50 protein-coding genes, 1 other RNA gene and 1 riboswitch (1 of these 52 running past the window's edge) are annotated in these 57,671 nt (G+C 64.2%); of the genes, 31 read left to right on the top strand and 20 right to left on the bottom strand.

Annotated elements, in window-relative coordinates; all coding sequences use genetic code 11:
* Positions 1-594: 594 nt before the first annotated feature.
* The 4 genes from KF886_11705 to KF886_11720 all read right to left on the bottom strand — a co-directional run bounded on the left by KF886_11705 (position 595) and on the right by KF886_11720 (position 4,805).
* The gene (locus tag KF886_11705; GenBank protein MBX3178021.1) at positions 595-1,305 is read right to left on the bottom strand and encodes a TVP38/TMEM64 family protein; all 711 of its coding nucleotides are present in this window, start codon (positions 1,303-1,305) and stop codon (positions 595-597) included.
* 204 nt (positions 1,306-1,509) lie between these two features.
* On the bottom strand, positions 1,510-2,745 hold the full coding sequence (locus KF886_11710) for an ATP-binding protein (GenBank protein MBX3178022.1): 1,236 nt from the start codon (positions 2,743-2,745) through the stop codon (positions 1,510-1,512).
* A 158-nt stretch (positions 2,746-2,903) separates the two neighbouring features.
* Complete coding sequence (locus KF886_11715) at positions 2,904-3,227, bottom strand: hypothetical protein (protein ID MBX3178023.1); 324 nt, start codon at positions 3,225-3,227, stop codon at positions 2,904-2,906.
* 102 nt (positions 3,228-3,329) lie between these two features.
* Positions 3,330-4,805: a sulfatase gene (locus tag KF886_11720; protein MBX3178024.1), complete on the bottom strand. Its 1,476-nt coding sequence runs from the start codon at positions 4,803-4,805 to the stop codon at positions 3,330-3,332.
* Positions 4,806-5,009: 204 nt separating this feature from the next.
* On the opposite strand from KF886_11720, the gene KF886_11725 reads away from it, so the two are divergent.
* From KF886_11725 to KF886_11760, 8 genes are all read left to right on the top strand, one after another.
* Positions 5,010-6,857, top strand: a complete 1,848-nt coding sequence (locus tag KF886_11725) for a redoxin domain-containing protein (GenBank protein ID MBX3178025.1) — start codon at positions 5,010-5,012, stop codon at positions 6,855-6,857.
* Between the two features lie 46 nt (positions 6,858-6,903).
* Positions 6,904-7,022, top strand: a riboswitch (FMN riboswitch).
* Between the two features lie 138 nt (positions 7,023-7,160).
* Positions 7,161-8,243, top strand: coding sequence for a bifunctional diaminohydroxyphosphoribosylaminopyrimidine deaminase/5-amino-6-(5-phosphoribosylamino)uracil reductase RibD (gene ribD, locus KF886_11730; GenBank protein ID MBX3178026.1), 1,083 nt, complete (start codon positions 7,161-7,163; stop codon positions 8,241-8,243).
* Between the two features lie 60 nt (positions 8,244-8,303).
* Entirely contained in the window at positions 8,304-8,939 is a 636-nt protein-coding gene (locus KF886_11735) for a riboflavin synthase (protein MBX3178027.1), read from the top strand.
* Positions 8,940-10,136, top strand: a complete 1,197-nt coding sequence (locus KF886_11740; GenBank protein MBX3178028.1) for a bifunctional 3,4-dihydroxy-2-butanone-4-phosphate synthase/GTP cyclohydrolase II — start codon at positions 8,940-8,942, stop codon at positions 10,134-10,136.
* 59 nt (positions 10,137-10,195) lie between these two features.
* Positions 10,196-10,444, top strand: a complete 249-nt coding sequence (locus KF886_11745; GenBank protein MBX3178029.1) for a DUF2007 domain-containing protein — start codon at positions 10,196-10,198, stop codon at positions 10,442-10,444.
* A gap of 24 nt (positions 10,445-10,468) precedes the next feature.
* The gene (ribE, locus tag KF886_11750; GenBank protein ID MBX3178030.1) at positions 10,469-10,942 is read left to right on the top strand and encodes a 6,7-dimethyl-8-ribityllumazine synthase; all 474 of its coding nucleotides are present in this window, start codon (positions 10,469-10,471) and stop codon (positions 10,940-10,942) included.
* Positions 10,935-11,360, top strand: a complete 426-nt coding sequence (gene nusB, locus KF886_11755; protein MBX3178031.1) for a transcription antitermination factor NusB — start codon at positions 10,935-10,937, stop codon at positions 11,358-11,360. The genes ribE and nusB overlap by 8 nt, the downstream gene beginning before the upstream one ends.
* A gap of 57 nt (positions 11,361-11,417) precedes the next feature.
* Complete coding sequence (locus KF886_11760; protein MBX3178032.1) at positions 11,418-12,254, top strand: PHP domain-containing protein; 837 nt, start codon at positions 11,418-11,420, stop codon at positions 12,252-12,254.
* Between the two features lie 78 nt (positions 12,255-12,332).
* On the opposite strand, the gene KF886_11765 is transcribed toward KF886_11760, so the two are convergent.
* From KF886_11765 to KF886_11775, 3 genes are read right to left on the bottom strand one after another with little or no spacing between them, the layout of a single operon-like run.
* Positions 12,333-13,592: an SGNH/GDSL hydrolase family protein gene (locus tag KF886_11765; GenBank protein MBX3178033.1), complete on the bottom strand. Its 1,260-nt coding sequence runs from the start codon at positions 13,590-13,592 to the stop codon at positions 12,333-12,335.
* Between the two features lie 26 nt (positions 13,593-13,618).
* The gene (locus tag KF886_11770; GenBank protein MBX3178034.1) at positions 13,619-14,566 is read right to left on the bottom strand and encodes a carbon-nitrogen hydrolase family protein; all 948 of its coding nucleotides are present in this window, start codon (positions 14,564-14,566) and stop codon (positions 13,619-13,621) included.
* A gap of 50 nt (positions 14,567-14,616) precedes the next feature.
* On the bottom strand, positions 14,617-18,879 hold the full coding sequence (locus tag KF886_11775; protein ID MBX3178035.1) for a hypothetical protein: 4,263 nt from the start codon (positions 18,877-18,879) through the stop codon (positions 14,617-14,619).
* A 128-nt stretch (positions 18,880-19,007) separates the two neighbouring features.
* On the opposite strand from KF886_11775, the gene KF886_11780 reads away from it, so the two are divergent.
* Complete coding sequence (locus KF886_11780) at positions 19,008-20,501, top strand: HDOD domain-containing protein (protein MBX3178036.1); 1,494 nt, start codon at positions 19,008-19,010, stop codon at positions 20,499-20,501.
* Between the two features lie 28 nt (positions 20,502-20,529).
* A complete protein-coding gene (locus KF886_11785; protein ID MBX3178037.1) occupies positions 20,530-20,766 on the top strand; it encodes a Nif11-like leader peptide family natural product precursor in 237 nt (78 codons plus the stop codon).
* Positions 20,767-20,772: 6 nt separating this feature from the next.
* Here the strand turns inward: KF886_11785 and KF886_11790 are convergent, their stop codons facing one another.
* Positions 20,773-21,501, bottom strand: a complete 729-nt coding sequence (locus tag KF886_11790; GenBank protein ID MBX3178038.1) for a hypothetical protein — start codon at positions 21,499-21,501, stop codon at positions 20,773-20,775.
* Between the two features lie 228 nt (positions 21,502-21,729).
* Here KF886_11790 and ssrS point away from each other — a divergent pair.
* The 7 genes from ssrS to KF886_11825 all read left to right on the top strand — a co-directional run bounded on the left by ssrS (position 21,730) and on the right by KF886_11825 (position 28,658).
* Positions 21,730-21,918: non-coding RNA, 6S RNA (ssrS, locus tag KF886_11795), on the top strand.
* 321 nt (positions 21,919-22,239) lie between these two features.
* Positions 22,240-23,559 carry a type IV pilus assembly protein PilM gene (pilM, locus tag KF886_11800; protein MBX3178039.1) on the top strand — a complete coding sequence of 440 codons (1,320 nt, stop codon included), beginning with the start codon at positions 22,240-22,242 and terminating at the stop codon, positions 23,557-23,559.
* Positions 23,556-24,227, top strand: a complete 672-nt coding sequence (locus tag KF886_11805) for a hypothetical protein (protein ID MBX3178040.1) — start codon at positions 23,556-23,558, stop codon at positions 24,225-24,227. The genes pilM and KF886_11805 overlap by 4 nt, the downstream gene beginning before the upstream one ends.
* Positions 24,227-24,820: a type 4a pilus biogenesis protein PilO gene (pilO, locus tag KF886_11810; protein MBX3178041.1), complete on the top strand. Its 594-nt coding sequence runs from the start codon at positions 24,227-24,229 to the stop codon at positions 24,818-24,820. The genes KF886_11805 and pilO overlap by 1 nt, the downstream gene beginning before the upstream one ends.
* Positions 24,804-25,352 (top strand): hypothetical protein, encoded by a 549-nt coding sequence (locus tag KF886_11815; GenBank protein MBX3178042.1) that lies wholly within the window; start codon positions 24,804-24,806, stop codon positions 25,350-25,352. Before pilO ends, KF886_11815 begins: the two co-directional genes overlap by 17 nt.
* A gap of 3 nt (positions 25,353-25,355) precedes the next feature.
* Entirely contained in the window at positions 25,356-27,875 is a 2,520-nt protein-coding gene (locus KF886_11820; protein ID MBX3178043.1) for a hypothetical protein, read from the top strand.
* A gap of 69 nt (positions 27,876-27,944) precedes the next feature.
* The gene (locus KF886_11825) at positions 27,945-28,658 is read left to right on the top strand and encodes an alpha/beta fold hydrolase (GenBank protein MBX3178044.1); all 714 of its coding nucleotides are present in this window, start codon (positions 27,945-27,947) and stop codon (positions 28,656-28,658) included.
* Here the strand turns inward: KF886_11825 and KF886_11830 are convergent.
* Positions 28,653-28,889: a CDGSH iron-sulfur domain-containing protein gene (locus KF886_11830; GenBank protein MBX3178045.1), complete on the bottom strand. Its 237-nt coding sequence runs from the start codon at positions 28,887-28,889 to the stop codon at positions 28,653-28,655. The genes KF886_11825 and KF886_11830 overlap by 6 nt on opposite strands.
* Before the next feature lie 149 nt (positions 28,890-29,038).
* Between KF886_11830 and KF886_11835 the strand changes: the two genes are divergently transcribed.
* Positions 29,039-30,970: an ABC-F family ATP-binding cassette domain-containing protein gene (locus KF886_11835; GenBank protein ID MBX3178046.1), complete on the top strand. Its 1,932-nt coding sequence runs from the start codon at positions 29,039-29,041 to the stop codon at positions 30,968-30,970.
* Between the two features lie 6 nt (positions 30,971-30,976).
* Here the strand turns inward: KF886_11835 and KF886_11840 are convergent, their stop codons facing one another.
* The 3 genes from KF886_11840 to cysK all read right to left on the bottom strand — a co-directional run bounded on the left by KF886_11840 (position 30,977) and on the right by cysK (position 35,232).
* Positions 30,977-32,779 carry a homoserine O-acetyltransferase gene (locus tag KF886_11840; protein MBX3178047.1) on the bottom strand — a complete coding sequence of 601 codons (1,803 nt, stop codon included), beginning with the start codon at positions 32,777-32,779 and terminating at the stop codon, positions 30,977-30,979.
* Between the two features lie 63 nt (positions 32,780-32,842).
* Entirely contained in the window at positions 32,843-34,135 is a 1,293-nt protein-coding gene (locus tag KF886_11845) for an O-acetylhomoserine aminocarboxypropyltransferase/cysteine synthase (protein ID MBX3178048.1), read from the bottom strand.
* 164 nt (positions 34,136-34,299) lie between these two features.
* Positions 34,300-35,232: a cysteine synthase A gene (cysK, locus tag KF886_11850; protein MBX3178049.1), complete on the bottom strand. Its 933-nt coding sequence runs from the start codon at positions 35,230-35,232 to the stop codon at positions 34,300-34,302.
* Between the two features lie 263 nt (positions 35,233-35,495).
* Between cysK and KF886_11855 the strand changes: the two genes are divergently transcribed.
* The 8 genes from KF886_11855 (at position 35,496) to KF886_11890 (ending at position 44,693) form a co-directional block, all read left to right on the top strand.
* Positions 35,496-36,350, top strand: coding sequence for a hypothetical protein (locus KF886_11855; GenBank protein MBX3178050.1), 855 nt, complete (start codon positions 35,496-35,498; stop codon positions 36,348-36,350).
* 21 nt (positions 36,351-36,371) lie between these two features.
* Positions 36,372-37,379 (top strand): ABC transporter permease, encoded by a 1,008-nt coding sequence (locus KF886_11860; protein ID MBX3178051.1) that lies wholly within the window; start codon positions 36,372-36,374, stop codon positions 37,377-37,379.
* Positions 37,380-37,518: 139 nt separating this feature from the next.
* Positions 37,519-38,403 carry a substrate-binding domain-containing protein gene (locus KF886_11865; protein MBX3178052.1) on the top strand — a complete coding sequence of 295 codons (885 nt, stop codon included), beginning with the start codon at positions 37,519-37,521 and terminating at the stop codon, positions 38,401-38,403.
* 7 nt (positions 38,404-38,410) lie between these two features.
* Positions 38,411-38,965 (top strand): ankyrin repeat domain-containing protein, encoded by a 555-nt coding sequence (locus KF886_11870; GenBank protein MBX3178053.1) that lies wholly within the window; start codon positions 38,411-38,413, stop codon positions 38,963-38,965.
* 196 nt (positions 38,966-39,161) lie between these two features.
* Entirely contained in the window at positions 39,162-40,109 is a 948-nt protein-coding gene (locus KF886_11875; protein ID MBX3178054.1) for a DMT family transporter, read from the top strand.
* Between the two features lie 14 nt (positions 40,110-40,123).
* Positions 40,124-40,579, top strand: coding sequence for a ribonuclease HI (rnhA, locus tag KF886_11880; protein MBX3178055.1), 456 nt, complete (start codon positions 40,124-40,126; stop codon positions 40,577-40,579).
* A 66-nt stretch (positions 40,580-40,645) separates the two neighbouring features.
* A complete protein-coding gene (locus tag KF886_11885; GenBank protein ID MBX3178056.1) occupies positions 40,646-43,423 on the top strand; it encodes a PAS domain S-box protein in 2,778 nt (925 codons plus the stop codon).
* 64 nt (positions 43,424-43,487) lie between these two features.
* Positions 43,488-44,693 (top strand): D-alanyl-D-alanine carboxypeptidase, encoded by a 1,206-nt coding sequence (locus KF886_11890; GenBank protein ID MBX3178057.1) that lies wholly within the window; start codon positions 43,488-43,490, stop codon positions 44,691-44,693.
* 37 nt (positions 44,694-44,730) lie between these two features.
* On the opposite strand, the gene KF886_11895 is transcribed toward KF886_11890, so the two are convergent.
* The 6 genes from KF886_11895 to KF886_11920 all read right to left on the bottom strand — a co-directional run bounded on the left by KF886_11895 (position 44,731) and on the right by KF886_11920 (position 49,599).
* Positions 44,731-45,375 carry a ribulose-phosphate 3-epimerase gene (locus tag KF886_11895; GenBank protein MBX3178058.1) on the bottom strand — a complete coding sequence of 215 codons (645 nt, stop codon included), beginning with the start codon at positions 45,373-45,375 and terminating at the stop codon, positions 44,731-44,733.
* Positions 45,376-45,396: 21 nt separating this feature from the next.
* Positions 45,397-46,476 carry a PASTA domain-containing protein gene (locus KF886_11900; GenBank protein MBX3178059.1) on the bottom strand — a complete coding sequence of 360 codons (1,080 nt, stop codon included), beginning with the start codon at positions 46,474-46,476 and terminating at the stop codon, positions 45,397-45,399.
* Complete coding sequence (gene rsmB, locus KF886_11905; GenBank protein ID MBX3178060.1) at positions 46,434-47,765, bottom strand: 16S rRNA (cytosine(967)-C(5))-methyltransferase RsmB; 1,332 nt, start codon at positions 47,763-47,765, stop codon at positions 46,434-46,436. The genes KF886_11900 and rsmB overlap by 43 nt, the downstream gene beginning before the upstream one ends.
* Positions 47,765-48,700: a methionyl-tRNA formyltransferase gene (gene fmt / locus KF886_11910; protein MBX3178061.1), complete on the bottom strand. Its 936-nt coding sequence runs from the start codon at positions 48,698-48,700 to the stop codon at positions 47,765-47,767. Before fmt ends, rsmB begins: the two co-directional genes overlap by 1 nt.
* Positions 48,700-49,014, bottom strand: a complete 315-nt coding sequence (locus KF886_11915; protein MBX3178062.1) for a YbaB/EbfC family nucleoid-associated protein — start codon at positions 49,012-49,014, stop codon at positions 48,700-48,702. The genes fmt and KF886_11915 overlap by 1 nt, the downstream gene beginning before the upstream one ends.
* Positions 49,015-49,197: 183 nt before the next feature.
* Positions 49,198-49,599 carry a heme-binding protein gene (locus KF886_11920; GenBank protein ID MBX3178063.1) on the bottom strand — a complete coding sequence of 134 codons (402 nt, stop codon included), beginning with the start codon at positions 49,597-49,599 and terminating at the stop codon, positions 49,198-49,200.
* A 233-nt stretch (positions 49,600-49,832) separates the two neighbouring features.
* Between KF886_11920 and hemN the strand changes: the two genes are divergently transcribed.
* From hemN to KF886_11945, 5 genes are all read left to right on the top strand, one after another.
* Positions 49,833-51,215, top strand: coding sequence for an oxygen-independent coproporphyrinogen III oxidase (gene hemN, locus KF886_11925; GenBank protein ID MBX3178064.1), 1,383 nt, complete (start codon positions 49,833-49,835; stop codon positions 51,213-51,215).
* A gap of 58 nt (positions 51,216-51,273) precedes the next feature.
* Complete coding sequence (gene hemG, locus KF886_11930) at positions 51,274-52,641, top strand: protoporphyrinogen oxidase (GenBank protein ID MBX3178065.1); 1,368 nt, start codon at positions 51,274-51,276, stop codon at positions 52,639-52,641.
* A 38-nt stretch (positions 52,642-52,679) separates the two neighbouring features.
* The gene (locus tag KF886_11935) at positions 52,680-53,225 is read left to right on the top strand and encodes a transposase (GenBank protein ID MBX3178066.1); all 546 of its coding nucleotides are present in this window, start codon (positions 52,680-52,682) and stop codon (positions 53,223-53,225) included.
* Between the two features lie 107 nt (positions 53,226-53,332).
* A complete protein-coding gene (locus KF886_11940; protein MBX3178067.1) occupies positions 53,333-54,025 on the top strand; it encodes an arginine N-succinyltransferase in 693 nt (230 codons plus the stop codon).
* Positions 54,026-54,054: 29 nt separating this feature from the next.
* Positions 54,055-55,917, top strand: a complete 1,863-nt coding sequence (locus tag KF886_11945; GenBank protein ID MBX3178068.1) for an SLC13 family permease — start codon at positions 54,055-54,057, stop codon at positions 55,915-55,917.
* Between the two features lie 25 nt (positions 55,918-55,942).
* Here the strand turns inward: KF886_11945 and KF886_11950 are convergent, their stop codons facing one another.
* Positions 55,943-56,479, bottom strand: coding sequence for a YcxB family protein (locus KF886_11950; GenBank protein MBX3178069.1), 537 nt, complete (start codon positions 56,477-56,479; stop codon positions 55,943-55,945).
* A gap of 126 nt (positions 56,480-56,605) precedes the next feature.
* Positions 56,606-57,671, bottom strand: the 3' portion of a protein-coding gene (gene gnd / locus KF886_11955) for a decarboxylating NADP(+)-dependent phosphogluconate dehydrogenase (protein ID MBX3178070.1). Its footprint extends 392 nt past the window's final position; only the last 1,066 of its 1,458 coding nucleotides appear in the window; the start codon falls outside the window, past its right edge — the gene reads right to left on this strand; it ends in the stop codon at positions 56,606-56,608.

Genomic DNA, 57,671 nt, shown 5'->3' on the forward strand with positions numbered 1-57,671 from the left:
GTTGGGGCCTCCGTTGGAGTAATCGTATCGACTGCTCTTTCGGCCCGAAGGGCCAGTGCAGCTCCCAGCCCCGGGCAACGCCCGGGGAATACGGGGGCACCACCTTCCCCGCCCTGAAAGGGCAGCGCAGTGAGCCAGTCCAGCGTTTCCGAAGTTCAACTGCGCTGCCCTTTCAGGGCGTATGAGAAACCCACCGCTCAATCCCTGGGCGTTGCCCAGGGCTGAAAACTGCGTTGGCCCTTCGGGCCGAAGGCGTGCGTTGGCATCCGGTTCTGCTGCCGAATACACGGTCTGCACTACAGAGAAGGCCCAAGGAATCCCGTATCCGGTCTTGGCGTCGCCGCCCGGAAATGAGAACCGCGCAATCGACTCCTATTTGCCGTCATCGTTGCTGATGTAGCTTCAAACCGGATGAGCCAGAATAATGACGGAAAGTGGTGCGAGTTCGCGCGAGAGAACCTCTGAATTGAGCGACAGCAATCCGGATCGCCAGACCCGTATGGCAGATATCTTCGGCCCGATGGGCCAGCGCAGCATAGCGCCGGGCATTGCCATGGGAGGGCTGGCGCAATCTGCCCGGACGGGGGGCGAGGTCTATGCAGCGCCGGGCCGGAGGATTAGTTTGCGTAGAATCCATACGACGGCGAGGCCGTACAGGATACAGAGGGCCACGAGCGGATAGACCAGGGCGGGGAATGCGCGGAGCACGCCCTCGGCGAGGTAGGACTGAAGCCAGCACAGGGGGGCCATGCCGAAGCCGGTGCCGACGAGCACTTTCCAGGTGGGGATGGCGGCGAGGCCGGCGGCGTAGGAAACGAGATCCGAAGAGGTGAAGGGGTTTATCCGGAGAAAGAAGACGATCCAGAGCCCCCGTTTTTCGAGGGCGGGCTGGATGCCGGCGGCGGCGGCGCGCATTTTGTCGCCGAGGCGGCTTGCTCCGAGCATCCGGGCGAGCTGGCAGGCGATCGCGGCGCCGATGAGATTGCCGAGGAGCGAGTAGAGGCCCCCGAGGAAACCGCCGAAGATGACGCCGCCTGGCGCGTAAAGTATCAGGCCGGGCAGGGGCGCGATGAGCACTTCGGCGGTGACGAAGAGGACGTAGGCGAGGGGCGCCCAGGGGCCCCAGCCGTGGAAGAACTCGCGGAGCGCGGCGAGCTTCATTGTGGCCGGGACGCTCGTATCGAGGATTGAGGCCACCAATCCGCCTGTGGCGAAGGAATAGCCGGCCCCGCCCGCGATCGCGAGCGCAGCGAGGACTGCCAGGACGTTGCCGCCCACCGTTAGATCAATTCGTTGGGTACTCATTGGAATCGAAAGTTTCCGGTCCAAATCAATCAATAATCCGGGAGGCGTTCCTCGGACGGCGGGTAGCATAGTGGATCGGGCGCGTCCACTCCAACATTTTTTTACACTTTCGGACGCGCAATTGAGACTGTGGAGCGGCTGATCGCGTTCGCGACGAGGTGCGCTCCCATTCGTCCACACTTCCGTTGCGTGGCGGGCGGGGGATTATCGGGCAATCAGCTCGAGGATGGCTTCTTCCTTTTCCTCCGGGAACTCCAGCACCTGGTCGAGGACGCGCGCCACGCGGGTCGGTTCGGAGGCGACCAGTTCCTTCAGGAGTGACAGTGTCAGGCGCTTGCTGCGGAGGGATGCGCCGGAGAAGTCGGGGAATATCTGGTGGAGGTGGGTGGCGTAGATGTCGAAGATACGGCGTTCGTTGGCTTCCTGCTCATCGCGGGCCTCGCCTGCAAACGGATAGATTTGGTCTTCTCGCCAGCGTGCGAGCGTATCCTGGGCGCGGCGGGCCTCCTGGAGCGCGAAATGCTCTCGGAGTTGTGTGCGGGCGGCGTCCAGCAGCTGCCGCACGTCGGGCGCCAGATCGCCGGCCTGGAGCAGGCCTTCCCGGTCGAGCACGGTTACGTGGCTGGACTTGATGTAGGCGCTGTAGCTGAAGCCGCGAAAATGGAGGCGGGGCAGGGCGTTGTGCCGCATGAAGCCGTGTTCGTCGCAGAGGTAGACGCCGCGCTTGCCGGGGAGATTCCACTCGACGACCTCGAGTTCCGCGGTGACCCGTTCGCCGTTCTGCATCACCATTTCGTCGAGGGTGTAGCGCGCGAAGCCGTGTTCGGCGTTTGCGGGATCGATGACGGTGTTATCGTAGGTGATCCGCACGCCGGGGTACTGGCGGAGGTAGAGGGCGAAGATATCGGTGATTTCCTGGAGGGCCTTGACGCCGAGGAGTACGCCGCATTCCAGCGGCGGATCGAGCATTTCCACCGTCATCCCGGTGTGGGATTCCGGAGCTCCCTTCGGGTTGGAGACCTGAAATTCGCCCAGGCGGCCGGCCGCGCCGGAAATGGAGAACTTGTAACGGTCGCCGGCTTCGGCATAGATCGAATGCCAAGTGACGCGCTGGCCCAGGGTAAACGCGCGGAAGCGGCCTTTGCCGTATTTGCCATGGAGCTCGCGCCGGAGCTCGTGGGTTCGCCCGTTGGGGCGTTTCCAGGAGCCGCCCAGGCTCTGGAACACGAGAATGCCGTCGTCGTAGTGGAGCCCGGTCCCGTTGTCGATGATGTGGATGGCTTCGAGGCCGTCCAGCTCGTTCATCTGGAAGGAGACGTTCACCTCGGTCGCTTCGGCGTCGAGCGCGTTCCAGATCAGTTCGGCTATGGCCGTCATGGGTTTGGTTCGGGCGACGGTCTCCAGATGGTCTTCACGAACTTGAACGGTAATCGTCTTCAAGCGAAGGGATCCTCTTCAGCGCGGGCGCATTGCGCCGGTGTAGCCGCCGCGGGTCACGCCCCACCCGGACGCCCGCGGCCAGAACGCAGGATCATAGCATTCAGGCGCGGGCGGGGACAATTTCACGCGCTGGGCGGGGCCCGGCTCCAGGCGGGCGGCTAGTACTGGGGTACGCCGGGATCGATCTGGGTGGACCAGGCGTGAATACCGCCCGTCAGGTTGCGGACGTTCGTGAAGCCGGCGTGTTGCAGGATGGCCTGGGCGCGGGCGGAGCGCATGCCGTGGTGGCACATGCAGATGACTTCCTTGTCCTTCCAGGCGGCGATTTCCTCCGCGCGCATGGCGATTTCGTCCAGGGGGATGTGGCAAACGCCGCCGAGGTCGGCGATGGCGAGTTCGCTCGCGGTCCGGACGTCCACGATCAGGACATCCTCGCCGCGCTGGCGTTTTCCATTCAGTTCGTCTACGGTGCAGTTTTGCATGGGTACTACCTTCACACTACAGTTTTGTCAGGGTGGCGGCATGGCCAGCGCGCGGGAACCCGCAGGGCGGACAATCCCGCCCGCAGACGCTGTTGCGCCGCGCTACCGGGGCGTCGCGTTCGGATTCGGGCTCGGGAAGCGTGCGCCGGTTTCGGCCTGCCAGGCGTCCAGTTTGGCGCGCAATTCCACCGCCTTTTCGGGGTGATCGCCGGCGAGATCGCGTTGTTCGCCGGGGTCCGTGGCGAGATTATACAACTCGGGGGGACGATCTTCGAAGAATTCGATGAGTTTCCAGTCGCCCTGGCGTATGGCTGCTCCGGGCGTGCCGCCCTGGTTGCCGTAGTGTGGGTAGTGCCAGTAGAGCGTGTCGCGCTCCGGCGCGCCCTGGCCTTTGAGGAGTGGCGTCAGGTCGGCACCGTCCAGATGCTGCTCCGGGCGCGGCGGAAGGCCCGACATGGCGAGCAGGGTGGGGTAGAAGTCGGTGGTCGTGACGGGCGTGTTGATGACCGGGCCGCCGTCCGTGGTTCCGGGCCAGCGGACGAGGAGGGGGGTGCGGATCCCGCCTTCGTAGAGCCAGCCCTTGCCGGCGCGCAGGGGGAGGTTGGAGGTGGGATGTCCCTCGGACGTCGACAGCCCGCCATTGTCCGACAGGAAAACCACGACGGTGTTGCGTTCGAGATCGAGGCGTTTCAGACTTTCGAGCACACGGCCGACGGCCTGGTCCATGGCCTCGACCATGCCGGCGTACACAGCGTGGTTCTGGACGAGGCGCACCTCGCGATCGCCCTCGACGCCCCAGATGGGTCCGGGATCCGGGAGGGCGGCCGCTTTCGCCTCGTACTTCGCCTTCAGGTCCGGCCGGGATTGCAGGGGCGTGTGGACTGAGTAGAGCGAGAGGTAGGCGAGGAATCGCTGGTCGCGGTGGGCCTTGATGAAATCAATGGTCTCTGTCGCCAGGCGATCGGGGAGGTGCTCGCCTTCGGGGCCGTCTTCGAGCTTCGGGTTCTTGTAGGGCGAGAAATAGCCGCCGGGCGGACCGCCCCGGTGGTGGCCCCCTTTGTTGATGTCGAAACCCTGGTCCTCCGGGAGATAGCCTTCGCCGCCCAGATGCCACTTTCCGGCGAAGAAAGTGGCGTAGCCGGCTTCCTTAAGGGCTTCGGCCAGGGTGAATTCTTCCAGGGGGAGATGCTCCACGTAGGGCGCAGGCAGCAGCGGTTTGGTGCGGGTGAGCTTGTGGCTGTCCACGGTTTCCGGCTGGGGCGCGCCGAACCAGTCCGTGGTGGCCATGCGCGCCGGGTATTTGCCGGTCAGGATGCTTGCGCGGGTGGGGCTGCACACGGGGCAGGCGGTGTAGGCCTGGGTGAAGCGGGCGGACGACTTCGCGAGGGTGTCCAGGGCGGGCGTTTCGTAGAAGGAGGAGCCGTAGACGCCGAGATCGGTCCAGCCGAGGTCATCGGCCAGGATGAAGAGATAGTTGAGCTTGTCCGTGGGGGCATCGGCCCGCACGCTGGCGGACCAGCACAGGGCCGTGGCGAGTGCTGCGCCGAGGGGGAGCCGGGCAAATCGGCGAAATATCATGGGATGCCCTTTCCGTGGGTGGCATGCTGCGCGCCCCATGAGACAACAGGCCGAGCGGCGAAGTCAACCGCATTGCACGTGCTGCCGGTGGCGAGTTTGCGCTTGGCGGGACCGGTTTGCTGTGTCATACTACGGAAACGCGGCGCGGCGTCGCGGTGACGAACGGGCTATGAGGCCCGGGCGCAACATCGGAAGGATAATGACATGGCTGACGAGGGCTATAGCGCGGGGCCACCTCCGCTCAATCCATCGGGGAACATGGGGTTCGCCATTACGAGCCTGGTGCTGGGCATCCTGGCGATTTGTCTGAGCGTGCTGGCGGTTGGAGCGCTCCTGGGCATGCTGGGCGTTGTGTTCGGGGCGGTGCACCTGGCGAAGGGGCGCCCCGCCGCGCGCGCCATGGCCGGGTGGGGGCTGGGACTCTCGGCGCTGGGTACGGTGGCGGGACTCTCCTTTATCGGCCTGTACACGTATGCGTTTTTTCAGATTCTGCCGATGTTCGACCTGGATGGCTACGAGGAGGACTTCTCCCGCTGGGAGGGGGTGCGCGCCCCTGATTTCACGGTCACGGATCTCGATGGCGCGGAGGTCACGCTGAGCGCATTGCGGGGGAAGCGGGTAATCGTGGATATCTGGGCGACGTGGTGTCCGCCCTGCGTTCAGGAGATCCCGCATTTTATCCAGCTTGCGAGTGAACTGACGGATGATCTGGTGATCGTCGGCATCAGCGACGAGGACGAGGAGACCTTGCGTGCTTTCGCGGAGACAAAGGGGATCAATTACGTGCTGGCCTCTTCGGATGACCTGCCCTCTCCGTATGGCGACGTGGTGAGCATCCCGACGACTTTTTTTATTGACCGGAACGGGGTAATCCAGCAGGTGCTGACCGGGTATCACGACCTGGAGGACCTGCGGGAGGCCGCCACGGCGCCGGATTTCGATGGGGAGGCGCTCGACGCGCCGCCGGTGGCGCCGGATGACCTGGTGGCCGCGGAACGCCCCCTGGAGCCGCGCCAGGATTGGGCGCGGGAGGTGGCCGATGCGACCGCGATGTGCGTTGGGGACTGGAATGGGGACGGCGCGCCGGAAATCCTGGTGGCGGATTACACGCCCGCGGTTCACATCTTTGATCTGGACGGCCAGGCGCTGGGCACAGTGCCGCTGCCCGAAACGGTATCCGTTCTGTCGATGGGGCGGCATTCCAGCGGCCCCCGCCTGCTGGGCCACGAGGACTGGGGTGACGCGGTCTATGTGGTGGATGGGTCGGGTGAAACGATGTGGACCTACGAGAGCTGGATCGGGATCAATGGCGCGCATTGGGGCGATGTGGATGGCGATAGCGATGACGAGATGATCGTGGGCATGAACGGGGGCGGCGGATTGCATCTGGTCTCCGCGGACGGCGAGAGGCGCTGGAAGAAATCGCTGGGGAACGTCTGGAACCAATCCTATGTGCGATCGCCCGATGGCGCCGTGCGAATACTGGCGACGGAGGCCGGCGGATCGGTCCGGGTGTTTGATGGCGAGGGCAAACAACTTGACTCCCTGCAACCCGAAGGGGAGTACTGTTCGGAAGTCCTCGGGGGGCTCGGGCCCGGCGGGGCGATCCAGTTCATGACCTCCGGTTCGGGGCGCGCGATGCTGTGCGACGTGGATGGGACGGTTCTCTGGGGTACGCCGGTTCCCGACGATCACGGGGCCTGGCGAAGCGTGACCTTCGCGCATGGGGATATCGATGGCGACGGGGTGGGGGAATGGGCCTTTGTCGGCCTGGATGACGAACTCGTGGTTGCGACTGTCGCGGGCGAGCGCCTGGCGACCTTGCCGGGCCAGGAGGACCTCATGAGCTTTGCGATCGCCGCCGGACGCCTGATCACGCTTTCGGGGGAGATCCTGGCCGCGTACTCGTTCGAGCCCGGCGCGGTGTTGGAAGTCTCGCCCGACGGGGCGTTGACCGGCGAAGGAGAGGAGGCCGAAATGGCGGCGCCGGACGCGCCCGAGGAAGTACCCGCGGAGGCGGGGGCCCCGCAGGCCGAGACGCCCGATAATTGACCCTTCCTGCGGGGGCTTGGTACAATACGCACAGATACATAGAAGTCCAGACCTTCGGGGATTGGTGCAATTCCATACCGGCGGTGAGAGCCCGCGAGCGCTTTGGCGCAGACACCGGTGAAATTCCGGGGCCGACGGTTACAGTCCGGATGGGAGAAGGTCGGAACAGGCCGGTCTCGCGTCGTGCGGGCTGGTCCATGGCTGGCAACGCGTCATTTGTCCGCGCGGTCGGCGTGCGCCTGTACACCCGGCGTACTGTTCCGCTCTTCCCTTCCCCGCCGGTCCAGGCCTGCGGGAATTTTAATGCCTTCTGACCGAACGTATATGGATCGGGCCCTCTTGCTTGCCGCGCGGGGCCGGGGCCGCACTTCACCGAACCCGATGGTGGGTTGTGTTGTCGTTTCCGACAATGAGATTGTTGGCGAAGGCTACCACGAGTATGCCGGCGGCCCCCATGCGGAGGTCAACGCGTTTCGCGACATTCCGCGCGAGCGCCGTAAGCGCCTGACGGTCTATGTGACGCTGGAGCCTTGCGCTCACGAGGGCAAGACCCCGCCGTGCGTTGATTTTCTGCTCCAGGAGGACATTGTCCGCGTTGTCATTGCGATGGAGGACCCGAATCCGCTGACCCGCGGGAAGAGTATGGCGAAATTGCGCGAGGCGGGCGTCCAGGTGGACGTGGGTTGCTGCGAGGCGGAGGCGCGGGCGCTGAACGAGGTGTTCGTCAAATACATCACGACGGGGCGGCCCTTTGTTATCGCGAAATGCGGCATGACGCTGGACGGCAAGATCGCCTCTCACACCGGGCACTCCAAGTGGATTACGTGCGAGGCCTCCCGGGAACGTGTGCATGAGATCCGGTCACAGGTAGACGGGATACTGGTCGGCAGCCGCACGGTGATGGTGGACGATCCGAGTTTGACGTGCCGGCTGAGCAACGGCGTTCGAAAGGACCCGACCCGTATTATCCTGGACGCGGGCGCGTACCTCGACAGTAAACGGCGCATATTCCAGTTGACGAGCGAGGCGAAGACCTGGGTGGCGGTGTCGGAGGATCGGGATTACCCGGCGGCCGACGCGGTAATTCGTGTGCCCCGCGGTGACGGCGGGGTCGACATGGCGGCGCTGATGACGGAGCTGGGCCAGCGTGAGATCGCGTCGCTGTTGATCGAAGGCGGGGGCACCACGCTGGCTTCCGCGTTCAGTGCCGGGGTGGTGGACAAGGTGATGTTTTTCGTGGCCCCGAAGATACTGGGGGGCCGCGACGCGATTACGCCGGTGGAGGGTCCCGGATTCAGCACGGTCGATGAAGCGATCCAGCTTGGGCGCATGACGGCGGCGGCCATCGGCGAGGATATTTTGATCGAGGCGTATGTCCGCCCGTAAGGGCGTAGGTGACGGCGGCGCGGGAAGTATCGTTCCCGGGCCGCGGAACAAGAGGCACCCATGTTTACCGGGATTATCGAAGAGATCGGCCACGTGGCCTCGCTGCGCGGCGCCGAACTGGCGATTCGCGCGTCCACGATTGTGGAGGATCTTGCCGAGGGCGACAGCATTGCGGTGAACGGCGCCTGCCTGACCGCGGTGGCCTTCGACAAGACGGAGTTTCGCGTGCAGGTGTCGCCCGAGACCTTTGAAAAGACGACGCTCGGCCGCCTCAAGCCGGGCGAGGGCGTGAACCTGGAACGCGCGATGCTCCCGAGCCGTCGCTTCGGGGGCCACTTTGTCCAGGGGCATGTGGACGGTGTCGGGGAGGTGGTTGGGGTGGAGGATCAGGGCGAATTTCAGCTCTGGCGGTTCCGGGCGCCCCGGGATGTCGCGCGGTACCTGATCCCGAAGGGATCGGTTGCGATTGACGGAATCAGCCTTACGGTCGTTGATCCCGTAGCGGACCGGTTCAGCGTGGCAATCATTCCGGCGACCCTGCGGAAGACGGTGCTGGCGTCGCGGAAGCCGGGCGACCCGGTTAACCTGGAAGCGGACATGATCGGCAAACACATCTACCATTTCATGCACCATGGGAAGAAGGAGCGGATTTCGCTCGACTTCCTGCGCGAGCACGGATTCGCCAAGGAGGCCTGAGTGCCCACATCGATACCTGAAATACTCGCGGAATTGCGGGCGGGCCGCCAGATCATCCTGGTGGACGACGAGGACCGGGAAAACGAGGGGGATCTTGTTTGCGCGGCGGAGAAGGTGACCCCCGAGCACGTCAATTTCATGGCGCGTTTCGGGCGCGGGCTGATCTGCATGCCGATGACGGGCGAGGCGCTGGAGCGGCTTGATTTGCCGCCGATGACCCGCCGGAATACGGCGCCGCTGAATACGGCGTTTCATGTGTCCTTCGAGGCGGCCCGGGGGGTGACGACGGGCATCAGCGCGGCGGATCGTGCCCACAGTATCCAGGTCGCCTGCGATCCGCAGAGCGGCGCGGAGGATCTGGTGCGCCCGGGTCACGTGTTTCCCTTGCGCGCGCGGGAGGGGGGCGTGCTGGTGCGCGCGGGCCAGACCGAGGGATCGATTGATCTGATGCGCTTGGCCGGGATGCGCCCCGCAGCGGTCATCTGCGAGATTATGAGCGAGGATGGCACGATGGCGCGCATGCCGGAGCTGGAGGTGTTCGCGCGCGAGCATGGCCTGAAGATCTGCACGATTCAGGACATCATCAAGTACCGGCGGGCCCACGAGACGCTGGTTACCCGCGCGGCGGAGACGATGCTTCCGACCGAGTTCGGGACTTTCAAGCTGGTGGTTTATGAGACGGACGTGGACGACCGCGAACATTTGGCGCTGGTGATGGGCGATGTGTCGGCCAGCGAGGGCGAGGCGCCGCTGGTCCGCGTGCACTCGGAATGTCTCACCGGAGACGTGCTCCACTCGCTCCGCTGCGATTGTGGCGAGCAATTGCACCGCGCCATGAGCATCATCGCCGAGGAAGGCTGCGGCGCGATTGTTTACATGCGCCAGGAAGGGCGGGGCATCGGGCTGGTGAACAAGATCAAGGCCTACCAGCTGCAGGATCAGGGGATGGACACGGTGGAGGCCAATATCCACCTGGGTTTTGATCCGGATCCCCGGGAGTATGGCTTGGGCGCGCAGATCCTGACCGACCTGGGCATTACGCGCATGCGGCTGTTGACGAACAACCCGGTCAAGCGGGCGGGCCTGGAGGGGTACGGCCTGGAGGTTGTGGGGCGGGTTCCGCTCCAGATACCGGCGAACAAAATCAATGAGCGATATTTGAACACGAAACGTGAGAAAATGGGGCACCTGCTGTAGCTGGCCGCAACCGGGCGGCGCACGGGGGCTTTCGAGCACCCTGGAAAGGAAGGAAGACAATGAGTGAACAGGAAGAGCATCACGGGCTGGTGTCGATTCACGCGTGCGGCAACGACGAGGAGGCGAATATTGTAATCTCGTTTCTGGCGCAGAACGGGATCACGGCCCAGCTTCAAACCGATCTGCCCCACAACGTGCTTCCCGTCAGCGGGGATTGCGAGGTGTATGTCCACGAGGACGACGCGGAAGAGGCGCTCCGGCTTATCCGAGAGCAACTGAAGCGTACGGAAGGGGAGACCGCCGAATAACGGCGGACGGAGAAGGAGCACAGTATGCCCAGGATTATTGAGGGTCACTTCCATGTGACCGGAAAGAAGGTGGCGCTGGTGGTGGGCCGGTTTAACGCGTTCATCACGCAACACTTGCTGGACGGGGCCGTGGACACGCTGGTGCGCCATGGCGTCGACAGCGACAGCATAACGGCGGTGTGGGCTCCGGGGGCCTTCGAGATTCCGCTTGTGGTGAAGAAGGTGGCGGCCACGGGCAAGTTTGACGCCGTGATCGCGCTTGGCTGCGTGATCCGGGGCGGCACGCCCCATTTCGACTACGTGGCCGGCGAGGCCGCGAAGGGCATTGGCCAGCTTTCGCTCCAGTGCGATATTCCGATTCTTTTCGGCGTGCTGACCACGGACAGCATCGAGCAGGCGATCGAGCGCGCCGGTACAAAGGCGGGCAACAAGGGTGCGGACGCCGCCATGGCCGCGTTGGAGATGATGAGCCTGATGGAGCAACTGGAACGTGCTTAATCGCCAGGCACGGCGCCGCGGCCGCGAGCGCGCGCTTCAGTTTCTGTTCAGCCTGGATTTCACGGGGGGCGACTACCGGGAACAACTGGAAGGCTTCTGGGCGATCAACCCGGTCAAGCCCGGTGCGCGGCAGTACGCCGAGAAGCTGATCCACGGGGTCTGCGGCTGCCGTCAGGAACTGGACGACGAAATATCGGGCGCGCTGGATCGCTGGACTCCGGATCGCATCGGCTACATCGAGCGGAGCGCGCTCCGGATCGCGCTCTACGAGATGCGGCACTGCCCCGACGTGCCGGAGGCGGTGGCGATTAACGAGGCGATCGAGGTGGTGAAGATCTTCGGCGCCGACGAGGCCACCAAGTTTATCAACGGGGTGCTTGATCGGTTGAAGGGGGGGGCGCGCCCGGACTTGCGGTAGTTGCGCGCCACGGCCCGGCGCTTGCATCGCCGCGCGCCGCGCGGCTACGCTGTACCCATGCCCTTCGTTGATCTTCACCTGCACAGCACTTGCTCCGACGGGTCGGATCCGCCCGAGACGGTGGCGGCGCGGGCGAAGGCGGCCGGGGCTGTTGCCATTGCGCTTACGGACCATGACACGATGGCGGGTGTGCCCGCCGCGCGCGCGGCCGCCGAGGCACTGGGGCTCGGGTATATCAGCGGAGTCGAAATCAGCGCGGGATTTGAGGGGCGGGAGATTCACGTGATCGGCCTCGGGCTGGATCACGAGGATACGGGTCTGGTGTCCGCGCTGGAAGCGCTGCGCGCCGCGCGCGACAGCCGGGGGCGCCTTATCCTGGCGCGGCTGGCGGAATTGGGGGTTGGCTTGCCGGCGTTTGAGATCGGGCCGGTGGATTCGGGATCCGCGCTGGGGCGCATGCATATTGCCCAGGCCATGGCGGAGCGCGGTTACGTGAAGCAGGTGCAGGAGGCCTTTGACCGCTACCTGAATCCGGGCCGACCCGCATTTGTGCCCAAGGAAACGATTCCGCTCGCGGCGTCCATTGACCTCATTCATGGTGCGGGCGGGCTTGCGTTTCTGGCGCATCCCGGGCTGGGGAATTGGGTGCGCAAGGCGCTCCCCGCCTTGCTGGCCTTTCCCTTTGATGGGATTGAAGCGTACCACGTGAGCCATTCCCCGGGGCGCACGGAAGGTTTCCTCGCGCTTGCGCGCGAGCGCGGCCTGCTGGTCACCGGCGGCAGCGATTGCCACGGCACGATCAAGGGGAAGGCGCTGCTGGGCTCGGTCCAGACGCCGGAACGGGTGTTTGCCGCGATCATGGCGCGGTTACGATCCGGCTTGTTGGCGGAGTAGATGCGGCGCGCGTTCGCGGGAACCGCGGGTATTGCCGGGTCAGCCAGGGATGGCAAACCTCCCGCCATGCGGGAGCGCTCAGCCAGGCAGGCGGATCAATCCCTGATCTTTAAGCCAGGCGGCCACCCGCTCCGCGGCGAGCGCGTGGCCCGCTTCGTTCCAGTGCGAGTCCTCGAATTGGTGATACAGCACGGTCCCGGATTCCGACTGGGCGAGAAAGTCCGGCAGCAAGTCGAGGAACGGGATTCCGGCCTCCTCGCAGATTGCGGCCAGCCGCTTGTGGGGCCGTTCAAAGTCGAGCGCCATATCGGGATAGCGCTCCCGGACGGCGGAACGGTGGGCCGGTATCGCCTGTAATTTTGAGGGTACGGTGAAGACGGCGAGGGTGGCGCCCGCGCTCTCGACGTCTTGTTTGAGCTGCCGTAAGACGGCGCCCGTTACGCGGAAGGCGTCTTCCCATAGTTCGTCGAAGGGTTCCGCCGTTTCGTCCTCCGGATCGGGGTGGTTTTCCGCGTACACGCCGAGATGGATGGCTATTTCCTCGCCGGGCTCATGGATTTTCTGCCGGAATCGCGAGCGGGCGCGCTTGTAATAATTCTCGACCACGCTTTTCGTCAGGGCGTCGAGGCGCATCAGCCAGGGGCTGTACCGCCGCCACGCGGCCTCGAACTCCTCGGCGGCCCGTTCGTACTGGGGCGGCTGCAAGACCAGTTCGCCGTCTCCGCCGATCGCGGCGAATGGCGCGCTGAAGTAGCGCCCGTCATCCTCGCCCCACATCATTCGGGAGAGGCCCGCGACGTTGCCGTAGACGTCGTTCTCGGCGTAGAAGGCCAGCAGGACGACGCGCGGGTGGAAATGCCTGCCGCGCGCCTCGAACTGGCGCCAGGCCTGCACCGTGCTGAAGCCGCCTACGCCCAGGTTAATGACGCGGCGGGCGCCGGGGCTTGCGGCGGATTCCAGCGCGTGGCAGAATCCCGCTTCCTCGGGCACCTGGGATGCTTCCATAAACGAGTCGCCGAGCACGGCGATGGTGGTCACATCGGGTTCGGGTTCCGGGGTGTGATCGGGCCCGCGCAGGCCCTCGGCGTTCGTCTTGATGACGAGCTGGTAATCCAGGGTGCTCCGCGCGGCGACCTGATTGGGGGCGAGCCGCCAGCCGGTCTCCGGGTCGGGTTCATGCACCACGGGGGGCAGGTGGGCATGTTCCCAAACGAGGCCGCCATAGTGGTAGAGGCGCAGCCCGACTTCCGCGGCGAGAAAGGCTGCCAGGAGGCTCGCCACAACAAACCCGGCGTTGACCAATCCAGATTTCAGCTTGAGGCGGAATTCCCTCTTCACTACATACTCCCGTGTTGTGCGGGGGCCTACCGTTGCGCCGGGTCGTAGCGGGTTCCATCGTCCCGCTGCCGATCCCAGACGGGATCCCGCGCGGGATCGTCCAGCGCGCCGTAGCGGTGCGGTCTCCGGTAGGCGTTCCCCCAGATTGTGTTGCGGCGCCGCTCCCGCAGGGCGTCGAGATCGAAGGTTGCGATGTACACGCCCTCGCGCGCTCCGGCCATGACGAGCCGGTTTCCCGCGCCGTCGTAGGCGACGGAACGCCCGTTCTTGTGGGGCCGGGGGTAATTGGCCATGGCCACGCCGATGGCGTTTTCCCAGGCCCGAACCTTGAACTGGTCGAGGCGCAATTCATCGAGCTTACTGGCATTGGGCGTCAGCACGAGTTCGGCGCCTTTCAGCATCAGAATCCGGGCGCTCTCGGGATGCTCGCGATCGAAGCAAATCATGGCGCCGACCGACACCGTGCCGGCGGGCGTGTCCAGATCGCCGACAACGAATTCGTCGCCCGGCGTCGTGGCCGCCTCCAGCGGCGTGAAGTCGGATGTGTGGATTTTCGCGTAGGTAAAGACTTCTCTTCCGTGGCGGTCGAAGAGGGTAATGACGTTGCGTGGGGCGGGGTCGTGGGTTTCCAGGTAGGTGATGGCGATCGCCATCCCCAGTTCCTTTGCGAGCGCGGCGAAGCGCTGGATGGGTTCCGAATCAAGCGTGAGGGTCAGTTTCCGGTAGGCATCGAGCGCGCCCTCGCGGTTTTCCGGTGGGGTGAAACCGACGCTCCACAGCTCGGGCATCAGGGCGATATCGGCGCGTTTTGCGGCGGCTTTCCGGCAAAATTCCTCCGCTTTTTCGAGGTTGGCGGCGACGTCGGCCCCTTTCGGAGCCATTTGCAGGAGCGCCACCCGGATTTCCGCGGCGGCCGCCGCCGGACCGGGTCCGATCAGGGCGATCAGGGCACAGGCTACGAGGGTTCGTTTCATGAATGAGTTGCGTCGGGTCATGGGCGAATTCTTATGGGTTTCGGCGTGGATTACGGCGACACCTCGCAGTTTCTGAGGCTCGACTTCAAGGCCAAGATCCCCTCTTCGGTCACGCCCGAGCTCGGCGTGATGTGGAGGCGTTTGAGCGAGGGCAGGCCCTGGAAGAAGTCGATGCTCTGGTTGGAAATGGAGGCGCCCATAACGGTCACGTCGGCGAGGTAGGGCTGTTGCGAGAAATTGTTCAGACCGGCGTCGGTCATCCGGTAGAGGTTGATCAATTCAAGCGTCCGCAGATGCTTGAAGCGGCTCAGGGCGCCGAGGCCCGCGTCGGTGACGTCGATTTCCTTCAGGGAGAGGTGGAGCAATCCGGTGTGGCGGCCGACATGCGCGAGCCCGCTGTCTTTCGTGTTGGGGCCGGAGAGGCCAACGCCCTGAAGGGCGCCCGGGTCTATAGCGTCCAGGAATGAGAGGTCGCTGGTGTCGTACCCAACTTCCAGGCGGGCCTCAACGCCTTCGGCCAGGGAGACGGATCCCTGCGCCTGGCCGCGTTCGGTCCAGCTTCCGGGGTTTTCGGGGTTCCACGGCCGGGTGAATATGCGTCCGACGGACGCCGCGGGGAAGGCGAGCGTGCGCGCGGGCGGCCTTGCGACAACCTGCCCGAAAGGCACGAGTTCCGCCGGGCGGTCTTGTATCACGGCGCGGGGCAGGACGGTGGCAAGCAAATCCCGGCCATCGCGGCTGATGGGCGCGTCGACCTCGAGTCTGCGCAATTCCGGCAATGCGGCCAGATGGCCCAGGTTATCGTCGTTCAGGATCAGGCGGGGCAGCGAGAGGGACCAGATGTACGGGGCGTCCAGCGTACGCAGGACCGAGAGGTCGGCGGCGGCCTCGTCGTTCATTTGCAGGCGGAACACCTGATCAGACATGGCGTTCACGGCGCCCAGCGCGCCTTGTTCGACGGGCTCCCAGGCGCCGGTGTCAAAGGCGCTGCGCGCCACGGCGTAGAGATCGCCGAGGGAACGGTCGGCGGGGAAATGCAGTACGATTTCCTGGACGGTCTCGACGGGGAGCGGCGTGGGCCTCAAGTAATTATTGTAGACGAAAATGAAGGCAATCCCCGCGGCGACGATGCCGCCCATGACGAGGTACGGGATGCGGCTTCCCGTGGAATAGCGCTCCTTGGCGCGTTTGAGCAGGAATTCCGTGCGCGCGAGGGTGTCGTCCTGCTCGTCGAGGGTCTTCCGCAGGGTTTCGACTTCGGCGCGGGCCTTTTCGAGGCTTTCCAGCTGCCTTCGTTCCTCGTCTTTGAGGAGTTCCAATTCCTTGTGGAGGGCTTCCTGCGAGGTGTCGGCGTCGGTGCGCTGCTTCTCCAGGAGCGCGAGCTCGCGCTTGAGCTCGTCGACGGCGGCCTGATTTCGGGCCTTTTCCTCGTTGGCGCGCTGTGCGGCGGCCTGCTGATCGGCGAGGGCCTGCTGGAGGGCTTCGAGCTCCTTGCGGGACTGCTCCAGCGCGGCGTTCTTTTCTTCCTCGTTCTTGCGAAGGGATTCGAGTTCGCCGGCGAGTTCGGATTCGGAGGATGCGGCTTCCCGGGCCTTGGCCTGGATTGCGGCGAGCTCTTCTTGAAGCCGCCGCATCTGCTCCTGGCTGGCCTCGTCGGTGTCGGCGGCTTTCTGGACTTCCTGTTCGCGGGCGGCGAGGGCCTGGCGGAGCTCTTCGACTTCCTTGCGGGCATCCTCGAGGGCCTGGGATTTGCGGGACTCGTTTTCACGCAGTTGTTCGACTTCGCTCGAGAGGGTCTTTTCGGAGGAGTGGGCCTCGGTCGCCTGGCTGCGCAGGCCTTCGAGTTCCTTCTGCATGGCGGCGACCAGCGCTTCCTGCTCCGCATTGCTCGCACGGGCGTCATCCGCGGCGCGTTCGCGCGCCTCCAGGGCCTCGCGCAGCGCCACGAGTTCCTGGCGCGCGTCGTCGAGATCCTTTGTCTTTTGTGATTCGCTGGAGCGGAGCGAGTCGAGTTCCGCGGTGAGGTTCGCCTCGGAGGAGGATGCCTGGCTCGCCTTTTCGTGCAGCGAAGCGAGTTCCTTCTGCATTTCCGCGAGGCGGGCTTCCTGTTCGCTGCTGGTTTGCGCGGCCTGCTCCATGGCGGCCTCGCGCTCGCCCAACTGGCCGCGCAGGGCTTCCAGTTCCGCCCGGGCGTCGTCGAGGGTCTTGCTTTTCTCGGCTTCGCTTGCGCGCAGGGTTTCGAGTTCGGAGGCCAGCTGGGTTTCGGACTGGGAGGCCGACCGGGCCTCGTCCTGGAGCTTCGCAAGCTCCTGTTGCATCGCGGCGACCTGGGCGGCCTGCTCCTCGCTGGCCTTCCGCGCGGCCTCGACGGCGGATTCGCGATCATTGAGCTGGCTCTTGAGGGTTTCGAGTTCGCCCCGCGCGCTTTCGAGCGTTTCGGACTTGGAGGAGCCATCCTGGCGCAGCTGTTCGACTTCGCGGGCGAGGGTTTTCTCGGATTCGGCGCGTTCGTGCACCTGCTGACTCAGGGCGGCCAACTCGGCTTCGAGTTGCTCGCGCGCCTCCTGGCTCATGCTGGCCACGTCCTGCGCTTCTTTTTCTCGCTGCGCCAGCGCGGACTTCAATTGCTCGAGATCGCCGCGGGTCTTTTCGAGGTACTCGGCCTTTTCCGCTTCCTTGGCCCGGAGGGACTCCAGTTCCGCCGCCAGGGCTTTTTCGGAGGAGGACGCGGCCTCGGCCTGCCGCTGAATGGCGGAGAGTTCGCCGTGGAGGGCGGCGATGGCCTCTTCCTTCTCCTTGCTTCGCGCTTCCGCCTCGGCAACTTCCCGTTCGCGCTCGTCGAGGGCGCCGCGCAACTTCGTCAATTCATTGCGCGCGTTTTCGAGGGCTTTGGTCTTGCTGCGTTCGTTGTTGCGGAGTTGTTCGAGTTCCGCGAGCAGCGCCTGCTCCGACGTGGAGGCCTGGGCGGCCTGTTCCTGGATGAGCGCGAGTTCCTGGTTGAGCTTCGCCAGGGCGGCTTCGCTCTCGCGGCTGCGGGCCTCGGCCTCCCGGACTTCGTTCTCCCGCTCGTCGAGGGCGCCGCGCAACTGGGTCAATTCGCCCCGTGCATTTTCCAGCGCCTGCGCCGCGCTTTTCTCGTTGGCGCGCAACTGCTCCAATTCCGCCTGCAACGCCTCCTCGGAGGAGGACGCGGCGGCGGCCTGGCTCTGGATGGCGCTCAGTTCGCTCTGGAGCGCGGCCATGGCGGCCTCGCTTTCGCGGCTGCGGGCTTCGGCGTCGGCGATGGCGGCCTCGCGGTCCTTGAGGCTGGCCTGAAGCTGCCCGAGTTCGGCGCGCGCTTGCTCCAGTGCCTCGGATTTGCTTCGTTCGTTGGCGCGCAGCTGTTCGAGCTCGGCGTGCAGGGCTTTTTCCGAGTCCGCCGCGCTGGCGGCGTTCTGCTGGATCTTTTGCATTTCGCCCTGAAGCTGCTGGATGGCGGCTTCCTGCTCGGCGCTGACGCGCTCGGCCTCCGCCACCGCCTTCTCCCGTTCCGAGAGCTTGTCCTGGAGGGAGGTGAGGGCGCCGCGCGCTTCCGTGAGGGCCTGTTCCTTGGTGGATTGCTCGGAGCGCAGCCGCTGTAATTCATCGTGCAGCTGGCGTTCCGATTCTGCGGCGGAGGTGGCCTCGGCGTTCAGCTCGGTGAGCTGTGCTTCCAACTCGGCCATCCGCGCTTCCTTGGCCTCGGAATCCTCGACGACCTGGCGGATGGATGCCTCGCGTTCTTCGAGGAGGAGCTTGAGGTTTTCCAGCTCATCCTGCGAGCGCTTGAGGTTGGCGGCCTTCTCCTGTTCCGCGGCGCGCAGGGCGTCCAGTTCCGCCTGAAGGGTCGATTCCGATTCGGAGATGGAGCCGGCGTGGGATTTGAGGCGGGTGAGCTCCTCTTGCAACTGGGCCACGGTCTGCTGGAGTTCGGCCTTGTCGAGCGCGTCGGCCAGCCGGTTGTCGAGCGTCTGCCGGAGCGTGTGGATGTGCTTATCCTGATCGGCGGCGGCTTGTTCGAGGCGCTGAAGCTGGGGGGCGTCGAGGAATCCGGCGAGGGCCTCGTACTGCTCTCGGGTGAGGGCGATCTGGCGCTGGGCGGCGTCACATTGCTCGAGCGCCTCGTCGACCCGGTTCAGGGCGGCGAGGTTTCGGGCATGCATGTAGGCGAGCACGGGGTTGCCGGGCAAGGTTGCGTTGAGCGCTTCAAGAAGGTTCAGCGCTTCGCTGTGCCTGCGTTCCCGGAAGTGTTCGTTGGACGCTTGAAACTTGTCTTCCAAGGTCGAAAACTGCATGGCGCGGCTCCATCAATCACAATTTTTCTTCTTATGCGGCTTAGTGTAACATAATAAACGCGTTCCAGTGTCAAGAGTTTAGTTCGCCCGGCGGCGACCTGCCGCCCGGCGAGCGGTGGAGAGATTACGTGGCCGATACGTCTGAGGTTCTGGTGCTGTCCTGCGCTTGCGGGCAGAAGATGAAGATTCCCGCGGATGGCATGGGCCGCACCTTCAAGTGCGTCCGCTGTGGCGCCCACATCAAGGTCTCCGAAGAAAACAGCGCGCCCCTTCCAAGCCAGGCGCCGCCGCCCGCGGAGAAACCGCCCGCGCCGGAGAAGCCGCCGGCGCCCGAGCGGGAGCCCGCGGAGCCACCCGCCGCGCAGAAGCCCATCGGGGACTTGCTGGTGGGGGCGGGGCTGATCACCGAGGAGCAGCTTGCCGAGGCGCTGAGCCGCCAGAAGTCGCAGGGGGGCAAGACCTTCGAGATACTGCTTGCGCTGGGCTATCTCGACAAGGACGCGCTGCACGCGTTTCTTTCGCGGCAGCCGGGCATCGCGAACATTGATCTTTCGCGCTTCAATATCAGCCCCGAGCTGGTGAATCTCATCCCGAAGAAGCTCGCGGTTGAGAATCTGGTGCTGCCGATTGACCAGCTTGGGAAACTGTTGACGGTGGCCATGGCGTGCCCGCTGGACGTGGCCACGATCCAGCTTATTGAGCGAACGACGGGCCTGAAGGTCAAGGCGATGCTCTGCAAGCTGGAGGATATCCACGCGGCCGTCCAGAAGTATTACCCGGAGCGGAAGCATTTTGAATTGAGCCCGTCGAGCTTCGACCACCTGCCCGGGGCTTCGGCTCCGCGGGACAAGGTGGATGAGAAGCTGAAGAAGTGGAACGGGATGATGGTTTCGGGTGAGCGCCTCAAGCAGATTGCGGAGGAGATCGCGCCCCCGGAGGTCACGCTGGATCTTGTTACGGCGGTTGTCCTGAATGAGCCGGCATTGGGGGCGACGCTGCTGCGGATTGCGAACAGCGAGCTTTACGGTCTTCGCGGCCAGGTCGATAGCATACCAATGGCCGTCGCTGTGATTGGAAAGCCGGGCATACAGCAGTTCCTGACGGAGTTCCTGGAGCCGGCGGACCCGAAGGCTATAGCGATCATTGCGCCGTGGGTCGAGACCAGCCTGCGGGCCGCGCAGTATGCGCGCGATCTGGCGCGCGAAAGCGGCGTGCTGGGCCCGCATGTGGCGTATTCGCTCGGCCTGGTGTCGGAGTTGGGCCGCATGGCGATGGCGCTGGTGTCTCCCCTGCAATACAAGCGCGTCAAGTCGAATTTGCACGGCGAGCCGCTTGCGCAGGCTGAGTTGAAGGTGTTTACGATGGATCACTGCGAGGTTGCGGGGATGCTCGGGGTCCAGTGGCATTTACCGGCATCGATCACGCGGCCGCTGGAGTATTACCTCGCGCCAAAGGAGGCCAAGGAGATGGCGCCGCAGTGTCACCTGCTCGCGCTGGCGGTCGGGTTGGCGAACAAGGCCGATGAAGACCGGGAGAAGGTGCTCGCGGCGTACAGCGCTTCCATTGAGGCGCTTGGGATATCGGCTGACGCCGTTCGCAAGATAGTCGGGTCCGCGCGGTAAGGCCGCGCGGTGAGCAGTCAGGGACACCATGTCGGAAGAACAGGCGCGCGCCTTCATCGAGTTTGCCGGTAGAACGCCGGCGGTTCAGGCGGAGTTGGAAAAACTGCGAGGGCCGGGCGTATTTCAGCGGCTTATCGAGATGGGCTCCCGCTACGGCTACGAGTTCACGGAGGAAGCGTATCGGGATGCGGTGATCGCGATGGCGGAGGGGGAACTGTCCGACGCGGCCCTGGATGAGGTGCTCCGGGAGACAGGGCTCAAATAGGGGCCGTTACTTCTGGCAGAGGTGCCGCGCGACGAGGGGTGGGCAGCCGCTGCAGTTCCGGCCCGGGACCGGCTCGGAGGGGGTAACGCAGTGGGGCAAGCGTGGATTGTGCATGATGGCGTCGAGGCTTCCATCCATCACGGAGCCGAGGTAGAACTCCTCTTCGCCCGCGACAAGCCCGCAGGTATAGAGGCGTCCGGAGGGGTCGACGTAGACCATTCGGGCGGGAAAATCACACGCGGCGCCTTCCTCGGGGATGGGGGGCGCGGACTTTGCGACGCTGACGCCCCGGGCCTCAAGATCGGCGTATTCCCCGGCCGCTTCGGGCTCCACCAGCAGGATGCAGGCCTCTCCACGCAATTCCAGCAGCATTTCCCGCTCTTCCGGGCGCAACTCGCCCTCCGCCGCGTGAACACATACGGTCATGTCGTGTGTATTTCGGGCCCAGCGGCAAATGGCGGGTACGGCGGCGCGGGACGCTGGCGGTCCGAGGGTAACGACAAGCCAGTTCACGCCCAGGGATGCCGCTTCATCGATAATGTTCAGCCACTCGTCGTCGCCGAGCGCCTCCGATTCCGTCCCGGCGCCCATTTGCAGCCAGAGGTAGAAGATATCGCCTTCGGAGCGGGCGGCGCCGGCCCGGGCGCATGCGGCGAGCCCCTGGCGGATCCGGCGGCCGAGCGAAAAGAACTCGAGCGGCTCGCCCGTGGCTTTATCTTCCGGTGTGTGCGTCAAGGTTTTACTCTCCTGCGTTGGGCGGGTCGCCCGCCGCAGCCAGATTGCCGCGGCTGTGGAGAAGTAACACTCCCGGGGGGGCGGATCATTTCCGCTGTGGCGAGTTTCTTCGTGGCGAGGTTTGCCGGGCGGCGCTGGCGTGCTATAATACGTCGAACAGCGAGCAAGAAAATAGCATATCCACACGGTCCGCGCCAAGCGACCGTGGGGAGTTTATTGCGAACCGGTTTTTCCCTGCCGTGTGCGTTATGGCATGTAAGCGCCGCACCTTTCGCATTGAACTGGGTGTTCGATATTTGTGTAGCCAACGCCAGGCCTCCGTAGTTCAGTGGAAGGCGAAGGGCTATCGTGAGAATGCCCCCCTATTGAGGGAAAGGTTTGATGCGCTCTTGGCCGGACGGCATGCGCGGGGATTTTTTGAAGATTTATGGAATAGCGGGCCGCTGCGGGGCGGCCCGTTTTTGGGGCCTCAAGTAAATACTTGACAAACTGGTGAGGAGTGCGTAAACTAAATGTGCGGGCCCCTTCGGTGGCCTCTCGCCGTCAGATGTTCAGGCCGCAAGCCCTTTTGGGCGCGCGGCGCGCCGGCGAGAGCGCTCCAGACAGGGTCCGGGCATGCCGTCGGCAGCCGCCTGTATGAGGCGTTTGGCGGGGTGTGCGCCAAATAGTGCGCGTGGTGACTACCAGGCCACCCGGCCAGAGCATCGGTTGGCCGGTCCGAATAGGAGCTCGGGTGTATTGCTGTTCTTCAAAGCAAAGAAGTCGATAGGCCTCGATATCGGCACCCATTCCGTCAAGGCGGTGCAAATGTCCCGGCGGGGCGGTCGCCTGTGTGTGGACGAGGTGGGCTACGCCCTGGTCGACCGGAATCAGGTCAACGCGGATCCCGTCATGGCGCACGCGTCGGCGGTGGCGGAGGCCCTTTCGGGCATGAACCTGAAATCGAGCCAGATTGTGGGGGCGCTACCGGGCCAGACGGTGGTGATCCGGTATCCACGGTATGCGGAGACGAATCGCGAGCAGCTTGACGCAATCGTCAATCGCGAGGCGGGCCAGAACATCCCCTACGATTTGAACGAGGTATCGCTTGATTGGACCTTGCTCGACGAAGTGGAAGAGGCCGGCCAGCGGCAGTTGAAGGTGCTGCTGGTGGCGGCTAAACATGAGATCATCGACTCGCGCGTGCAGATTATGGAAGCGAGCGAGCTGCAATACAGTATTCTCAGCGTGGATTCGCTCGCGCTTTCCGACGCGGCGGAGGCCTGCGATTTTCTCCGTGTGGGAGAGACGGTCGCCCTGATCAATATTGGCCTGACGTCCGCGAGCATTCACTTCGTGAAGGACGGTGTGTCGAATTTCATTCGCGATGTGAATTGGGGCGCGCGCGAGTTGATTCACGGGATCGCGAAGGAGTTGCGCTGCGACTATGAAGAAGCGGAGCGGCGTCTTCAGGACTTCCTGTCGCGCGGACCGGCCCCGGCGCCCGCGGTCGCGGCTCCCTTAGCCGGCGAGCCGCTTGACAATCTCGAGGATTCGCTTGGGGGCGGGGCCGAGGGAATCCAGACGCCGGAGTCATTGAGCGATTTTGGCGACGATCCGTTTGGGGAGGCGGGTTACCGGCCCAAGCCGCCCGCGATGGGTGGCGGCGGGTCGCTCCTCGATCCACTGGACGACGAATTCGGCGGGGAGATGGGCGGCGCCATCACGGGCGCGAGCCCGATGGGCATGGCGGAAGAGGTTGTGCCCGAGATGGACGAAATCGTGTCTTCTTCTCTCAACCGGATGGTTTCGGAGATCCGGCGTTCATTTGATTACTACGAACATCAACTTTACGAGCGCCCGGTGGACCGCCTGATTGTGAGCGGCGGGATCGCGCATTCGACGCTGGTATGCAGTGTCTTGCTCGAAGAGCTGGGTGTGGAGTCCGTGGATGTGGCGAATCCGATGAACAGCGCGCTGTACACGGGCGACGAGTTCGCCATGGGCGCGATGGCGGAGCATCCGTCGCAGTTCATGGTCGCTGTGGGGCTCGCAGCACGGGGAATGGCGGATCTATGATTATCATCAATCTACTTCCCGAAGAACTTCGCCCGATCAAGCGGACGCCGCTGCCGCACCTGCTGAGCGTGGTGGCGCTTCTGCTCGCGCTTGCCAGCATGGGCTGGATGTTTGTCTCCATCACGGCGCGTATCGCGGGCACGCGGGCCGATTTGGCCAAGGCGAACAGCGAGCTGGCGGGCCTCAAGGACGTGGTGGAAGAGTACAACGCTCTGAGCGCGAAGAAAGAGCAGCTGGAGAACAAGATCAATGTTATCCAGGAAATCCTCAGCGACCGGATTATCTGGTCGGCGCAGCTTCACAAGCTATCGACGCTGACGCCCAACAATTTCTGGTACCGCCGGATCCGGGAAACGTCGAAGACAGTCACGATGGAGCGGGTGCAGATAGACGAGAAGACCGGCCAGGCGGTGCTGGACAAGGACGGGCGGCAGAAACTGATCCGGGAGAACATCCGGCGTCCGATGCTGGAAGTCTCGGGGTATGTGATCAACGACGAGCAGGGCGTGAACTCCGTTGCGACATTGACGCAGAAGACGGCGGAGGACCCGGACTTTTCGTCGATGTTTATCCTGGACTCGCCACAGATAACGGATTCAGAGTACAACGGCTATTCCGTGCGCGGATTTACGCTGGAGTACCGGATTGATACCGGAGGCGCACCCTGATGCTGGATTTCTTTAAAGGAACCGTAACGCCGAAGGATTGGGCCTTTGTGGGCGCGGTGCTGGGGCTGACGGGGCTGATCTGCGCGGGCTTTTATTTCGGGCTCTACCGGGGGCGGGAGGACGTGCTGGCGCAGGTGACGGCGGAGCTTGCGGATACCCGGCGTGAGCTTAACGAGGCCCGCGAGACCCAGGCGAAATTTGACGAGTTCAAGCTGGAGGCGGAGAAGGCGGAGCAGCTGGTGCAGCTTTTCGAAGAGCGGCTTCCCGAGGAGCGGGAAATACCGCGGCTCCTGGCGCAGTTCGAGAGCCGGGCGAAGGAGCTCGGGTTGAGCGTGGAGTTGACCCAGCTTCCCACCAAGACCGATCTCAACAAGGAAACCATACCGTATGAGGTGATCGCGCGCGGCGATTTCCACGAAATCGTACAGTTCATTAACCTGCTCGAGCGGGACAAGCGTTACCTGAAAGTGTCGAATCTGAATATCGGTGAGGAAGTTGCGGGCGTTTCGCAGGCTTCCTTTCACCTGAGCACGTTCCGGTTTATCCAGCGGGCAACAGATATGAGCGTGGCGAGCAATGAACCAGGAAAATAAGAAACAAGTCATTATAGCCGCCGTTCTGGGCGTGGTGCTGGTATGTGTACTCGTATACCAGTTTCTCATCGCGGGCGGCCCGGCGGCGCCCACGCAGACCGCGTCCTCCCGGCCCGCCACCGCGGCGGGCTCGGCGCCCGCGGCGCCCGCCACCGCGGCAACGCCAGCGCGCCTGCGCAAGGTGGATGTGGATCTGGACAAGCTGATCCGCAATATCGAACCGGTGACGTTTATCTACAACAACGAACGGATCACGAGAAATCCGATGACTCCGCTTGTTGGCCGGATCTTTTCGGCCAGCGCCACGGACCAGCCGGCGCGCACCTCTATCGGTATTGATTTCAGCATCCGGCAGAAGAAAGTTACCGGGATTATTTACAACGAATACAACCCGGTCGCGGTGGTGGACGATGAATTGGTTACGGAAGGACATCAGTATCCGGACGGCGTGATCGTATTCAGGATCGAACCCAAGCGGGTTTGGTTTGAGTGGCGCGACTCGCAAATACCCGTAGAGCTGAAGGAGCTATAAGAAATGACCACGATGCGATGGAATGCCGGGGTTGCGACAGCGTTGTCCGTGCTCCTGTCAACGGCGCTGGCGGCCGGCGCGGCCCCACAGACAACGTCGAAGTCGCCCGGTCTGGAGATGGCCGGCGTCCAGCCCAGCGTGGCGGTTCACCGGATTGCCCAGCCCGCGAACGATCCACACCGGATCGATGTCTTCGTGGAAGAGATTCGCGGGGTGCTCGTTTCCGACGGCGCGCTACCCGGATCGATAGAGATCCTGCTTACCGGCGCCCGCATACCATCGGATCTGGAGCGCGTGCTTTATCCCGCCAGCGCGATGGTCGAACGGATTCACTTTGCGCGTTCCGCCTGGGGCCGGGAGACGGAGGCCCAGATTACGCTTTCCGTGGCCGAGGGCGTGTCCGCGCGCACGCGGGAGCGCGGCGGGGTGCTCGATATCGAACTTGTCTCCGGAGAAGCCGAGGCGAAAGGATTTGTCGTGCGGCTGCACGCGCAGCCGTTTCCCGGTGGCGATCCCGCCCTGTTCAGCACGGTGCGCCAGGATCTTCAGGAAATCGCCGCGGCGCCCGCCGTCGCGGACGCGGGTTGGTGGAACGAGGCCGCGCCGTCCACGCCGGTGACGGCGGCCCAGCTGGCCGCGGTCCGGGATGCGCAATTCGCGCTTCCGGTATTTGAGAATCTGGTATCGGCGGCGCAGGATGAACGCGCAGCCGGCTCCGAAGGCGGCGCCGAGACTGGAGAGACCGGTCCGGACGCCCCGGCCGAGCCGCAGGCCCCGGCCGAACCCGCGGCGCCTGTGGATGCGCCTGTGCCGCCGGAACGGCGCGTGCCCACCGCGCCGAACACCGCCGAGGCCAACAAGGCCCTCACACGCCAGATGGTTGCCGAGGAAAGCCGCCTGGCCCCCGCGGAGGAGGCTCCGGCCAGGGCCGCCAAGCGGGTCTGGACCGGTAATCCGCTACAACAGCCGGTAACCATCGACTTCCGGGACATGGATCTTCTGAATGTGGTGCAGATACTTGCGGACATGGCCGGCATCAACGTCGTGGCCGGGGCCGATCTGACCGGGCCGGTCACGCTGAATCTCAGAGATGTGCCCTTGATGCAGGCCATGGAGACCGCGCTCCGCCTGAACGGTCTGGGCATTGTTGAGGAGGCCGGAATTTACCACATTAAGCCGTACGTTGACGCCATCGCCTCCCAGCGATCGACGGAAGTCATCGAGATCGAGAACGGCGATGTCGAGGAAATCGTGACGACGCTGAAGAGTGTGCTTCAGGGGTCGGAATATGAAGCGTTTATCAGCCTGTCATCAAACAAGACGGCGAGCACGGTTATCATTGCCGGGCCGGAGGCGCACATCGCACCGTTGGTTACGATGGCGAAGCGGCTGGATGTCGAGCAGGCGATACTCCCCACGGTAACGCTTCCACTCAAGCTGAATTACGCCGAGCCGCAGCAAATGATGGCGGCCATCGATGGAATATTGACGCCGGAGATAGGCCGGGTCGCGCTGGACGAGCGGGCGCGGATCATTATCGTAACGGATATTCCCATCGTGGTGGAGAAGATCAAGGATCTGGTCGAGCAGCTCGACATTCCGGTGAAGCAGGTGGCGATCGACGCGATGATTGTGGACGTGACGTTAACGGATGCGGCCGATACGGGCGTGGATTGGCTTATCAGCGCGGTGCAGAGCCAGAGCCGGCGAAATGCGGCGGCCAACAATGGAATCTTCACGGGCAACCTGCAGGAGTTGAGCTTTGGATCGGATTTGAACATTGGCGATGCGGCCGGCTTGCTTAACTTTGGTATCCTGTCCGGCGATATCGACTGGCGCGGCGTGATCCAGGCGGAAGTCCGGAACAACAACTCGACGCTGCTTTCCAATCCGAAGCTGATCACCGTGGAGAATCAGAAGGCCACTATTACAATCGCGTCGGAGATCCCGTATGTCGAGCTGACGCAGACCGACCAGGGCGGCCAGCAGACGAGCACGGAATTCAAGCCGATCGGCACGACGCTGGAAGTAACGCCGAAGGTGACGCACGACGATCACATCATCGCGCAGATCGTGGCGAAGGAGAGTACAACCACCCAGGTGCTCAATGGCGTTCCGGTGGAGGATCTACGCCAGATCGACACGACGCCCCACATTGCCAGCGGGCAGACGATCTATGTGGGCGGCCTGCGCAAAAACAACGATACGGTGTCCATCCGAAAAGTTCCCGTGCTGGGCGACGTGCCGGTCGTGAATTTCCTGTTCCGGTCCAATCAACGCAGCGAAACGGTCAACGAGTTGCTAATCTTCCTGACGTGCAGCGTGCTGGAGGAACGCCCGAGCCTTACGGGTTACCAGCGGGAGAAGGTGGAGCTGGTGCGGAACGCGGAAGTGAAGGTATCCGCGGAGACGGCCTTGATCTACGATGCGGTGCACCCGTCGGAGTTCCGGGATCCCGCGTGGAAATGGCGCAAGCACGGGCAGGCGAAGGAGAGCGTTGAGGCGTCGGATCCGGCCGAGTAGCGGAATACATTTCAAGGTCCGGCCGCCTGTGGGAACGCAGGCGGCCGTTTTAAATTTCAGGAGCAGTCCGTGATCGAGCTGGACAACTACGGCGGCGAAGCGTGGGGGTCGCCGGAGGGGATCGAGGCCGTAGCGGTGCGGTCGACGGCCTACTACGTGACGCAGGCGCCCGACAGGGGCGTTGGCCCGAACACGACGCCGCTGGTGGTGTTGCACGGGTGGGGGCAGAGCGCGCCCTCGTTTATGCGCCGGTTCCGCGGACTCGCGGGCTCGGATGTGCTGGTCGTGGCAATGCAGGGGCCGCACCAGATCTATCTGGATCGGGACACGCGGAAGGTGGGCTTCAGCTGGCTTACCGCCTTTGACCGGCGCCGCGGGGTGGCGGATTTCGTGAATACGCTGGATACGGTTATGGCCCGTGTGCGCGCCGACTTCGGGGTGAACGCGCCGCCGTACGTCCTGGGGTTCAGTCAGGGCGTTTCCATGGCGTATCGGTACGCGATCCTGAGCGACATGGAGGTGGCGGGCGTGATCGCGTGCGGGGGCGACCTGCCGCCGGACGTGGCGGACGCTATGCCTGGCGCGCGGCGTTTTCCGGTCTTGCTTGTGCACGGGCGCGACGACGCTATCGTGCCCGAGTCGAAATGTGACGAGGCTGAGTCGGCCCTGGCGGGACTATCGTGGCCGCATGAGCGCTTTTCATTCTCGGGCGATCATGAAGTGCCCTCGGAGGTTGTTGAGCGTATTGCGGAATGGATCATGCGCGATCAGGGTATTTCATAGATTGCGATGGGTCCCGTCGCAGAAGGCGCCGTTCGCGCTGTGCTTGCACCGGCATAGGGCGTAGTTCTTTTTTGCTTCGATGACCACTTCGCGGGGCGAGAATCCGGTGCCTTTGTGTGATCCGTCGCACCAGGGCTGGTTGGCGGAACGGCCGCATGCGCACCACCAGTAGGTTCCGGGCTCCAGTTCGAGCACGGCGGGTGACTTCTCGGCAATGACGGGTGATTCCATCGGCTTGATATCCTCCTGGGACGTGGGGAGTTGAACTCCGGCGAGTATAGCACTACCCGGGCCGGGGATTGTACGGCGGGCAATTGCATGGCGGCGGCGGTGTGCGCTATCGTAGCGCGCCAACCCCTCGTTCACGGAAACCTTCCTTCATGTCTCAGGCCACGCCATCCGACGCCGTGCTTACCGCACGGGAAATAACGCACTCCTACGGATCCCAGCCCGTGCTGCAAGATATTTCGATGACCGTCCACGACGGGGATCGGATCGGGCTGATCGGGCGGAACGGCTGCGGTAAATCGACCCTGCTGAAGATCATGGCGGGGCTTATCGCGCCGGATTCCGGGGAGGTGGTTCGCCGGCAGGGCCTGTCGGTTGGGCTCTTGCAACAACAATGCCCGCTGGATCCAGAGCTGACGGTTGCTGCGGCGCTGGAGTCGGCCGTGGCGGGCCGTCAGGCGCGGGTGGACGAATACCATGCGCTCCTGCATCGGCTGGCGGAACTTCCCACTTCGAGCGCGGCGTACGACGATCTGGCGCACCAGGTGCATGATCTACAGCATGAGATCGAGGTGCACGGCGGATGGCATCTGGATCAGGAGCTCCGGAAGGTCTCGATGGCGCTGGGGCTGGCGGAGGGGGATCGCCCGTTGCGGTCGCTTTCGGGGGGTGAGTTGCGGCGGGTCGATCTTGCACACAAGCTGCTGCAACATCCGGATGTGCTCATCCTGGACGAGCCGACCAACCACATCGACACTGCGAGTGTGGTTTGGATCGAGCGCTTCATGGAGCAGTACGAGGGGAGTTGCGTATTAGTGACGCACGACCGGTATTTCCTCGACCGGATTGTGAACCGCATTGTGGAGATCGAGTTTGGCAAGGTGTACGCCTTTCCCGGGAACTACGGGCGGTTTCTTGAGTACAAGGCCCAGGTGGAGTCCAGCGAGCAGCAGGCGGAGTCCCGGCGGCTGGCGCTTATCCGGCGGGAGCTCGTGTGGTTTCGCCGCGGCGCCAAGGCGCGAACCTCGAAGGAGAAGGTGCGGGTCGACCGCTTGAAGGAAATTCAGGAAGAAGGCCCGCCGATAAAGCACCGGGAGTTCATGTTTGCGATCCCGGAACCGGAGCGCCTTGGGAAGACCATTCTGGAGGCGCGCGACATTACGTTTGCGATTGAAGATCGGGTGCTGATCCGGAACTTCTCGCTCATCATGCAGCCCGAGATGCGCGTGGGGATCGTCGGCCCCAACGGGGCGGGAAAGACGACGTTGCTCAAAGTACTGATGGGCGAGGGCCGCCCGAAGAAGGGCAAGGTCATCATCGGCGAAAATACGCGCTTTTTGTACGTGGACCAGACCCACGAGGACGTCGACCGGAGCAAGGGCATTCTGGAGCACGTTACCGATGGCGCGCGTTATTGGGACATCGGGAAGCGGCGGCTGTATGTGCCGGCGTACCTGGGCAGCTTTCTTTTTGACGCCAACGCGCTGGAGATGCCGATCGGCCAGCTTTCGGGCGGGGAATTCAACCGGCTGGAGCTTGTCCGGAAGTTGCTGCGGGGCGGGAATTTTCTCATTCTGGACGAGCCGACGAACGATCTGGATCTGTATACGCTGCGGGTGTTGGAGGAGACGATCGAGGCCTTCGAGGGCTGCGCCCTGATTGTGAGCCACGACCGGTATTTCCTGAATCGCGTGTGCACGCACATCCTCGTATTTGAGGGGGATGGCCGCCTGACACTCTTGCCGGGGAATTACGACGACTATGTGTTGTATTGCGAGCGGCGCGCGGAGGCCGAGAAGGCCGCTGCGCGGGAGGAGCGCGCCGCCGCGCCGACCGCTGCGCCGGAGCGGCGGGCGGGGTCAAGCAAGCTCACGTGGAACGAAAAGCGGGAGCTGGAGGGCATGGAGGCGGCGATTGGCGAGGCGGAGGCGCGGGTCGCCACGCTGGAATCCGAGATTCAGGCGCCGGGCTTCTACGAGCGGGGCCACCCCGCGGTGGACGAGACGCTTGCCGCCCTGCGCGCCGCGCAGGAGCAGGTGGGGGCGCTCTTCGAGCGGTGGGAGGAACTGGAGCAGAAGAAGTGAGGCGTGTTACGGCGAGGTGATGACGTAGAGGGCTTCCTCGGCGAAGAGATTCGGCCAGAAGCGCACCACGCCTTCGCTGTAGAGGGGAACCTCGCGCTCAATCTTCGCGTTCAGGTCATTGCAGAGTTGCCGGAAGTCATCGATGGCCAGCACGTGCCGGTTTGGCGTCTGGTACCAGGCGTAGGGCAGGTTGCGGGTCACGGGCGCGCGCCCCTCGAAGAAGGTCATCCAACGCACGCGCCAGTGCCCGAAATTGGGGAAACTCACGATGCACTTCTTGCCGACGCGCAGCATCTCGCGGAGGGCCTGATCCGGCTTCCGGATGACCTGCAGGGTCATGCTGAGGATGATGTAGTCGAAGCTCTGGTCGGGCAGGGCGCTGAGCCCCTTGTCGATGTCCGCCTGAATCACGGAAATGCCGCGGCGGATGCAGGTGACAACGTTGCCCTGGGCGAGTTCGAGGCCGACGGCGTCGACGTTCTTACGCGCGGTGAGTTTGCAGAGGAGTTCGCCGTCGCCACAGCCGATATCGAGCACGCGGCTGCCCTCTTCGACCAGATCGACAATCATATCGTAGTCGACGCGGTGTCCCTCGTAGATGTTTTCGAGGGCGGCGGCCGGGGGCGCGGATTCGGTCTCGGAGTCGGCGGTGAGCAACTGTGTTCGCACGAGTTCGGGGTTCTTGCAGTGCTCGAGGAAGCCGCCGATAATCTTGGAAAGCACGCTAACTTCGAGCAGGAAGGCGTCGTGGCCGTAGTCCGACTGGATATTGCAGTACGTGACGTTTTTCTTCTGGCGCGCCAGGGCGTAGACGATTTCCTGGGAGAAATAGGGCGGGTACAGCCAGTCGGATGAGAAGGAGATGACGAGCACCTTGCCGAGAATGCGTTTCATGGCGTCGTCCAGGGAGCCATACCCGGAGGAAATATCGAAGTAGTCCATCGCCTTGGTGACGTAAAGATAGGTGTTGGCGTCGAAGCGGTTGACGAACTGCTCGCCCTGGTAGTCGAGGTAGGTTTCCACGGCGAATTCGCTGTCGAAATCGTACTTCAGGGCGTCGGCGCTGCGGAGGTTGCGGCCGAATTTCAAGCGCATCGACTCGTCGGAGAGGTAGGTGATGTGCGCGAGCATGCGCGCGATCGCCAGTCCCTGTGCGGGCCCCTCCGTGCCGTAGTAGCGCCCATTCCGAAACTCGTAGTCGCCCTGGATGGCGTGCCGGCCCACGGCGTCGAAGGCGATTTGCTGGGCGCCGCTGAGGTGCGTTGAGGCGATGATCATCGCCGAGCCGATATGGTCCGGATAGCGGGTCGCCCATTCCAGGGCCTGCATTCCGCCCATCGATCCGCCCGCCACGGCGAGGAGGCGATCGATGCCCAGGTGGGCAATCAGGTGAAACTGCGCGCGCACCATGTCGCTGACGGTGATCACCGGGAAATCCAGCCCATAGGGCTCGCCGGTGGCGGGATTGACGGAGGACGGCCCGGTGGAGCCCATGCAGCCGCCGAGCACATTGGAGCAGATCACAAAATAGCGGTTTGTGTCGAAGGCCTTTCCGGGGCCGACCATGGAGTCCCACCAGCCGGGCTTGGGATCGCTTTCCCTGTGGCGTCCCGCCACGTGCGCGTCGCCGGAGAGGGCGTGGGTGATCAGGATGGCGTTGGTCTTCTGATCGTCCAGTTCGCCGTACGTCTCGTAGGCCAGGGTGATGGGTCCCAGCCGCGCGCCGCTGTCCAGCTGGAGTTCGTTGGGGGGCTCGGCGAAGGTGAAAGTCTGAACCTGGACGATGCCTACGGAATCCGCGTCGTGCATGCGAGCCTTCCTGGTGGGTAATGCGCGCGCCGGCGGCCGGAGGGGCCGCCGGCGGGATGAATCCTACTGTTGCGAGATCGCGAGCGCCTGATCGAAGTCGGCGAGGATATCCTCGATTCCCTCGATGCCAACCGAGATACGGATGTAATCCGGGGTGACGCCCGCGGCGGCCTGTTCTTCGGCGCTGAGTTGCTGGTGGGTCGTGGTGGCCGGGTGTATCACGAGGGTCTTGGCGTCCAGGACGTTGGCGAGGTGCGAGGCGAGCCCGCATGCGTTGATGAATTTTACCGCGGCGCCGGGGCCGCCCTTGATGCCGAAGCCCAGGATGGCTCCCTGGCCTTTCGGGAGGTATTTCATGGCGCGGGCGTGGTCCTTGTGGCTTTCGAGGCCGGGGTAATTGACCCAGGATACGGCGGGGTGCTTTTCGAGAAAGCGCGCGACCGCCAGCGCGTTTTCGCAGTGGCGCGGAGCGCGGAGGTGGAGCGTTTCGATGCCCTGAAGCAGGAGAAACGCGTTGAATGGCGAGAGGCACGCGCCGGTGTCGCGCAGGAGGGTAACCCGCGCCTTGATGGCGTAGCTGATATTGCCGATCCCCTTGAAGTGGTCGTAGAACTTCATGCCGTGGTAGCTGGGGTTGGGCTCGGTCAACTCCGGGAACTTGCCGTTGTTCCAATCGAATTTACCGCTGTCTACCAGTACGCCGCCAATTGAGGTGCCGTGGCCGCCCATGATCTTGGTGGCCGAGTGAACGACGATGTCCGCGCCGTGGTCGATCGGGCGGAACAACAGGGCGGAGGTGACCGTATTGTCGACGATTAGCGGAATGCCGCGGCTGTGGGCGACTTCCGCGATGGCTTCGAAGTCCACCACGTCATTGGCGGGGTTTCCGATGCTTTCGAGAAACACGAACCGGGTGTTGTCGTCGATGGCGGCGGCGACGGCGGCGGGATCGCCCGCGTCCACGAAGCGCGCCTCGATCCCGAGATCGTGAAAGGTGTGGGCGAAGAGGTTATAGGTGCCGCCGTATAGGGTCTGCGACGACACGAAATTCTGCCCGGTGCGGCAAATGTTGAGGCACGCGGCGGTGATGGCCGCGGATCCCGAGGCGAACGCCAAGCCCAACACGCCGCCTTCCAGTGCGGCCACGCGTTTCTCGAACACGTCCACCGTGGGATTCATGATGCGGCTGTAGATATTGCCGAATTCGTTCAGCGCAAACAGGTTCGCCGCATGCTCGCAATCGTTGAAGACATACGAGGTGGTCTGATAAATCGGCACGGCGCGGGCGCCCGTGGCGGGGTCCGGCTCCTGTCCGGCGTGGAGGGCCAGCGTGTCTAGAGACTGAAATTGGGCCATGGCGTGTCCTTCCTGGCGCGGCTCGGCGCGGCGGTGTTGGTTGGGTTTGGGTGTTGGTTGGGTTTGAAAGGGGGAGTATACCACATTGCGCGCGGGACTCCCGAAAACGAAGCCGCCGGACGCGGCATGGCCACGTCCGGCGGCGCAGTGGAATTCCTCTGGAATCAGGCTTCCTGAAAGAGGGGCGTCGAGAGGTAGCGCTCGCCGGAGTCGGGCAGCACGACGACGATGGTCTTGCCGGCGTAGGCGTCCTGGCTGGCGAGCCGGAGGGCGACGGCGGCGGCGGCGCCGCAGCTGATGCCGCAGATGATGCCTTCTTCCCGGGCGAGGCGGCGGGCGGTGGCGAAGGCATCGTCATCGCTGACCTTCTCGACCTTGTCGACCAGGCTCATGTCGAGGATGTCGGGCTTGAATCCGGCTCCAATGCCCTGGATCTTGTGCTTACCGGGCGCGCCGCCGCTGAGTACGGGCGAATTCTCCGGCTCCACGGCGACGCTTTCGATCGCCTTGCCCTTGTCCTGCTTGAAGTACTGCGTGACGCCGGTGATCGTGCCGCCGGTGCCGACGCCGGAGACGAACACGTCCATATTGCCCTCGGTGTCATCCCAGATCTCGGGGCCGGTGGTCTTCCGGTGGATCGCGGGATTCGCGGGATTTTTGAACTGCTGCGGCAGGAAGTAGTCGGGGTTCTCCGCGGCAATCCGCTCGGCCTCGGCGATGGCGCCCGGCATGCCCTTGTCGCCCGGCGTGAGCACGAGGTTGGCGCCAAAGGCCTTGAGCATGTTGCGGCGTTCGAGGCTCATGGTTTCGGGCATGGTGAGAATGAGCTTGTAGCCGCGGGCGGCGCACACGAAGGCGAGGGCGATGCCGGTGTTGCCGGAGGTAGGCTCGACAATCGTGCCGCCGGGTTCGAGAATGCCCCGTTCCTCGGCGTCCCAGATCATGGCGGCGCCAATGCGGCACTTGACGGAGTAGGCCGGGTTGCGACCCTCGATCTTGGCGTATACCTTGTCGGTTTTCAAGCCCCTGGCGAGTTTGTGCAGTTTTACCAGGGGCGTGCGGCCGATACTGCGGCTGTTGTCGTCATAAACGGGCATTGGAAAGCTCCTCTATCCCTGACAGGATTGATTTCGTGTGGTACACGTACAGCATTGATGAAAAGGAGATTGTACCGCACGCCAGCCTGTGATTGGCGAGTCCCGGCCCAGGTGGGACGTCATTGCCGTGTGGTGTGTCTATATGCTAGCACCCGCCGGGGCGTGTTTCAACTGCCGGGCGCCTTGAAAACGGGCCGCGCGCACCCTAGAATGCGCTTGTCCTCCTGGCGGTTTCGGGGATGGACTACGCGCGAAGGGGTACCATGTCCCTGCTGATATCCTGCGCGGCGCTTCTGGGCATCCTCTCGTCGGACCCGGGCGCGCCGGTCATACTCGACAACGGGCGGGTTCGCCTGGAAGTGGATCCGCGCGTGTTCGGCGTGCGGTTTGCGGGCTTTTCCGGCGGGCCGAATTTCCTGGATACCGTATTTCCGGGGGAGCCCCAAAGGCCCGGTGCGCCCGGGATTGATATCGGGGGCTTTGTGGCGGATGTGCTGCCCCGGGCCGGCGATCCGGGGCCGCGGCGTCACGCACCGGCCGAGATCGTCGAGCACGACGCCCGCTATGTATTGCTGCTGGGCCCGGAAGATCCCGAAACGCACTGGCGGGTGAAGAAAGAGTTTTTCCTGGAGCGCGATTCCGCGACGGTGCGCTGCCGCACGGCCCTACTCACCTCCCGCAAGGTTGAGCGAAGCGGGGGGCTGCGGCTTACCGCGCAGGTGGCCCGCACCGGGACGGTGATGCTTCCGCGAACGGAGGGGGAGATCGGGCTGTACTGGGGGACGTTTCCGGGCCTCGCCGAATTGCGCCGCGGCCCGGAGGACTGGGCGCGTATTCCAGTGTCGGGCCGCGGCCGCGATGCGCGCGCGGTGCTCGTTGCTCCGGTGACCGCGATGGTAATGGAGGCTCCCTTCGGCCGCTGGACGCGCCGCCTCGAATCGCCCGAAGCGGGCGGCGGCCCGGGCGGCCGTGGCCGGATGTTTATTGTTGTGGACGATCGGTCCCATGTCTGCCAGGTCACGCTGGAGGTAACGGGATCGGGGATCAACGCCGGGGCGCCGCTCGTGGTGGAGGAGATCTGGACCTTTGAATCGGAGGCGGGCGCGCCGCGGCGCTAGCTTCAAGACGGGAACGACTTGATGGAAGCTGAACGACACGGCGAAACGCCGATCGGCGCCGCGCTGGGAAGCCCGGCGGCCCGGGCGCTGTTGGCGCTTGCGGCGGTCGTGGCGCTTGGCCTGTACTTCCACGCGGATGGCGCCTTTCACGAGTGGCGGACCCACCGGGACATGCTGCGGCAGGTTTCCGTATATGGCATTCTCGCCTGCGGGATGACGCTGGTCATCATTACGGCGGGCATCGACTTGTCCGTGGGCAGCGTGCTGGGCCTGGTCGCGGTCCTGTTTTCCCTGATGACGATACACTGGGGCTGGAGTGCGTGGCTGGCCGTGCCGTTGTGCCTGGCGGCGGGTTGCGCGTGCGGATCCGTTTCCGGGGCGCTCATCGCCCGCTACCGCCTGCAACCGTTCATCGTGACGCTGGCGATGATGGTGTTTGCGCGGGGCCTCGCCAAGTCCATTTCGGGCGGGCGAAAGATCTCCACGTACGTGCAGCATTCCGACGGAAGCTTCGAGAACGTGCCCATGCCGGCGGTGTTCTCGCTCATTGACACCCGCGTGTTCGGGGGAAACGTCGCGGTCGTCACCGTCATTTTTTTGATCTGCGTCGCGTCGGCGTGGTTTCTGCTGGCGCGCACGCGCGCGGGGCGCTACCTGTACGCCCTCGGCGGCAACGAAACGGCCGCGCACCTCTCGGGCCTGCCGCTGTTTCGGCTGAAGGTGCTCGCCTATGGGGCCTGCGGGTTCTTTGCGGCGGTTGCGGGTATCTGCCAGGCCGCACAGGAGACCCAAGGCGATCCCGAGGCCGGCGCGGCCTATGAATTGACCGCCATCGCCATCGTTGTTATCGGCGGGACCAACCTTATGGGGGGGCGCGGGAGTGTGCTGCTCACTTTGCTGGGCGCCCTCACAATCGGGTATCTTGAGAAAATACTGAGCCTGAACGCCGTGGGCGAGTCCAGCCGCCTGATGTTGACGGGCGGCATTATCGTTGCCGCTGTTCTGATGCAGGGGCGTCGGCGCGCGTAGTCGGGCAATTCCGGAAGGAGAGGGAATCATGCGTATATGGCCGAATTGGACCGGTGTGCTGCTTCTGGTGTTTGCGTCGCTGGCGGGCTGCGGGGGCGGGGGACAGTCCGGGGGGCAAGCGACGGGTGGCGCGGCCGATATGGCGGATCCGGGCGGAAAGCGGGCCGTGATCGGGATGAGCCAGTGCAACCTGGGCGAGCCCTGGCGCGTGCAGATGAATGAAGATGTGGCCCGCGCGGCCGCGCAGCACCCGGAGATTCAGGTGATCTTCAAGGATGCGCAGAACGACACCCTGACACAGCGCGCGCACATCGAGGAGTTCATCAACCAGGGGGTGGACGTGCTGATTTGTAGCCCGAAAGAGGCCGCGCCGCTTACCGAGCCGCTGAAGCAGGCCTACGACGCGGGGATTCCGGTCATCGTGCTGGACCGGGCGGTGAATGGCGATGCGTACACCCAGTTCATCGGCGCGGACAACAAGATCATTGGCGAGGCGGTGGGGCGCTGGGTTGTTGAGGCGCTCGGCGGCCAGGGCAAGGTCGTGGAGTTGAAAGGCCTGATGACGAGCACGCCCGGCCAGGATCGCCACAGCGGATTTCGCCAGGGGATCGAAGGTAGCGGCATTGAGGTGATTTTCGAGGCCGATATGAAGTGGCTCGAGCCCGAGGCGCGGAAGGAAATGGAGTCCGCGCTGGCGCGCTTTCCAGAGATCGACCTGGTGTACGGCCACAACGACCCTGCGGCGCACGGCGCGTGGCTCGCGGCGAAGGCGGCCGGCCGGGAACAGGCGATGCGCTTCGTGGGCATCGACGCGCTGGCCCACGAGGGGATGCAGTACGTGCGCGAGGGGATTCTGGACGCCTGTTTCGAATACCCCACGGGCGGCGGGCAGGCGATCGAGACGGCCCTGCAGCTTCTGCGGGGTGAAGACGTTCCGAAGTCCATTGTGCTCCCGTCGCGCTTCTTTACGCCGGACAACATCGAGGGGGGCGGTGAATGGCTGGCCGCGCCCGTCGCGGAGTGATTCGGGCATGATTGGATTCCGCTCTCCTATCTTCGTGGTGCTGTTCGCCCCGCTGGCGTTGGCCGGATGTTCGCCATCGCTTCACGACACCATCGGCCGCGGCGATATCGAGAGCGTGCGCGCGATGCTGGCCGAGGATCCCGGGCGCGTCTCGGATACCAACGCCCTGGGCAAGCAGCCGTTGCAGTATGCCGTGATGTACGCGCAACGCGAGGCCATGGAGGCGCTTGTCGAGGCGGGCGCGGACCTGAATGCGCGGGACAACACCGGGATGACCGCGCTCCATGTTGCGGCGATGTACGGGCGCAAGGGGCCTATCCGCTGGCTTGTTTCGCGCGGCGCGGATGCGCTCGCCGTGGATGATTTTGGCGATCGCCCGAGCCATCTGGCCGCCATCTACGGGCAGGCCGACGCCGTCGCCCTGCTCCATGAAAGCGGGGATGACTTGCGTGGAAGAAATGAGAACGGGATGACGCCGCTCGATCTCGCCATCAAGCACCGGCGAACGGAAGCGGCGGACCGCATTCGGGCGCTGATCGGAGAGGCGGGCGATTCGCCCTGACGCAGACTGCCCCGGGAGTCTTCCGTCCGCCTGTTCACCCGCGTCCGCCGGGGTAAACCGCGGCTCCGTATTTGCAGCGGAAAGCCCGCGGGCCGTACAATAATAAGCCGGTACGCAATCCGGCGTACTTCTCTTCCTTTTTCCGCCGATGGGCCTTTGTCCATCCACAAGCACCTGTCCATTGAGCGCCTCCCGGATGAGCAAATCCCAAAAGCAAGAACGCCTGGGCTTTCTCTGCCTCCTCGGCGCCATCAGTCTCTGGAGCACCGTGGAAGTGGTGACGCGGACTCTGCATGCCGACATCCGGCCGGTGCAACTGGCGTGGGTTCGCTTTCTGCTCGGCGGCGGGCTGCTGTGCGTGCTGCTTCCGTTTCACCTGCGCCGCCGCGGGCTGAAACTTGACCGGCGCATCCTGGTATTCGCGATGATCCTGAGCTGGCCCGGGGTGGTGATGTCGAACATTGCGCTCCAGTACAGCCTGACGGCCGCGGGCGCCGCGGTCGTGGCGACGGTTTACGGGGCCGCGCCGCTTATCGTGCTGGCGCTCTCTCGTGTGCTGCTGGGCGATCCCTTGACCTTGCCGCGTATTGCCGGTCTTGCGAGTGGTTTTCTGGGCATAACCATCCTGAGTTTTGGGAAGCCTTCGCCGGATTTCTCGTTGTTTGGCGTGGTGTGCGCCCTTGTGGCGGCCGGTTCCTTCTCGCTCTGGACGGTACTCGTGAAGCGATCCGCGGGGCCCTACGCCGGCCTTCCGGTGACGGCGCTGTGCTGCGCGTTCGGCGTCTTGTTCATGACGCCGATGGCGTGGATCGAAAACGACGGCTTTAATCTGCGTGCGCTGGCCCCCCATGCGGGACTGGTGCTCTACCTTGCGATCGGGGGCACGGGCCTGGCGTACTGGCTCTATTTCACGGGGCTTGAGCACGTTGATGCCACCCGCGCCATGAGTGTAATCTTGCTCAAGCCCCCCGCCGCGGCCCTGCTGGCCTGGTTCTGGCTCGGCGAACCGCTCACCTGGAATGTGCTCGTGGCGATGGCGCTGATTCTGGTCGCGCTGTATGGCGTCTTTGTGTGGGACCGCAATCGCCGCCTTCGCGCCCTTCAACATCCGGATGAAACAGGGCGTCCCGCTCATTCCGGTTGAGGTACACGTAAACTATGGATGTTAGTGACGGCATGGTGACCATCTACACGGATGGTGGATGCGATCCCAATCCGGGGATCGGGGGGTGGGGGGCCATACTGATTTTCAAAGGGCGGGAGCGGGAGCTTTCGGGCAGCGATCCGGAGAGCACGAACAACCGCATGGAAATGACGGCGGCCATAGAGGCCCTTTCGGCGCTTAAGCGCCCGTGCACGGTCGTGTTGCACACGGATTCCGAGTACCTGAAGAAGGGCATCACGGAGTGGCTACCGGGCTGGAAGCGGCGCAACTGGCGGCGCAAGGGCGGCCCGATCAAGAATCTGGACCTCTGGCGCGAGCTGGATCGGCTTGCGGGGCTTCACCAGGTCCAGTGGCGCTGGGTCAAGGGGCACGCGGGGCATCACTACAACGAACGTTGCGACGCGCTTGCGACCGCGGCGATCGCGCGCGCCAAAACGGGTTGTGGTTGAGGGGTGTTTTAAACCACAATATGTTGTGGTATACTGCCCCCGGTTTCTCAACGCACGGATCCGGCCATGTTGCACAGCCGATACCCCAGAAAGCGCCTGATACTCTACCTGATCCCCATTTTGATGGGATTGGTCGGGCTTCAGTTTTCGCTGTTGCTGGACAACAGCGTCCTGCGTGGTCTCACGGCCATGGTTGCGGTCGCTATTCCGCTGATATCCTTTGGCAACCTGCTGGCGCGCTTTCAGATAAGTCTCGTGGAGCGCTTTTTCCTGCTGCTGGGCGTGGTGTTGCTTCTGGTTGGCGCCGGGCTGAGCGTATCCGGCTTTTCCTGGGGCCTGGAAGACGGGGGGTTCACGCCGGAACCTATCGCGTTCCTTTCGCGCCTGATCGGCATCGGCAGCCTGATGCTCGGGCTGGTGGTGGTGCTGTATATGGTGGCGCGGACCGGCGAGGACGTGGAGGCGGCGGCGGAGCGCTTCAGTTACCTGGCGAACCATATCCACGAGGGGTTTATTCTCAGCCGTGTGGATGGGCCGGTACTGATGGTGAACAAGCGCTTCCTCGACATGTTCGGAATCCCCGAGAGCGAGGTTATTGGGCAGAGCCCGCTGTCTCTCGCCGATCGCTTCGACTTGCGCGGCGCCGCGGAGCATTTCGAGCGGCAGGGATCGGGCGAAGCGGACGAATACGAAGTCACCTGGACGGTGGACGGGGAAGAGCGGCATTTCTGGTTCAGCAGCACACCGGTCCGAAACCGTTTCGGGCGGCAGTACGCCACCTTGGCGACGGTGCGCGAAGTGACCGAGCAGCGGCGTCTTGCGAAGCGCGTGGAGCGCTATGCGGAGGGGCTGCAAACCCTGGTCGAAGAGCAGACGCAGAAGCTCAAGCAGTCGGAAGAGCGCTTCCGGACACTGCTGCTGTCCATGAACGAGGGATTCCTCACGGTGGACGGGAGCAACCGCATCCAGTTTGCGAACAAGCGCATCTGCGACCTGCTGAAGATCCGGGAGAACGGGATTATCGGCCGGGATATTCTGGATTTCGTGGATCCGGCGGGCCGGGTTCGGCTGTTGAATATTCTGGTTCGCCGCGGGGCCATGCCCGACGAAGAGGCACGCCTGGAGTTGAATTTTGTGGACACGCACGGCGAGCCGCTTCCCGCCATGCTCGCGATTACGTACTTGCGCCACGGCATTAACATGGAGCCGGCGCATTCGCTGGTGGTGACGGACGTCAGCGAGCTTATTCAGATGCAGCACCAGCTGAAGCAACGCGCGGCCGAGCTGGAGGAGCTGAACGAAGAGTTGCTCATGCACGATCGCGCGAAGGACAGCTTTCTTTCAAACGTGAGCCACGAACTCCGCACCCCCCTGAGCACGATCCAGGGGTATGTGGAAATGCTCGATTCGGGCAGCCTGGGCGCGCTGGAGAGCGCGCAGCATTCGGCGATCCGGGTGATGGATCGGAACGTGCGGCGTCTCGTGGGGCACTTGAACGAGATCATCGAATTCAGCCGGATGGAGATTCGCGGCGTACAGATATCCCGCCGCCTGATGAGCCCGGCATATCTGGTGAACGAGACGGTGTCGTCGTTTCATCCGGCGGCGCTGGCGCGCGAGATCACGCTGGTGGCGGATCTGGCGGAAAACCTGCGCCCGACCTGGTGCGACCGCCAGAAGATGGACCAGGTGCTGGGCATCCTCTTTAACAACGCCCTGAAATTCACCCCGGAGGGCGGCACGATAACCGCGCGCGCGGCCTGCCTGCCCGATCGGACCTTTCGGGTTTCGGTTTCCGACACGGGCATCGGGATCCGCAAGGAACATCACCAGAAGGTGTTTGACAAGTTTTTCCAGGTCGACAGCTCCAAGACGCGCCGCTATGAGGGCACGGGTATCGGTTTGTCGATAGCGAAAAGCATCGTGGAGGCGCATGGGGGAACGATTGCCCTGGAGAGCGAGGAGGGCAAGGGCGCGACGTTCATCGTGGAACTGCCGAACGCGGTGTTCGACGATCGCTGGGACCGGAGCAGCCTGGGCGAGCTCGGCGGGCTGGATGTGCTGGTGGTGGACGAGGGAGAGGCGTTTCCGCTGGCGCTTTCGAGCGTGCTGGACGAACTGGCGGTGTCGCGGCGCCAGGCGGCCAACGGGTACGAATGCGTACGGGAGCTGGAGCGGAAGAAGCCGGATCTGATCCTGTTGAACGATACCATTAGCGATGTGGCCGGGCTGAACACGCTGGCGCTGCTTCGCCAGAATCTGGCGTCGGACACGGTCCCTGTCATAGCGTTTTCGGGGGAGTCCGGCGAGCGCCTGCGGGAGGCGGGCAGTATCTGGGGGGACATCCAATTCGTTTCCAAGCCATTCAGCGCGCAGGATTTCGCGGATGCGCTCCATCTGGTGAGCACCGCGGGGGACGTGCGTTTTGAGTCCGCCCGCCCGGTGCGGTCCCGGGACGAGCAGCCGGTCGCGGGACGGATTCTGGTGGTCGATAGCGACCCGGGCCTGCTGGAGTGGGTCGAGACGGCGATGGGCCGGCGCCGGGTGCTGGCGTTTTGCGCGAGTTCACCCGCGCAGGCCATGGAGCTGGTGAAGATCGAAACACCCGATACCATATTTGTTGATGTGGATGTGCCGGGCGTCGCCGCCGAGGAGCAGTTGCACCGGCTGCTTCCGTATGCGTCCGCGCACGGCATTCCCCTGTACGTAATGACCGGTTTGCCCCGGCGAACGCCGGCGCCGGCGGAGGTGGCGGGCTACCTTCGCAAGCCGTTTAACGCGGACGAAATGATCAGCCTGTTGCGCCACCACGTTTCTGTGGAAAGCGCGCACCAGATAACTTAGGGTTGGTGGATTCATGCCTTTTGCACACACCGCGCACGCCACCGCGCGCACCATGGAGTTTCGCATGTCTGTTTTTGCTGCCCGATTCATTCTCGCGGCCTCGGTATCCGCGCTGTTTCTCGGCGCGCCCGGCGCCGTGGCGCAATCGCTTGACCAGCCCAGCATTATTTGCGTCGAGGTGGACCGGGATCTGGTGCTTTACGAAGAAAACGCCCAGCTTCAGCGCCCGCCCGCGAGCATGATCAAGTTAATGCTTATGCTACTCGTCGTCGAGGGCTACGGGCGTGGCGACTGGGACGAGGATACGCCGATTACGGTGTCGCCACGGGCCGCGGGCATGGGTGGAACCCAGGTCTACCTCAAGGCCAACGAGACGTGGCCGCTGGATCACCTTATGCAGGCGATTGCCGTGGCGTCGGCGAACGATGCCGCGCAGGCGGTGGCGGAGGGGCTCTGGGGGAGCGAGGCGGACTACCTGGCCGCGGCGAATGCGCGCGCGAAAGAGCTTGGCATGAAGAACACCGTGATCAACGGGGTGCACGGGCTGCCGCCGGATGATGGCGTCTCCTTCGACCTGACGACCGCGTCGGACATGGCGAAGCTTGCCCGGGTATGCGTGGGGATTCCGGAAATCATGTCGCTGGCGCGGCAGAAGGAACTCCAGTTTCGACCTAAAGACGCCACGAAGTACAACACAAACAAGATGCTCTGGCGCATGGAGGATTGCGACGGGCTCAAGACGGGGTTCATCCGCGCGGCGGGCTTTTGTGTGGCGGCGACCGCCGAGCGGCATGGGCGGCGGCTGATTTGCGTTATCATGGGTTCGCCGAGCAAGTACGGACGGTTTCAGCTTGCCGAGGATCTGTTCAACCGGTTTCTGGATGACTACGGCGAGATTCAGCTGCTTGCAAAGGGCGCGCCGATCGGCGTGGGGGTTCCAGTGGCCAACGGCCGCGCGCCGATGGCCTCGGTGGCGGCGGCGGGGGATGTCTCGGTCATGCTGCCGCGCCATTTGCTTTCCCAGCTTGAAGTGTCCGCCACCCATCCCGAGCGGCTGACGGCCCCGGTTTATCCGATGACGGTGGTTGGCGAGTTGACCGTGTCGCTGCACAACCAGACGATTGCGTCCGTTCCCCTGATGGTGGCCGGCGCGGTGGCGGCGGACGGCTGGTACCTGAGCATTCAGGACGGGGTGGCGCGGTGGAACGGGCTGGAGAAGCTGAACGCCATCGCGGGGTCCTCCGAAGGGGAGGCCTTACCGGAGGAATAGGCGCGCCGGGTGTTCGGGTCCGATTCTGGCGCGGCCGCTAGGTTGCCGGGCGCAGGGACTCGATGGCTTCGAGGTACGATTCGTTGCGGAACACGTAGGACCCGGCGACGAGCACGTTCGCGCCGGCCTCAATCACCAGCGGGGCCGTATCGCGGTCGATGCCGCCATCGACCTCGACGTCCCGATCACCCATCATCGCGCGGATGTTCTGGATCTTGCGGAGCATGTCCGGGATGAAGGCCTGGCCGCCGAAACCGGGATTCACGGTCATCACGAGCACCATGTCGATGTGCTCCGTGATGAATTCGATGTCGTCTTCCGGCGTGCCGGGATTGAGCACGATACCGGCCTGGCATCCGAGCTCCTTGATGCGGTCGATTACGCGTAAGGGGTGATCGGTGGCTTCCACGTGGAAGGTGATCATGTCCGCCCCGGCATTGGCGAAGTCCGCCACGTAGGACATGGGGTCCGCGATCATCAGGTGGACATCCATGGGGACGGTGCAGTGGGGGCGGAGGGAGGCGACCACGGGCGGCCCGATGGTGATGTTGGGGGCGAAATGGCCGTCCATGACATCCACATGGATCAAATCGGCCCCGGCCTCGATAACCGCGCGGACCTCTTCGCCGAGGCGGCTGAAATCGCTGGAAAGTATGGACGGGGCGATCTTGATGGAGGGCACGGAACGACCTTTCTTTACACGCTACGGCGTGGTTCTTACCGGGGGCTGGCCATCTTCGATGGCGTAGGATGCGACGACGATTTCGTCGACGTAGAAGTCGATGCGGCAGCGTTCGCGGTACTCCACGTCGACCTTTAGGGAACTTCCCAGCACGCGGCTGGCGCGCGATACCTCGTCGTTGGAGGCGGGGAAGGTTTCCAGCACGGTGCGGTTGCCGTCCCGGTCCACCTGTTCGATGCGCACGTCGCGGTTGTACCAGTCATAGCGCATTTCGTGGCTGACCGTGGCGCGAACGAGGGGAGCGGGTGTGGGCTCCGGCCGGGAGGACTTGACTTTATACGTCACCACCTGGCCGTTGAACAGGAGCGTCGCCGGCTGGGGATCCTGGTCAAGCACCACGTCTTCCCGGGCGCCGGGCATGTTCTCGACTTCCTGGGCGACGAGGGTTACGTTATAGGGCTTCATGATGGCCTCGATCTCGGAAACGGGCCTTCCGCGAAGGTCGGGCATATAGTCGCGGTATTGGCCGTCGCCGTCACTGACCAGCAGGTGGATGCTCGCGCCCTTTTCGATGTCGTATCCGGGGGGCGGATCCTGGGCGAGAATCATGTTGCGCGGCTTGGAATCGGGCACGCGCGCAACGCTTCCCAGGCGGAATAGAGAGGTTTCGAGTTCCTCGCGGGCGTTTTCCAGGTAGCGGTTCGCGAGGTCCGGCGCGGTGAGGTAGTCGCGCCCCATACTGACCGTGGTGTAGACCTTCCGGCCCGTGCGCACGACACGTCCGGGCGCGGGCCGCTGGCTGATGATGTGGTTTTCGGGCAGGGTGTCGTGCGGGGCCAGATCCTGCTTGCCCATTTCGAGCCCCTGCTCGCGGAGTCGTATCATGGCCTCGTTCACGGGGAGGTTGACGATGCTCGGCACCTGTACGGGCTCGCCCGCCTGGAGGGTGACGGTGTAGACGTAGTAACCGGACGCCGCCATGACGGCAACGAAGATTACCAGGGCGACGGACCACTGGATGCTCCAGGCGGCGAACTTTAGCAGGAAGAAGACAAAGTTCAGGATCGTTTCCGAAACCGCGTCAAGAAGAATCCGTCCCACGCTCCGTTTGATGGGAGGCTCTGATACATTCCTTGCGCTGTTTTCCACGAATTGAGATACTCCTGGCCGTCTTCGGGTGTAATGGCGCCTTCGTCCAGCAACGGTTGAACGACGGCGGCTGTTTCCTCGGGGGTAAAGGTGCAGACGGAATAGACGATAGTCCCGCCATTTTTGCAGAGCTTGACCGCCGATCGCAATAGATCGCGTTGGATGGCGCCCAGATCCGCGATCGACTCCGGGGTCATGCGCCATTTAATGTCCGGATGCCGCCGCAGGGTTCCAAGCCCGCTGCACGGGGCGTCCACGAGGATGCGGTCAAAGCCGTCCTGAAGGGGCGGGGCCGCGCCGTCGCCGCAAATCAACGCGATTCCGGGCGTTTCCAGGCGCTCGATGTTCTCCAGCACCTTCCAGAGGCGGCGCCGGCTGGCGTCCATCGCCACAATGTGCGCGTTGCCGCCCGAAAGCTCCGCGAGATGGGTTGTCTTCCCGCCCGGCGCGGCGCACATGTCCAATACCCGTTCCCCCGGTTTTGGTTCCAGAAGCAACGCGGGCAGCATCGAAGCGGTGTCCTGGAGGAAGAAGTGGCCCTGCTGGAACCATTTCGTCCGCGAGAGGCCGCCGCCCTGAACGACCCGCAGCGCGTCCGGCAGGGGCACATCATCCGTCACCAGGCAGCCGGACTTTTCGAGGTTGGCGCGGAGGGCGTCCTTGGTCGTTTTCAGGGTATTGACGCGCAAAATGGAATCCGCCGGTGTGTCGGAGGCGGCGCAGAGGGCGGCGGCGCCTTCCTCGCCAAACTGCGCGATCCATTGGCGGACGAGCCATTTCGGTATGGAATACCGGATCTTGAGAAATTTGGGCAGATCCTGCGCCGGATCGGGGAGGCCGGCCGCTTCGAGGGTTTGCGGAATCCGCCGCAGCACCGCGTTCACCATGCGCCCGAGTCCGGCGTGGGTGCGCGCGCGCGCCAGATCCACCGAGGTGTGGACCATGGCTGGCGGCGTGACCTGGTCACAGAACAGGGACTGGTAGACCGCCATGCGCAGGATGATCAGGACCGGAAGCGGCAGTTCGTTCAGGGGCTGGTGGCAGTGCTGCTGGAGGATATAGTCGCAGAGCGTGCGGTGGCGCACTGTGCCGTAGACGAGCATGCCGAGAAAGCGCCGCCCGCGTTCGGAGAGCTTCTTCCGGCGCTGTGTCTTATCCAGCGAGGCGTCGAGATATACGTTGCGCTCGAAGACACGCAGCAGGACGTCAACCGCGGCGTCGCGGACGGGATCGACGGGCATCAGGTGATATCCGTGAAGGCGTCGCCGGGGCCCAGCTTATGGCCGCGCAGGAAATCACCCGCCGCCATGGCGCGCTTGCCGGGGGCCTGCAGTTCCGTGATGGCAATCCGTCCGTTTCCGGTGGCGACAATGATGCGATCCTTCAGGATTTCCTCGACCGCTCCCGGTTCGGCGGTTGCCTTGCCTTCGGCGAGCCGGGTTTCGTGGATGCGGTAGACCTCGCCACCGAGGTGGCAGTGGGCGATGGGCCAGGGCTGGGCCGCGCGCACGAGATTGTGGATTTCGCGGGCCGCCGCGCCCCACCGGATGCGCCCGTCGGCCTTCTCGAACATGCGGCACTCCACCGCGCGGGCGTGATCCTGCGGGGTAAAGACCGCCGTGCCCTCTTCGATTTGCCGCAGGCTTTTTAACATGAGGTCGGCGCCCAGCTTGCCCAGGCGATCGGCGAGTTCCACGGCGTTTTCGTTTTCGCCGATCACCACCTTCTCCTGCATCAGCACATCGCCCGCGTCCATCTCCAGCACGAGGCGCATGATGGATACACCGGTTTCGGTATCGCCATGGAGGATGGCGGAGCGGATGGGGGAGGGTCCACGGTATTTGGGCAGGAGGCTCGGGTGCAGGTTGATCCAGCCGTGCGGCGGAATATCGAGCAGGGGCTGTTTCAGCAGGCGTCCGTAGGCGGCAATCACGCAGACCTCCGGCTTCAGGTCGCGGAGCCAGGCCTCAAAGGTCCCATCGTTGAGCTTCGCCGGCTGATGCACGGGAATATCGAGCTTAAGCGCGGCTTCCTTCACCGGGGGAGGGACGGGACGGTTGCTCCGGCCCTGCGGCTTGTCGGGCTGACACACGACGGCGGCCACGTCGTGGAGGGCCTCGACGGCCTGAAGGGTGGGGACGGCAATCGCCGGCGTACCAAGGAAGACGACGCGCACTAGCTGGTCAATCCGGGGATATCGATCCCGCCGGCCATTTCGCTCATCTTGGCCTTGACGAGATCCTGGGCCTTGTGGACGCCCTCGTTGACGGCGGCCTGGATCAGCGTTTCAAGCACCTCGGGGTCTTCGGGGTTGATGATTTCGGGGTCGATCTTGATGGACACGAGTTCCATCTTGCCCGTCATCACGACATTTACCATTCCCCCGCCCGAGGAAGCTTCCACCCGCTCGTTGGCGAGTTCCTCCTTGACTTCTTCCATCTTCGCCTTCATCTCCATCGCCTGTTTGATCATGGCGCCCATTTTGCCAATATCGCCAAAATTCAGCACGGCAAGTTCCTCGTGTGGTGGGTGTACGTGATTTGGGCGCCCGCAAATGCGCCGGGGATAAACGCATAGTATAGCGCCGGGGCGGGCGCCGGGTAAAGCTGGCGGCGCGCAAACGAACGGCCCCGCCGACAATCCGGCGGGGCCGCAAACGGTTCGGGGGAGTATTTACAGCGCGGCGGCGCCGGCCTCGGCCACGGCGTGATCGTCTTCCACGGAGGAACCGGAGACGCCGATTGCGCCGATGATCTCGCCGCTCGCGTTTTTCAGCGGCACGCCGCCCGGGAAGGTGATCAGGCCGCCGTTCGAGTGCTCAATGTTGTAGAGCGACCCGCCGGGCTGGCTCAACTCGCCAATCGTGCCCGTGTTCATGTCGAAAAAGCGTGCGGTGCGCGCCTTCTTCTGGGCGATATCGATGCTGCCGAGCCAGGCGCCGTCCATCCGCACGAAGGCTTTGAGGTTGGCGCCCGCGTCCACCACCGCGATGTCCATCTTGGTGTTGATCGCCTCGGCTTTTTTCACCGCCGCCGCTACGACCCGGTTGGCCTGTTCGAGGGAAATGTCGCTCATAGTGGTACGATTCCTTTTTCTTGGGGTTAGTTGGTTCACCGGGAGTGACGGCGTCCTCGCGGGCCTCGCCGTACTCCGCCCTGCAATGAACGTTCAATTCTACGGGATTGCCGCGGGCAGGTCAATGATTATGGCCGGGTTGCGCGCATGCGTTATACTGATGCGAGCCCAGGACCCGTCCCAACCAGCCTATAAAAGGAATTCCCGTGACGCCATCGATCGCCAATCCCGCCATGCAGGAGAGCCTGGAGGTAACCCGAGAGCTACTGGACCGATACGACCGGCCCGGCCCGCGATATACCAGCTACCCGACCGCGCCGGAATGGAGCCACGAGTTTGGCGAGGCGGACTACCTTCGGGCGCTGGCGAATGCGGCGGAGCGGGCGGACGAGCCGCTCTCGATTTACGTTCACCTTCCCTTCTGCTGGGAACGTTGCCATTTTTGCGGTTGTAACGTCGTCATTTCGAAGCACCCCGAGGTCTCCGAGAAGTACCTGCAGTACGTGTACAAGGAGATCGGGATGGTGGCGCGGCGGCTGGGGAACCGGAAGACCGTCAAGCAACTCCACTGGGGCGGCGGCACCCCGACGTACCAGTCCGTCGAGCAGATCAAGGCGCTGCATGGGGTCCTGGCGCGCGAGTTCGAGTTCGCGCCCGACGCCGAGATCGCGCTTGAGGTCGATCCGCGGGTTACGTCCAGCGAGCAGCTCGAGACGCTCCGCGCGCTCGGCTTCAACCGCATCAGCATGGGCGTGCAGGACCTCGACCCCAAGGTTCAGGCGACGATCAACCGCAACCAGACGGAAGCGCAGACCCGGGCGCTGTTCGGGAAATGCCGCGAGCTGGGTTTTGAGGGCATCAACATCGACCTCATTTACGGGCTCCCGGATCAGACGCCGGAGGGCTGGACGCGCACCGTAGAGGCCGTGATTGATATCCGGCCCGATCGGCTGGCCGTGTACAGCTATGCGCACCTGCCGGATCAGATCAAGCACCAGCGGAAGATGGACGATCACCTGCGGCCGACCGGCGCGGAGAAGTATGATCTCTTCGCCATTGCACGGCGGCTCTTCGTCGCCGCGGGCTACCGCATTATCGGGATGGACCATTTCGCGCTGCCGACGGATGAACTTGCGGTTGCGCTGGACGAGCGGCGGCTGCACCGGAATTTCATGGGCTACACGGTCGTGCCGGCGGAGGATATGGTGGCGTTTGGCGTTTCCGGGATTGGCGAAGTGGGGGGCGCCTACGCGCAGAACGAGAAGCGCCCGGCGATGTACTACAAGGCCCTCGACGCCGATACGCTGCCGGTGCTCTGCGGGACCTGGCTCACGGAAGACGATCAGGTGCGCCGCTGGGTGATCCGGCAGCTCATGTGCAATTTCTACCTGAGTTTTCAGGCGCTTTCGGAACGCTTCGGCGTTGATTACGATGCCTATTTCGCGGATGAAGAGTCGCGGCTGCAAGAGTTCTACCAGGAGCAATTCCTGGCGCGCGAGGGCGACAGTATCCGCGTGCTGCCTCTGGGCCAGGCTTTTATCCGGAATGTGGCGATGGTGTTCGACGCGCACTTGAAGAAACCGGCGCATTTTACGAAGTTTTCTCGGACGATTTAGGGGCGGGGGCCCTTCTCAGTATTTAACCGGCGTCCAGCCGGGCCTTGCGAGGATTGGCATGACCGAACCACGGAAAGTTGTCGTTATTGGTGGCGGCATTACGGGATTGTGCGCGGGCTACTACGCGATGAAGCGTCACGGGCGGGACGCGGTTGCCGTGCTGGAGGCGGGACCGACGCCGGGCGGCACGGCGTACACCGAGACGGTCGACGGATTCACCTTTGAAAAAGGCCCCAACGGCTTTCTAGACAAGGAGCCGAAGACACTCCAGTGGGTTCGCGATCTGGACCTGGAGAACCGCGTGGTGAAGGCCAACACGTTGGCGGCACGCCGCTTTATTTACCGGAATGGCGCGCTACACGAAGTTAAGCCGCCGCCCGCGTTTCTGGCGTCGAAGTTGCTCTCGCTCCAGGGCCGCTTGCGTCTGCTCGGCGAGCCCTTCATCCCGCAGCGGGTGTCCGAGGAGGAAGAGTCCATCTGGGATTTCGCCGCGCGGCGTATCGGCGCGGAGTCGGCGGATACCCTGGTATCGCCGATGGTCAGCGGGATATTCGGCGGCGACGCGAAGCAGCTGCACCTGGCCTCGTGTTTTCCGAGGATGGCGGCGATGGAGGCGGAGCACGGCGGCCTGGTGAAGGCGATGCTGGCGAAGCGCAAGCAGAAGGGGTCGGGCCAGGGCTCGGCGATGGGCCCTGGGGGAACACTGACCAGTTTCAATGGCGGCATGGCGGTGTTGATCGATCGCGCGGCGGAGGAGCTCGGAGCGAGCCTGCGCCTCAACACGCCTGCGGCCCGAATCGAACGCGCGGACGGCGTGTATCGCGTCCAGATCGAGGGCGGCGAGACCCTGGAGGCGGAGTCGGTCATTGTCGCGGCGCCGGCGCACGTGGCGGCCGGCCTGACGCACGATCTGGACGCCGATCTCGGTGCGGCGCTTTCGGAAATCCCCTATGCCAGTATGACCGTGGTCTGCACCGGTTACGAGCGGAAGGCCATAGGCCACGATCTGCACGGTTTCGGATTTCTGGTTCCGCGCACCCAGCAGAAGCGCATTCTGGGCTGCATCTGGACTTCCACGCTCTTCCCGGGGCGCGCGCCGAAGGACAAAGCGATTCTGAGGACGATGATCGGCGGCGCGACCGATCCCGGCGCGGTGGAACTGGACGACGAGGCTTTTCTCGCGATCCTCCGCGAGGAATTGTTCCCGATGCTCGATATCCAGGCCGATCCCGTTGTTTACCGGATTTACCGCTGGGAAAAAGCGATTCCCCAATACACCTTTGGGCACCAGGCCCGCCTGCGGCGCATTGAAGCGGCGGAGGCGCGCCACCCGGGCCTGCGCTTCGCCGGCAATTCTTATCGCGGCGTGGGGATCAACGACTGCGTGTTGTCCGCGTTGCGCGCGCTGGGGGAAGAAGTCCCCTGAGCCGCGGCGCCCGTTGAACCGAACAGGCGGCAGGTTCCATGAGCCCACACCAGAACCCATTTCTCGATCCGTCGCAACCGCACATGATGACGTGCACCGTGCTGCACTGGATTCCCGTGTTCACCCGGGAGGAAACGGTTTCCATCGCGCTGGACGGATTGGCGTACCTTGCGGGCGAGGGGCTGGAGGTGCATGCCTACGTCGTGCTGGACAACCACCTGCAGCTGATCGCGCGCAGCCGGAACCTGGACAAGTCGATGATTCGCTTCAAGCAGAACACCGGCCGCCAGCTGCTCAAGTACCTGGCGGACCACGACGTTCGGGTCATTCTGGACCAGTTCGCGTTTCACCGCGATGCCGGGCAGGACGAGCGGGATGTCGCCTTCTGGCAGGAAGGGATGCACCCGGAACTGATCATCAGCGACCGGATGATGCGCGAAAAGATTGAGGAGCTTCACGCCAATCCGGTTAAACGCGGTTATGTGGATGAGCCTGAGCACTGGCGCTTCTCCAGCGCGCGGGATTATGCGGGGGGGAAAGGGCTCATCCCGATCGTGCCTTGGGACTTGGGCGGGCGCGGGTAGCGGCGCTGCCGCGCGTGAATTTTTCCGGGCGTCCCGGGGTATAATCCCTCAAACAACACCGAGATCCGAATTGGGCCGCGATTGCCCCGCATGGAAGGGACTATGCCGTGAGTGACGCTACACCTACACCCGCCGAGACCCCAGTTCCGCCCGCGAAGGGCGCGCGCCGCTTTGGCTGCGTGCATGTTCTGGCCGTGATCCTGGCCGGGCTGTTGTTGTCCGTGCTCGCGAGCGCGTGGTGGGTCAAGCGGAATGTCTACGCGTCGCCCTTCCGCACCACAGAGCTGAACGCGCGGGAGCAGGCGGAATTCGAGGCGAAAGTCGCGCAACTTGAGGCGGCGGGCGGCGCGGCGCCGGCGCCGGGGCGGGAGGTCGCGGTTCCGGAGGCGTATAGCGAGGAGGGCGCGAACCGGGAAATTCGCATTACCGAGAAAGAACTCAATGCGCTGATCGACAAGAACCCGCAGTGGGCGGATCGGGTGGCGATCGACATTTCGCCGGACCTGCTGAGCCTCGTCCTGCTCGTGCCGGTCGATCCGGAATTCCCCATTATCGGCGGCACGACGGCGCGGATTACGGCGGGCGCGACGCTCCGCTTTGAGAACGACCAGCCGGTGGTCATTGTCCGCGGTATCAGTATCGGCGGGATTCCGCTGCCGTCGGCGTGGATGGGCGACTTGAAGAACAAGGATCTGATCCAGGAGTATGGCGGGCAGGGTGGCTTCTGGGATGGCCTGGCGCGCGGCGTCGAGGCGATCAAGCTCGAAGAGGGCAACCTTTATTTGAAACTCCGGGAATAGCGCGCCGCGCGGGCGCGAGGAGCGGTGCGTTGGGGCTATCCGGCGATCAGTGGTTTACTCTCGGGGTCCTTGCGGCCGCGCTCGGGCTGTTTGTCTGGGGCCGGTGGCGCTACGACCTCGTGGCCATCGCGGCCCTGCTTGCGGTGGTGATGTGGGGGCTTGTGCCGCCGGAAGAGGCCTTCGCGGGCTTCGGGCACCCGGCTGTGGTCACGGTGGCCTGTGTGCTGGTGTTGGGCCAGGGCTTGCAGAGCAGCGGCGCGGTGGATGTGCTCGCGAGACGCTTGCTACCCTCCTCCGCCGGCCCGTCCGCGAGCATACTGGCGCTCTCGGCGCTGGCCGCGCTTCTCTCGGGCTTCATGAACAACGTGGGCGCGCTGGCCCTGCTGATGCCGGTGGCGATCCAGCTTGCGGGCAAGCACGACCTGCCGCCGGGCCGGGTCTTGATGCCGCTGGCGTTCGCTTCGATCCTCGGGGGGACGACAACGCTGATCGGGACGCCGCCCAATCTGATCGTATCGGGGTTTCGCCAGGCCGAGGGGGCCGGGGGCTTCGGCATGTTCAGCTTTGCAATGGTGGGCGCGCCGCTGGCGCTGGCGGGGGTGGCTTTTATCGGCCTGGCGGGCTGGCGTCTGGTTCCGGGGCGCAAACAGCCGGCGGGCGGTAGCTTCGAAACGGGATCGTATCTGAGCGAGGTGCGCGTAAAGGAAGGCAGCAAGGCCGCCGGCAAGCGCATCCGCGAAATCGACCAACTTCTGGACGAGTCCGACGCGCAGATTGTCGGCCTGGTCCGTCACGAGGTGCGGCTGTCGGCCCCGAATCCGGGGCGCATCGTTCGCGCGGGGGATATTCTCGTCATTGAAATCGACCCGGAGTCCATTTCGTCCGCGCTTTCGGGGCTGGGGCTCGGGCTGGAGGAAGACCGGAAGTCCAAGAAGCGGGAGCAGGAAGGCGAGGAGGCCGGGCCGGATGCGGGGCCGGATTCCGGGGAGGATGGGGGGGAGGAAGCGCGGGAGGCGGAGTCCGGGGCCCCGGGCGATATCGTTATTCAGGAACTCGTCGTGGCGCCGGGCGCGCTGATCGCTTCCCGATCGGCTACCGATATCGAATTGCGGACGCGCTACGGGATCAATCTGCTCGCGATTTCGCGTCAGGGCCGCCGGTCCATCAAGCGACTTCGTTCCACCCGGCTCAAGCCCGGCGACGTGTTGCTCCTTCAGGGCGCGGAGGAGGCGCTGGCCGGCTTCGCCTCCCAGTTTGGCTGCCTTCCGCTGGCCGCGCGGGGAATTCGCGTTCCGCGGAAGGGCGAGGCGCTGGCCGCGGCCCTTGTGATGGCTTGCGCGGTTGCCGCCGTGGTTGCGGGGTGGTTCCCCGCTTCCGTTGCATTCGCCGCGGGCGCCCTGGCGATGGTCCTGGCCGGGGTTGTGCCGGTCCGTTCCATCTACACGTCCGTGGACTGGCCGGTGGTGGTGCTGCTGGGGGCGATGTTGCCGGTGGCGGGGGCGATGGCCAGCACTGGGGCGGCGGATGTTATCGCGCGCCTGGTGCTTGACTCGCTGGCGGGCGGCAATGCCATTGTGGCGTTGGCGCTGCTGCTCATTGCGACCATGCTGCTGACGGATCTGATGAACAACGCCGCGACGACGGCGGTCATGTGCCCGATAGCGCTCAGCTCCGCGTCGCAACTCGGGGTGAACGGGGATACGTTTCTCATGGCGGTGGCTGTGGGCGCGTCGTGCGCGTTTCTGACGCCGATCGGCCACCAGAACAACACGCTGATCCTCGGCCCGGGCGGCTTCCGGTTTGGCGACTACTGGCGGCTCGGGCTGCCGCTGGACGTGATTGTCGTGGGCCTCGCGCTGCCGCTTCTGCTGTGGGCGTGGCCGTTGGGGTAGGCCGGGGGGCGCGATTGACGCCGGTTTACGCGGTTCGGGCGCGAATGGCGTCCGCCGCTTCCCGGGCTCCTTCCGGCGCTTCGAAGCCGCGTTTCGGGATGATGAAGGCGTTTATGCCGCCGGTGAAGAGGAATATGAATTCATCGGTCTCGGCCACTTCGGTGACGTGGCTCCAGGCGAGGCTGCCTTCGCCCATCGGGGTTTTGATGGCCAGGTGCTCGTCCGTCACGGTAATGGTGGTGTCGGTGAACATGCCCTTCTGCGGCGAGCGCTTGATGGCGCCCTGTGCGATAATGGGCCAGATCCTGTGGATGCAGTACCAGTAGGCCCCGCCCAGCAGCGCGGCGGAAATCATCAGGTACGCGGTGAAATAGGCGGGGTGGTGGATGCCGAATTTCGGGTGGTCGTATTCGAGGCCGACGAAGAACAGGAAGAGCGCCACGCCGAGCAGGTAGAGCCGCCGGACGTGCCGACGCCCCGCACGGGTATGGCGGTAGAAGTGGCGCAGGTAGGCTTCGTAGTCTTCGCCGGTCAGGGTGAATCGGGCGGTAAGTTCGGGCATGGGGCCTTGCATTCCTGGGGAGGCCGGATAGCCGTTGGGGCGGCGGCGGGCGGCAGACAGATCGGACGTATGGGATATGTAAAACGGCCTCCGGGGAATTCCGGAGGCCGTTCATGCAACTAAGGTCTACACGTTGTACGTGGTCGAGGCGGTGGTTCCGCCGCGGCCGGTCCAGTTCGTGTGGAAGAACTCGCCCCGGGGCTTGTCGAGGCGTTCGTAGGTGTGCGCGCCGAAGTAGTCGCGCTGCGCCTGCAGGAGGTTCGCCGGCAGGACTTCGGCCCGGTAACTGTCGTAGTAGGCGATGGCGGAGGACATGCAGGGGGTCGGGATGCCGTGCTTGACGGCCTCGGAGACCGCCCAGCGCAGTGCGGGCTGCGCCTTGTCCACCGCCTGCTTGAAGTAGGGGACCAGCAGGAGGTTGACGCAGTTCGGATCCGCGTCGAAGGCCTTCTTGATCTCGTCGAGGAACTGGGCGCGGATGATGCAGCCGCCGCGCCACATGAGCGCGATGTCGCCGTAGTTCAGGCTCCATCCGTATTCCTTCGCCGCGTACTGGATGAGCTGGAAGCCCTGGGCGTAGGAGCAGATCTTGGACATGTAGAGGGCCTGGCGCAGGTTTTCGAGGGCCTCGACGATGTTGTAGTTTTCCGCGGAGGCCTGCGGCCCGCCGAGCACCTTCGAGGCGGCCACGCGCTCTTCCTTCACGGCGGAGAGGCAGCGCGCGAACACGGCCTCGGCCACCGTGGGCACGGGCGCGCCGAGGTCCAGGCCGCTTGTCGAAGTCCATTTTCCCGTGCCCTTCTGGCCGGCGGTGTCCAGGATGACATCGACCATCGGCTTGCCGGTTTCGTCGTCGGCCTTGGCGAGGATTTCCGAGGTAATCTCGATGAGGTAGCTGTCCAGCTCGGTCTTGTTCCAGGCGGTGAAGACCTCCGCCTGTTGCGGGGCGGACATGCCCAGGAGGTGCTTCATGATCGAGTAGACCTCGCAGATCATCTGCATGTCGCCGTACTCGATGCCGTTGTGCACCATTTTCACATAGTGGCCGGCGCCGTCCGCGCCGATGTACTCGCAGCACGGGGAGCCATCCGCGACTTTCGCGGCAATCGCCTGGAAAATTGGCTTGACGTGCGTCCAGGCGTCCTTCGATCCGCCCGGCATGATGGAGGGCCCCATCAGGGCGCCTTCCTCG

The sequence above is a fragment of the Candidatus Hydrogenedentota bacterium genome (assembly GCA_019637335.1).
GTDB lineage: Bacteria > Hydrogenedentota > Hydrogenedentia > Hydrogenedentales > JAEUWI01 > JAEUWI01.

Excerpts from the sequence above, each read along its gene's own strand:
- KF886_11705 (MBX3178021.1), bottom strand. The coding sequence starts at position 1,305 with ATGAGTACCCAACGAATTGATCTAACGGTGGGCGGCAACGTCCTGGCA.
- KF886_11715 (MBX3178023.1), bottom strand. The coding sequence starts at position 3,227 with ATGCAAAACTGCACCGTAGACGAACTGAATGGAAAACGCCAGCGCGGC.
- KF886_11720 (MBX3178024.1), bottom strand. The coding sequence starts at position 4,805 with ATGATATTTCGCCGATTTGCCCGGCTCCCCCTCGGCGCAGCACTCGCC.
- KF886_11725 (MBX3178025.1), top strand. The coding sequence starts at position 5,010 with ATGGCTGACGAGGGCTATAGCGCGGGGCCACCTCCGCTCAATCCATCG.
- ribD (MBX3178026.1), top strand. The coding sequence starts at position 7,161 with ATGCCTTCTGACCGAACGTATATGGATCGGGCCCTCTTGCTTGCCGCG.
- KF886_11735 (MBX3178027.1), top strand. The coding sequence starts at position 8,304 with ATGTTTACCGGGATTATCGAAGAGATCGGCCACGTGGCCTCGCTGCGC.
- KF886_11745 (MBX3178029.1), top strand. The coding sequence starts at position 10,196 with ATGAGTGAACAGGAAGAGCATCACGGGCTGGTGTCGATTCACGCGTGC.
- ribE (MBX3178030.1), top strand. The coding sequence starts at position 10,469 with ATGCCCAGGATTATTGAGGGTCACTTCCATGTGACCGGAAAGAAGGTG.
- KF886_11760 (MBX3178032.1), top strand. The coding sequence starts at position 11,418 with ATGCCCTTCGTTGATCTTCACCTGCACAGCACTTGCTCCGACGGGTCG.
- KF886_11770 (MBX3178034.1), bottom strand. The coding sequence starts at position 14,566 with ATGAAACGAACCCTCGTAGCCTGTGCCCTGATCGCCCTGATCGGACCC.
- KF886_11775 (MBX3178035.1), bottom strand. The coding sequence starts at position 18,879 with ATGCAGTTTTCGACCTTGGAAGACAAGTTTCAAGCGTCCAACGAACAC.
- KF886_11785 (MBX3178037.1), top strand. The coding sequence starts at position 20,530 with ATGTCGGAAGAACAGGCGCGCGCCTTCATCGAGTTTGCCGGTAGAACG.
- KF886_11805 (MBX3178040.1), top strand. The coding sequence starts at position 23,556 with ATGATTATCATCAATCTACTTCCCGAAGAACTTCGCCCGATCAAGCGG.
- pilO (MBX3178041.1), top strand. The coding sequence starts at position 24,227 with ATGCTGGATTTCTTTAAAGGAACCGTAACGCCGAAGGATTGGGCCTTT.
- KF886_11815 (MBX3178042.1), top strand. The coding sequence starts at position 24,804 with ATGAACCAGGAAAATAAGAAACAAGTCATTATAGCCGCCGTTCTGGGC.
- KF886_11820 (MBX3178043.1), top strand. The coding sequence starts at position 25,356 with ATGACCACGATGCGATGGAATGCCGGGGTTGCGACAGCGTTGTCCGTG.
- KF886_11830 (MBX3178045.1), bottom strand. The coding sequence starts at position 28,889 with ATGGAATCACCCGTCATTGCCGAGAAGTCACCCGCCGTGCTCGAACTG.
- KF886_11835 (MBX3178046.1), top strand. The coding sequence starts at position 29,039 with ATGTCTCAGGCCACGCCATCCGACGCCGTGCTTACCGCACGGGAAATA.
- KF886_11840 (MBX3178047.1), bottom strand. The coding sequence starts at position 32,779 with ATGCACGACGCGGATTCCGTAGGCATCGTCCAGGTTCAGACTTTCACC.
- KF886_11845 (MBX3178048.1), bottom strand. The coding sequence starts at position 34,135 with ATGGCCCAATTTCAGTCTCTAGACACGCTGGCCCTCCACGCCGGACAG.
- cysK (MBX3178049.1), bottom strand. The coding sequence starts at position 35,232 with ATGCCCGTTTATGACGACAACAGCCGCAGTATCGGCCGCACGCCCCTG.
- KF886_11855 (MBX3178050.1), top strand. The coding sequence starts at position 35,496 with ATGTCCCTGCTGATATCCTGCGCGGCGCTTCTGGGCATCCTCTCGTCG.
- KF886_11860 (MBX3178051.1), top strand. The coding sequence starts at position 36,372 with ATGGAAGCTGAACGACACGGCGAAACGCCGATCGGCGCCGCGCTGGGA.
- KF886_11865 (MBX3178052.1), top strand. The coding sequence starts at position 37,519 with ATGGCGGATCCGGGCGGAAAGCGGGCCGTGATCGGGATGAGCCAGTGC.
- KF886_11870 (MBX3178053.1), top strand. The coding sequence starts at position 38,411 with ATGATTGGATTCCGCTCTCCTATCTTCGTGGTGCTGTTCGCCCCGCTG.
- KF886_11875 (MBX3178054.1), top strand. The coding sequence starts at position 39,162 with ATGAGCAAATCCCAAAAGCAAGAACGCCTGGGCTTTCTCTGCCTCCTC.
- rnhA (MBX3178055.1), top strand. The coding sequence starts at position 40,124 with ATGGATGTTAGTGACGGCATGGTGACCATCTACACGGATGGTGGATGC.
- KF886_11885 (MBX3178056.1), top strand. The coding sequence starts at position 40,646 with ATGTTGCACAGCCGATACCCCAGAAAGCGCCTGATACTCTACCTGATC.
- KF886_11890 (MBX3178057.1), top strand. The coding sequence starts at position 43,488 with ATGTCTGTTTTTGCTGCCCGATTCATTCTCGCGGCCTCGGTATCCGCG.
- rsmB (MBX3178060.1), bottom strand. The coding sequence starts at position 47,765 with ATGCCCGTCGATCCCGTCCGCGACGCCGCGGTTGACGTCCTGCTGCGT.
- KF886_11920 (MBX3178063.1), bottom strand. The coding sequence starts at position 49,599 with ATGAGCGACATTTCCCTCGAACAGGCCAACCGGGTCGTAGCGGCGGCG.
- hemN (MBX3178064.1), top strand. The coding sequence starts at position 49,833 with ATGCAGGAGAGCCTGGAGGTAACCCGAGAGCTACTGGACCGATACGAC.
- hemG (MBX3178065.1), top strand. The coding sequence starts at position 51,274 with ATGACCGAACCACGGAAAGTTGTCGTTATTGGTGGCGGCATTACGGGA.
- KF886_11935 (MBX3178066.1), top strand. The coding sequence starts at position 52,680 with ATGAGCCCACACCAGAACCCATTTCTCGATCCGTCGCAACCGCACATG.
- KF886_11950 (MBX3178069.1), bottom strand. The coding sequence starts at position 56,479 with ATGCCCGAACTTACCGCCCGATTCACCCTGACCGGCGAAGACTACGAA.